This is a genomic window from Sphaerisporangium sp. NPDC049002 (genome assembly GCF_040649355.1).
In the GTDB taxonomy this organism is placed as follows: domain Bacteria; phylum Actinomycetota; class Actinomycetes; order Streptosporangiales; family Streptosporangiaceae; genus Sphaerisporangium.
Genome location: NZ_JBEZFH010000018.1, coordinates 1 through 57,671 on the forward strand (window position 1 = coordinate 1; position 57,671 = coordinate 57,671).

General features: G+C 68.7%; 46 protein-coding genes (1 of these 46 running past the window's edge). 33 read left to right on the forward strand and 13 right to left on the reverse strand.

Annotation, left to right across the window (positions count from 1 at the left end):
- Positions 1-51 precede the first annotated feature (51 nt).
- Both AB0B89_RS06565 and AB0B89_RS06570 read right to left on the reverse strand, forming a co-directional pair.
- Positions 52-435 carry a response regulator gene (locus AB0B89_RS06565; RefSeq protein ID WP_358549092.1) on the reverse strand — a complete coding sequence of 128 codons (384 nt, stop codon included), beginning with the start codon at positions 433-435 and terminating at the stop codon, positions 52-54.
- Entirely contained in the window at positions 432-2,036 is a 1,605-nt protein-coding gene (locus tag AB0B89_RS06570) for a sensor histidine kinase (protein ID WP_358549095.1), read from the reverse strand. Before AB0B89_RS06570 ends, AB0B89_RS06565 begins: the two co-directional genes overlap by 4 nt.
- A 301-nt stretch (positions 2,037-2,337) precedes the next feature.
- Between AB0B89_RS06570 and AB0B89_RS06575 the strand changes: the two genes are divergently transcribed.
- From AB0B89_RS06575 to AB0B89_RS06590, 4 genes are all read left to right on the forward strand, one after another.
- Complete coding sequence (locus AB0B89_RS06575; RefSeq protein WP_358549098.1) at positions 2,338-3,195, forward strand: ABC transporter ATP-binding protein; 858 nt, start codon at positions 2,338-2,340, stop codon at positions 3,193-3,195.
- The gene (locus AB0B89_RS06580) at positions 3,185-4,054 is read left to right on the forward strand and encodes an ABC transporter permease (RefSeq protein WP_358549101.1); all 870 of its coding nucleotides are present in this window, start codon (positions 3,185-3,187) and stop codon (positions 4,052-4,054) included. The genes AB0B89_RS06575 and AB0B89_RS06580 overlap by 11 nt, the downstream gene beginning before the upstream one ends.
- Positions 4,055-4,069: 15 nt before the next feature.
- Positions 4,070-5,119 carry an ABC transporter substrate-binding protein gene (locus AB0B89_RS06585; RefSeq protein WP_358549104.1) on the forward strand — a complete coding sequence of 350 codons (1,050 nt, stop codon included), beginning with the start codon at positions 4,070-4,072 and terminating at the stop codon, positions 5,117-5,119.
- Positions 5,120-5,570: 451 nt separating this feature from the next.
- Positions 5,571-7,796, forward strand: a complete 2,226-nt coding sequence (locus tag AB0B89_RS06590; protein ID WP_358549106.1) for a M4 family metallopeptidase — start codon at positions 5,571-5,573, stop codon at positions 7,794-7,796.
- A gap of 137 nt (positions 7,797-7,933) precedes the next feature.
- Here AB0B89_RS06590 and AB0B89_RS06595 read toward each other — a convergent pair whose 3' ends face one another.
- A complete protein-coding gene (locus AB0B89_RS06595; RefSeq protein WP_358549109.1) occupies positions 7,934-10,750 on the reverse strand; it encodes an AAA family ATPase in 2,817 nt (938 codons plus the stop codon).
- Between the two features lie 309 nt (positions 10,751-11,059).
- Here AB0B89_RS06595 and AB0B89_RS06600 point away from each other — a divergent pair, with 309 nt between their 5' ends.
- Together AB0B89_RS06600 and AB0B89_RS06605 are read left to right on the forward strand one after the other, a co-directional pair.
- Positions 11,060-11,473: an ATP-binding protein gene (locus AB0B89_RS06600; protein WP_358549111.1), complete on the forward strand. Its 414-nt coding sequence runs from the start codon at positions 11,060-11,062 to the stop codon at positions 11,471-11,473.
- Between the two features lie 43 nt (positions 11,474-11,516).
- Positions 11,517-12,374, forward strand: a complete 858-nt coding sequence (locus tag AB0B89_RS06605; protein ID WP_358549114.1) for a helix-turn-helix transcriptional regulator — start codon at positions 11,517-11,519, stop codon at positions 12,372-12,374.
- A gap of 20 nt (positions 12,375-12,394) precedes the next feature.
- On the opposite strand, the gene AB0B89_RS06610 is transcribed toward AB0B89_RS06605, so the two are convergent.
- The gene (locus AB0B89_RS06610) at positions 12,395-13,000 is read right to left on the reverse strand and encodes a Uma2 family endonuclease (RefSeq protein ID WP_358549117.1); all 606 of its coding nucleotides are present in this window, start codon (positions 12,998-13,000) and stop codon (positions 12,395-12,397) included.
- 145 nt (positions 13,001-13,145) lie between these two features.
- Entirely contained in the window at positions 13,146-13,793 is a 648-nt protein-coding gene (locus tag AB0B89_RS06615; protein ID WP_358549119.1) for an FHA domain-containing protein, read from the reverse strand.
- Between the two features lie 182 nt (positions 13,794-13,975).
- On the opposite strand from AB0B89_RS06615, the gene AB0B89_RS06620 reads away from it, so the two are divergent.
- The 4 genes from AB0B89_RS06620 to AB0B89_RS06635 all read left to right on the forward strand — a co-directional run bounded on the left by AB0B89_RS06620 (position 13,976) and on the right by AB0B89_RS06635 (position 18,743).
- Entirely contained in the window at positions 13,976-15,097 is a 1,122-nt protein-coding gene (locus AB0B89_RS06620) for a citrate/2-methylcitrate synthase (RefSeq protein WP_358549122.1), read from the forward strand.
- The gene (locus tag AB0B89_RS06625) at positions 15,084-15,368 is read left to right on the forward strand and encodes a DUF3017 domain-containing protein (RefSeq protein ID WP_358549125.1); all 285 of its coding nucleotides are present in this window, start codon (positions 15,084-15,086) and stop codon (positions 15,366-15,368) included. Before AB0B89_RS06620 ends, AB0B89_RS06625 begins: the two co-directional genes overlap by 14 nt.
- Before the next feature lie 102 nt (positions 15,369-15,470).
- Complete coding sequence (locus AB0B89_RS06630) at positions 15,471-16,688, forward strand: NADP-dependent isocitrate dehydrogenase (RefSeq protein WP_358549127.1); 1,218 nt, start codon at positions 15,471-15,473, stop codon at positions 16,686-16,688.
- Positions 16,689-16,856: 168 nt separating this feature from the next.
- Entirely contained in the window at positions 16,857-18,743 is a 1,887-nt protein-coding gene (locus AB0B89_RS06635) for a serine/threonine-protein kinase (RefSeq protein WP_358549130.1), read from the forward strand.
- Here AB0B89_RS06635 and AB0B89_RS06640 read toward each other — a convergent pair.
- Positions 18,740-19,291, reverse strand: coding sequence for a PadR family transcriptional regulator (locus tag AB0B89_RS06640; protein ID WP_358549133.1), 552 nt, complete (start codon positions 19,289-19,291; stop codon positions 18,740-18,742). The two genes, AB0B89_RS06635 and AB0B89_RS06640, sit on opposite strands and share 4 nt — an antisense overlap.
- Before the next feature lie 88 nt (positions 19,292-19,379).
- Here AB0B89_RS06640 and AB0B89_RS06645 point away from each other — a divergent pair, with 88 nt between their 5' ends.
- Together AB0B89_RS06645 and AB0B89_RS06650 are read left to right on the forward strand one after the other, a co-directional pair.
- Entirely contained in the window at positions 19,380-20,843 is a 1,464-nt protein-coding gene (locus AB0B89_RS06645; protein WP_358549136.1) for an MDR family MFS transporter, read from the forward strand.
- Between the two features lie 129 nt (positions 20,844-20,972).
- On the forward strand, positions 20,973-21,827 hold the full coding sequence (locus AB0B89_RS06650) for a hypothetical protein (protein ID WP_358549139.1): 855 nt from the start codon (positions 20,973-20,975) through the stop codon (positions 21,825-21,827).
- 286 nt (positions 21,828-22,113) lie between these two features.
- Here the strand turns inward: AB0B89_RS06650 and galE are convergent, their stop codons facing one another.
- Positions 22,114-23,076, reverse strand: coding sequence for a UDP-glucose 4-epimerase GalE (gene galE, locus AB0B89_RS06655; protein ID WP_358549142.1), 963 nt, complete (start codon positions 23,074-23,076; stop codon positions 22,114-22,116).
- Between the two features lie 156 nt (positions 23,077-23,232).
- Here galE and AB0B89_RS06660 point away from each other — a divergent pair, with 156 nt between their 5' ends.
- The 3 genes from AB0B89_RS06660 (at position 23,233) to AB0B89_RS06670 (ending at position 26,637) form a co-directional block, all read left to right on the forward strand.
- The gene (locus AB0B89_RS06660; protein WP_358549145.1) at positions 23,233-24,546 is read left to right on the forward strand and encodes a hemolysin family protein; all 1,314 of its coding nucleotides are present in this window, start codon (positions 23,233-23,235) and stop codon (positions 24,544-24,546) included.
- A 46-nt stretch (positions 24,547-24,592) separates the two neighbouring features.
- Positions 24,593-25,597: a tryptophan--tRNA ligase gene (trpS, locus tag AB0B89_RS06665; RefSeq protein WP_358549147.1), complete on the forward strand. Its 1,005-nt coding sequence runs from the start codon at positions 24,593-24,595 to the stop codon at positions 25,595-25,597.
- Between the two features lie 98 nt (positions 25,598-25,695).
- On the forward strand, positions 25,696-26,637 hold the full coding sequence (locus tag AB0B89_RS06670; RefSeq protein WP_358549150.1) for a YhjD/YihY/BrkB family envelope integrity protein: 942 nt from the start codon (positions 25,696-25,698) through the stop codon (positions 26,635-26,637).
- An 11-nt stretch (positions 26,638-26,648) separates the two neighbouring features.
- On the opposite strand, the gene AB0B89_RS06675 is transcribed toward AB0B89_RS06670, so the two are convergent.
- Positions 26,649-27,776, reverse strand: a complete 1,128-nt coding sequence (locus AB0B89_RS06675; RefSeq protein WP_358549153.1) for a D-alanyl-D-alanine carboxypeptidase — start codon at positions 27,774-27,776, stop codon at positions 26,649-26,651.
- Positions 27,777-27,887: 111 nt separating this feature from the next.
- Between AB0B89_RS06675 and AB0B89_RS06680 the strand changes: the two genes are divergently transcribed.
- The 9 genes from AB0B89_RS06680 to AB0B89_RS06720 all read left to right on the forward strand — a co-directional run bounded on the left by AB0B89_RS06680 (position 27,888) and on the right by AB0B89_RS06720 (position 38,014).
- Positions 27,888-28,088 carry a hypothetical protein gene (locus tag AB0B89_RS06680; RefSeq protein ID WP_358549155.1) on the forward strand — a complete coding sequence of 67 codons (201 nt, stop codon included), beginning with the start codon at positions 27,888-27,890 and terminating at the stop codon, positions 28,086-28,088.
- Between the two features lie 191 nt (positions 28,089-28,279).
- Entirely contained in the window at positions 28,280-29,461 is a 1,182-nt protein-coding gene (locus tag AB0B89_RS06685) for a glutamate--cysteine ligase (protein WP_358549158.1), read from the forward strand.
- A complete protein-coding gene (locus AB0B89_RS06690; RefSeq protein ID WP_358549161.1) occupies positions 29,448-30,689 on the forward strand; it encodes an amidohydrolase in 1,242 nt (413 codons plus the stop codon). The genes AB0B89_RS06685 and AB0B89_RS06690 overlap by 14 nt, the downstream gene beginning before the upstream one ends.
- 225 nt (positions 30,690-30,914) lie before the next feature.
- Positions 30,915-31,988 carry a BMP family ABC transporter substrate-binding protein gene (locus AB0B89_RS06695; protein WP_358549163.1) on the forward strand — a complete coding sequence of 358 codons (1,074 nt, stop codon included), beginning with the start codon at positions 30,915-30,917 and terminating at the stop codon, positions 31,986-31,988.
- A 284-nt stretch (positions 31,989-32,272) separates the two neighbouring features.
- Positions 32,273-33,880 (forward strand): ABC transporter ATP-binding protein, encoded by a 1,608-nt coding sequence (locus tag AB0B89_RS06700; RefSeq protein ID WP_358549166.1) that lies wholly within the window; start codon positions 32,273-32,275, stop codon positions 33,878-33,880.
- On the forward strand, positions 33,877-35,019 hold the full coding sequence (locus tag AB0B89_RS06705; RefSeq protein ID WP_358549168.1) for an ABC transporter permease: 1,143 nt from the start codon (positions 33,877-33,879) through the stop codon (positions 35,017-35,019). The genes AB0B89_RS06700 and AB0B89_RS06705 overlap by 4 nt, the downstream gene beginning before the upstream one ends.
- On the forward strand, positions 35,016-36,284 hold the full coding sequence (locus tag AB0B89_RS06710; RefSeq protein WP_358549171.1) for an ABC transporter permease: 1,269 nt from the start codon (positions 35,016-35,018) through the stop codon (positions 36,282-36,284). The genes AB0B89_RS06705 and AB0B89_RS06710 overlap by 4 nt, the downstream gene beginning before the upstream one ends.
- Positions 36,281-36,700 (forward strand): cytidine deaminase, encoded by a 420-nt coding sequence (locus tag AB0B89_RS06715; RefSeq protein WP_358549174.1) that lies wholly within the window; start codon positions 36,281-36,283, stop codon positions 36,698-36,700. Before AB0B89_RS06710 ends, AB0B89_RS06715 begins: the two co-directional genes overlap by 4 nt.
- 36 nt (positions 36,701-36,736) lie before the next feature.
- On the forward strand, positions 36,737-38,014 hold the full coding sequence (locus AB0B89_RS06720; protein ID WP_358549176.1) for a thymidine phosphorylase: 1,278 nt from the start codon (positions 36,737-36,739) through the stop codon (positions 38,012-38,014).
- A 53-nt stretch (positions 38,015-38,067) separates the two neighbouring features.
- Here the strand turns inward: AB0B89_RS06720 and AB0B89_RS06725 are convergent, their stop codons facing one another.
- Both AB0B89_RS06725 and AB0B89_RS06730 read right to left on the reverse strand, forming a co-directional pair.
- On the reverse strand, positions 38,068-38,418 hold the full coding sequence (locus tag AB0B89_RS06725) for a PRC-barrel domain containing protein (RefSeq protein ID WP_358549179.1): 351 nt from the start codon (positions 38,416-38,418) through the stop codon (positions 38,068-38,070).
- A 75-nt stretch (positions 38,419-38,493) separates the two neighbouring features.
- Entirely contained in the window at positions 38,494-38,862 is a 369-nt protein-coding gene (locus tag AB0B89_RS06730) for a MarR family transcriptional regulator (protein ID WP_358549182.1), read from the reverse strand.
- Positions 38,863-38,948: 86 nt separating this feature from the next.
- On the opposite strand from AB0B89_RS06730, the gene AB0B89_RS06735 reads away from it, so the two are divergent.
- The 5 genes from AB0B89_RS06735 (at position 38,949) to AB0B89_RS06755 (ending at position 43,484) form a co-directional block, all read left to right on the forward strand.
- Entirely contained in the window at positions 38,949-40,394 is a 1,446-nt protein-coding gene (locus AB0B89_RS06735; RefSeq protein WP_358549184.1) for an MFS transporter, read from the forward strand.
- Between the two features lie 165 nt (positions 40,395-40,559).
- Positions 40,560-41,198: a hypothetical protein gene (locus AB0B89_RS06740; protein WP_358549186.1), complete on the forward strand. Its 639-nt coding sequence runs from the start codon at positions 40,560-40,562 to the stop codon at positions 41,196-41,198.
- Positions 41,199-41,243: 45 nt separating this feature from the next.
- A complete protein-coding gene (locus tag AB0B89_RS06745) occupies positions 41,244-41,597 on the forward strand; it encodes a cupin (RefSeq protein ID WP_358549189.1) in 354 nt (117 codons plus the stop codon).
- Positions 41,598-41,717: 120 nt separating this feature from the next.
- Positions 41,718-42,797, forward strand: a complete 1,080-nt coding sequence (locus AB0B89_RS06750) for an adenosine deaminase (RefSeq protein WP_358549191.1) — start codon at positions 41,718-41,720, stop codon at positions 42,795-42,797.
- Positions 42,798-42,863: 66 nt separating this feature from the next.
- Positions 42,864-43,484: a hypothetical protein gene (locus AB0B89_RS06755; protein ID WP_358549194.1), complete on the forward strand. Its 621-nt coding sequence runs from the start codon at positions 42,864-42,866 to the stop codon at positions 43,482-43,484.
- Between the two features lie 31 nt (positions 43,485-43,515).
- On the opposite strand, the gene AB0B89_RS06760 is transcribed toward AB0B89_RS06755, so the two are convergent.
- A complete protein-coding gene (locus AB0B89_RS06760) occupies positions 43,516-45,147 on the reverse strand; it encodes a phospho-sugar mutase (RefSeq protein ID WP_358549196.1) in 1,632 nt (543 codons plus the stop codon).
- Between the two features lie 200 nt (positions 45,148-45,347).
- Positions 45,348-46,151: a purine-nucleoside phosphorylase gene (locus AB0B89_RS06765; protein ID WP_358549198.1), complete on the reverse strand. Its 804-nt coding sequence runs from the start codon at positions 46,149-46,151 to the stop codon at positions 45,348-45,350.
- 906 nt (positions 46,152-47,057) lie between these two features.
- Here AB0B89_RS06765 and AB0B89_RS06770 point away from each other — a divergent pair.
- The 3 genes from AB0B89_RS06770 (at position 47,058) to kynU (ending at position 56,595) form a co-directional block, all read left to right on the forward strand.
- Positions 47,058-54,566 (forward strand): LamG-like jellyroll fold domain-containing protein, encoded by a 7,509-nt coding sequence (locus AB0B89_RS06770; protein WP_358549201.1) that lies wholly within the window; start codon positions 47,058-47,060, stop codon positions 54,564-54,566.
- 9 nt (positions 54,567-54,575) lie between these two features.
- Entirely contained in the window at positions 54,576-55,178 is a 603-nt protein-coding gene (locus AB0B89_RS06775; protein WP_358549204.1) for a hypothetical protein, read from the forward strand.
- Positions 55,179-55,410: 232 nt separating this feature from the next.
- Positions 55,411-56,595, forward strand: a complete 1,185-nt coding sequence (gene kynU / locus AB0B89_RS06780) for a kynureninase (RefSeq protein ID WP_358549207.1) — start codon at positions 55,411-55,413, stop codon at positions 56,593-56,595.
- A gap of 64 nt (positions 56,596-56,659) precedes the next feature.
- On the opposite strand, the gene AB0B89_RS06785 is transcribed toward kynU, so the two are convergent.
- The gene (locus AB0B89_RS06785; RefSeq protein WP_358549210.1) at positions 56,660-57,112 is read right to left on the reverse strand and encodes a gamma-glutamylcyclotransferase; all 453 of its coding nucleotides are present in this window, start codon (positions 57,110-57,112) and stop codon (positions 56,660-56,662) included.
- A gap of 221 nt (positions 57,113-57,333) precedes the next feature.
- Here AB0B89_RS06785 and AB0B89_RS06790 point away from each other — a divergent pair, with 221 nt between their 5' ends.
- On the forward strand, positions 57,334-57,671 hold the start of the coding sequence (locus tag AB0B89_RS06790; protein ID WP_358549214.1) for an NAD(P)H-quinone dehydrogenase. It continues 1,057 nt past the right edge of the window; the window shows 338 of its 1,395 coding nt (coding positions 1-338); the start codon lies at positions 57,334-57,336; the stop codon falls past the right edge of the window.

A 57,671-nucleotide genomic window follows, 5' to 3' on the forward strand; every position in this document is an offset into this window, starting at 1 on the left:
CGCCATCGGCCTGCCGGACGCCCCCGACCAGGTCTACGCCTCGATGGGCAACTACGCGAGGGCGTGGTCGCCGCCGAGCTGCCCGTGGAACCGCGCGTACGCGCGCAGCCGCTCGGCCAGGTCGGCCTCGGAGAACGGCTTGACCAGGTAGTTCACGACCCCCCGGCGGAGCGCCTCTCGTACGACCGCCCGTTCGGCGGCGGCGGTCAGCATGATGACGTCGCATCCGAGGCGCGGGGCGATGGACGTTCCCGAGTCGTCCGGGAGGTACTGGTCGAGGAGCGCCAGATGGGGGCGCAGGCGCGCGGCCAGCTCGACGGCCTCGGCGGCCGTGCAGGCGACGCCTGCGACCTCGAACCCCGGCACCCGGCTCACGTAGCGCGCGTGCAGGTCCGCCACCCGGAAGTCGTCGTCGACGACCAGCACGCGGATCATGGCGGATCGACGGCGCCGGGGAGCCGGGTCACGAAGACGGCCCCGCAGTCGGCGCCCGAGGCGCGGGTGAGGGACAGCTCGCCGCAGTGCCGGCGCGTCAGCCGCCGGGCGAGCGCGAGGCCGACGCCGTGCGGCCGGGCGTCGTCGGCGGCGGTGGTGAAGTCCTGGTCGAACAGCCGGTCGACGGCCTCCGGCGGCACGCCGTCGCCGCTGTCGACCACGACCATGTGGAGGATGTCGGCCTCGGCGAGCAGGGACACCTCCACCCAGGCGGGACGCCGCGAGCCGGCCTGGGCGGCGGCCGTGGCGTTGTCGACCAGGTTGCCGAGGATCGTGACGACGTCCAGCGGTGCCCTGAGCCGGGCGGGGACGAACGAGTCGGCGCTCAGGCGCAGGTCGACCCCGCACTCGGAGGCGACGGCCGTCTTGGCGGCGAGCAGCCCCCGGATGTAGGGGTCGCGCAGCCGCCCGGCGTCGCCGTACTCGGTGGCCAGAGGGTCTTCGGCCAGCTCCCGCAGGTAGGCGATCGCCTCGTCGCGGTGACCCAGGCTGAGCAGGCCCGACACGGTGTGCAGGCGGTTGGTGTACTCGTGGGCCTGGGCCCGCAGGGCGTCGGAAAGCGCCCGCACGACATCCAGCTCGCGGGCCATCGCGTCCAGGTCGGTGCGGTCGCGCATGGTCAGCACGTGGCCGAGGTCACGGTCGCTGCGGCGTACGGGCGCGGCCGTGACGACGAGCATGCGGTCCTCGGTGGCCACCAGCACGCCCCGCGCGCTGGTGCGCCCCGCCAGCAGGGTGCGCAGGCCGGGCGGCAGCCCCGCGTCCGCGACCAGGGAGCCCGGCACTGGCCGTCCGCCGATGAGGCGGGCCGCCGCGTCGTTGCAGATGGTGATGCGCCCGGTGGGGTCGGCGGCGAGCACGCCCTCGTCGATGCCGTGCAGCACGGCCTCGCGCTCGCGGAGCAGGTCGGCGAGGTCGGTCGGCTCCAGCCCGAGGGTCTGGCGCTTGAGGCGGCGGGCGAGCCCGGCGGCGGCCACGACGCCGAGCGCCAGGGCCAGTCCGGTGAACCCGGCGGCGGGGCGCATCAGGTCGCCGATGCGCCGGGACACCTCGCCCGCCGCGATGCCGACGCTGACCTGGCCGATCACGCGGCCCGTGGCGCTCAGCAGGGGGACCTTGCCCCGGGCCGACAGGCCCAGCGTGCCGCGCTCGAAGGTGACGATCTCGTGCCCGCTCAGGGCCTCGGGCTCGGTGCTGACCCGCTGCCCGAGGCGGCTGGTGTCGGGGTGGGAGTAGCGGATGCCGTGGTCGTCGGCGACGACCACGAAGAGCACGCCCGTGCGGAGCCGCGCGGCCTCAGCGCGCCGCTGCACGTCGCCCGAGCGGTCGTGGGCGGCGACCTCCTGGACGATCTGGTCGTCGGCCGCCACCGAGCGCGCGACGGCGAGTGCCCGCTGCTCGTACTGCTTCTCCAGCTCCGCGTGGAGAAGGTAGGCCACCAGCGCGAAGCCGCTTCCGAGGATCAGCAGAAGCACGGCGACCTGGACGAGCAGGGCCTGTGTCGCGAAGCGCAGACGGGGCCTCTCACCGGGCCAGGACATGGCAAGCACGATACCCGCGCGCGTGGCGTATGACCGCATGAGCTAAATGCGCAAAACGCAACTTACGCGCATTGCTCATTCAACTGGCACAAGCCTAGTGAGATCCGTCACACCGCCCTACGGTCCGTGGAACGCCCTACCCCCTACTGACTATCAGGCCGATGTTTCCGAGGTATGTCACGCGATGGACCCCGCTCGTTACGGCGGCGTCCGTCACCGCGTCCAGTTCTGAGCCGGTTGCCGCTCGGGCGCTCGATCACCGATCTGACCACCTACGCGAATCCGGAAGGAGTCGAACGCCATGACCAGCCCGGGCCCCTCAGCGGAGGCCGCCACCACGGCCGCGAGGCCGGCGTCCAACCCCGCCATCGAACTGCGGGGCGTCACCAAGCGCTTCCCGACCCGCGACGGCCGCGACTACACCGCCGCACGGGACATGACCCTGACCGTGGGCGGCGGCGAGTTCGTGAGCGTCGTCGGGCCCACCGGCTGCGGGAAGTCCACCAGCCTCTCGATGATCTCGGGCCTCGCGCCCGCCAGCGGGGGCGAGGTGCTCGTCCAGGGCAGGCCGGTGACCGGCATCCCCGACGGGCTCGGCTACATGTTCCAGCAGGACGCCGTCCTCCCGTGGCGGTCCGTGCTGGACAACGTCGCCGCCGGTCCCCGCTACCGGGGCGTGGCCAAGAAACAGGCGCGCGAGCAGGCCAGGGAGTGGGTGGCCAAGGTCGGGCTCTCGGGCTTCGAGCGGTACTACCCCCACCAGCTCTCCGGCGGCATGCGCAAGCGCGTCGCCCTGGCCCAGACGCTGATCAACGAGCCGTCGATCCTGCTCATGGACGAGCCGTTCAGCGCGCTCGACGTGCAGACCCGCGAGCACATGCAGGACCTGCTGCTCGACCTGTGGTCCGGTACGGGAGCCGCCGTGGTCTTCGTCACCCACGACCTGACCGAGGCGATCGCCCTGGCGGACACGGTCGTCGTCATGACCGCGGCCCCGGCCACGACCAAGAACATCATCCCCGTCGACCTCGAACGCCCGCGCCGGGTCGAGGAGATCCGGCTGGAGGAGTCGTTCCTCGCCGTCTACCGCGAGGTGTGGGACTCGCTGCGCGAAGAGGTCGAGATCACCCGTACCCGAGGAGCCGGCCGTGTCGCCTGACGTCCAGACCCCCGTCGCCGCCCCGTCCGCCGCTCTCGCCGAGGAGCGGGCCCCGGTACGGCGCCCCGGCCGGCTGCGCGCCCCCAAGATCACCGCGACGAGGGTGCTCCTGATCGTGCTGTGGCTGGGCAGCTGGGAGCTGTCGGCCAGCACCTTCCTCGACCCGTTCTACTACTCCAAGCCGAGCGCCATCTGGGGCCGGATCGTCGACTGGTTCACCACCGGCACCGCCTTCGGGTCGATCTGGGAGCAGATGTTCGTCACCCTGCAGGAGGCGGTCATCGGATTCGTGATCGGCTCGCTGGCCGGGGTGGTGCTCGGCGTCCTGCTCGGCCGGGGCCGCTTCCTGGCCGAGGTCTGCGCGCCGTTCATCAAGGCCGCGAACGCGATCCCGCGCATCGTGCTCGCGTCGCTGTTCGTGATCTGGTTCGGCCTGGGCATGTCCTCCAAGGTCGCCACGGCCGTGGTCCTCGTCTTCTTCGCCGTCTTCTTCAACGCCTTCCAGGGCGCGCGCGAGGTGGACAAGACCCTCATCGACAACGCCCGCATCCTCGGCGCCGGTCCCCGGCAGATCCTCACCACGATCGTCCTGCCGAGCGCGACCTCGTGGATCCTCGCCAGCCTGCACGTCGCCTTCGGGTTCGCGCTGATCGGCGCGATCGTCGGCGAGTATACCGGTGCGGACAAGGGCCTCGGCCTGCTGATCAACCATGCCCAGGGCACCTTCGACTCGGCAGGCATCTACGCCGGGATGATCATCATCACGGTCATGGCCCTGCTCGCCGAGTGGCTGCTCACCCTCCTCGAACGCCGGCTTCTCGCCTGGCGTCCGCCCTCCACCGCCACCGCGCAGATCTGATCGGAGCACTTCCCGATGAAAGCCACCTCCCGCCTCGTCGTCACCGCCGCCGTCGGCCTGGCGGTGGCCGTCGCCGCCACCGGCTGCCGCGACTCCCGTACGGCCACGACCACCGACGGGGGCGCCCCCCAGGTCAAGATCATGATCGGCGGCATCGACAAGGTCATCTACCTGCCGCCCAAGCTGACCGAGCAGCTCGGCTACTTCAAGCAGGAGGGCGTCGACGTCCAGCTGCTGACCGAGCCGTCGGGCGCGCAGGCCGAGAACGTCCTGATCAGCGGCGACGTCCAGGGTGTCGTCGGGTTCTACGACCACACCATCGACCTGCAGACCAAGGGCAAGTGCATCCAGAGCGTCGTGCAGTTCGCCGACGTCCCCGGAGAGGTCGAGGTCGTCTCCACCGCCCAGGCGGACAAGATCAAAACCCCGAAGGACTTCAAGGGCAAGCGGCTCGGCATCACGAGCCCCGGCTCGTCCACCGACTTCCTGACGCAGGCGCTGGCTGTGAAGAGCGGGCTGGCGACCGAGGACATCACCCGGGTCAAGGCGGGTGCGGGCCCGACCTTCATCGCCGCCATCGAGAACGGCGGCATCGACGCGGGCATGACGACCGACCCCACCGCAGCCCAGCTCACCTCGTCGGGCAAGGGCAAGGTCATCATCGACATGCGCACGGAGGAGGGTACGAGGGCGGCCCTCGGGGGCCTGTACCCGGCCAGTTCGCTGTACATGGACTGCGCCTGGGTCCAGAGCAACAAGGAGACCGTGCAGAAGCTCGCCAACGCCTTCGTGAAGACCCTGAAGTACATCAACGAGCACTCCGCGGAGGACATCGCCGCCAAGATGCCGAAGGAGTACGCCGGGGGAGACCCCGCGCTCTACACCAAGGCGATCAACGACACCAAGAGCATCTTCCGACCCGACGGCGTCATGGACGAGGAGGGCGCCAAGAACGTGCTGGAGGTGCTCGCCTCCTTCTCGCCGAACGTGAAGGGCAAGAAGGACACCATCGACCTGTCCAAGACCTACACCACCGAGTTCGTCAAGGCCGCCAAGACCGGCTGAGTCACCGCTTCTCCAGGGCGGATGGAGCCGGCGCGTGGAGCGCCGGCTCCATCGTGTTTCCCGCGCCGGCCGGCCCATCCCAGTGGGACGAGTACGGATTCATCGTCATTTTTACGTACATATACGGATGTCACTACGGATGTTCAACACCTGACTGCGGACCTAGCGTCACGTCAGACCGGTTCGTCCGGTCCGCACACAAAGGAGCGCCGCGAAGTGACCTCTCCCGACCTCCCGCCATAGCCGTCGCTTCCCCGCGACAGGCGACATCTCCGCCGATGACGTGGCAGCCCCATCTCGGCGCCACACCGGTGAGAAGAATCATTCGTTTCTCTCATCACCCCCCTTATCCCACGGTGTCCGCTGCCGGGCGACTCCCGTCGGCGCGACCGCCGCTGCCCGCGAAAAACGCGCGCTGCGGCGTGGGAGGCAGAGAAAGGAAAAGCCGCCCATGAGGCGCAAAGCACTACTCGCAGCGACCGCTGCCCTGGCCATCGCCGGCGTGGTGGTCCCCGCCACCTCCGCCGCGGCCAAGCCACCCCCCGGGAGCGACGGCAAGGTACAGTCCCTCGCCGCCGACCCGTCGCAGCGCGCCGCCGCCGCCGCCGACCAGGCCGTCGCGAGCGGCCTGGACAAGCTGCGTGTGAGCCCCAACGAGACCTACAAGCGCATCGCCGTGACCCCGAGCACCGGCATGTACTACGTGACCTACGAGCGCTCCTACAAGGGCCTGCCCGTGGTGGGCGGCGACGCGGTCGTGGTCACCGACGCCAATGGGCGCGTGCGCGACACCGCGGCGGCCGCCGCGGCCACCACCCAGGGCGTGCCGACCACGCCGACGGTGAGCGCCGAGACCGCCACCGAGACGGCCAAGACCAAGCTCGACCGGGCCGACGACAGCGTCGCCCCGCGCCTGGTGGTCCTGACCTGGGGCAGCAAGCCGCGCCTCGCGTGGGAAGCGAAGGTGTCCGGCATCTCGGCCGGCAAGCCGAGCATCCAGCACGTATTCGTCGACGCGACCACCGGTGAGATCGCCGATTCCTACGACGACGTCCGGGCGGGCACCGGCAACGGCTACTACTACGGCGCGGTCACCATCAACACGAGCGGCTCCGGCACCTCGTACTCGATGACCGACACCACCCGCAGCGGCATTCGCTGTGGCGGCCAGGGCGGAACGGCCTACACCGGCACCGACGACGCCTGGGGCAACGGCAGCGGGACGAACCTGGAGACCGCCTGCGTGGACGCCCTCTACAGCGTCCAGCGCGAGTGGGACATGCTGGGCTCCTGGCTCCTGCGCAGCGGCATCAACGGCAGCGGCGGCGGCTTCCCGATCCGCGTGGGGCTGGCGGACGTGAACGCGTACTGGAACGGCAGCTACACCAACTTCGGGCACTCGCAGGACAACGCCCGCCAGGCCACGCCGATCGACGTGGTGGCCCACGAGTTCGGTCACGCCATCTTCCAGACCACCCCGGGCGGCGCCGGCAGCGGCACCGAGAACGGCGGCATCAACGAGGCCACCGGCGACATCTTCGGGTCGCTGACCGAGGCCTACGCCAACAACCCGAACGACCCGCCGGACTACGAGGTGGGCGAGGAGGTCAACCTCGTCGGCCAGGGCCCGATCCGCTACATGTACAACCCGTCCCTCGAGGGCGACCCCAACTGCTGGTCGGCCTCGCTCCCGAGCGAGGTGCACGCGGCGGCCGGTCCGCTGAACCACTGGTTCTACCTGCTCGCCGAGGGCTCCGCGCCCGGCGGCGGCAAGCCGAGCAGCCCGATCTGCTCCGGCGGACCCTCCTCGGTGACCGGCATCTCCATCCAGAAGGCCGGCAAGATCTACATGGGCGCCCTCCAGCGGAAGACCTCCACCTGGAAGTACGTCAACGTCCGTACGGCGTCCCTCGCGGCGGCGGTCGAGCTCTACGGCGCCAGCAGCCCCGAGTGCGCGGCGGTCAAGGCGGCCTGGAACGCGGTCAGCGTCCCGGTGCAGTCGGGCGAGGCATCCTGCAGCTCCTCCAGCAACGACTTCTCCCTGTCGCTGAGCCCCACCTCGGGCACGGTGGCGCCGGGCTCCGCGACCACCGCCACGGTCGGCACGACGACCACTGCGGGTAGCGCGCAGACGGTCTCCTTCAGCGCCTCCGGGCTGCCCTCGGGAGCCACCGCGAGCTTCAGCCCCACCTCGGTGACCTCGGGCGGATCCTCCACCCTCACCATCAGCACCACCTCGTCGACGCCTTCCGGCACCTACACGATCACGGTGACGGGCACGGGCTCGGGCGCCACCCACACGGCGGCGTACACGCTGACCGTGTCGGGCACCTCCGGCGGGCGCACGTTCACCAACGGCACCGACTACACGATCAACGACCTGTCGACGATCAACAGCCCGATCACCTCGACCGCGACCGGTAACGCCGTCTCCCCGGTCAAGCTCAGTGTGACCATCTCCCACACCTGCGCCGAGGACCTCCGGATCAGGCTGAAGGGCCCGAGCGGCACCATCTACACGGTCAAGTCCAGTGGCGGCATCAGCTGCACGTCCTTCGGTACCCGGGCCTACTCGGTCCCGGTCACCCAGACGGCGGCGGGCACGTGGACCCTTGAGGTCACCGACCAGTACACCTTGGACACCGGCTACCTCGACTCGTGGACCATCACGGTCTGAGCAACGGCAGTACGAACCCCCGGGACCCCACCCCTGGTCCCGGGGGTTCGCCGTTGCCCGGGACGCCCAGAAGGCGTCCTTTCACCCGTTCACACCGTCACCGAGGGCCGGCGAGGGAGGGACCGCCGGGGCCAGGCTCACGCGGGCGGGGCGACCTGGGTCCGCGACCGTACGCCGAGCTTGCGCAGCACGGTGGCGACATGGCTCTCCACCGTCCGCGTCGACAGGAACAGCACGTCGGCGATCTCCCGGTTCGTACGGCCGAGCGCGACCAGCCTGGCCACCTCCCGCTCGCGCTGCGACAGCGCGCCGGCGTCCGTCCTCCGGCCGCGTGGGAGCTGGAACTCCACGCCGATGTCCCGCAGCACCCGCCTGCACCGGGCGGCGTCGTGCGTGGCGCCGAGCAGGCCGAACCGCTCCGCCAGCTCCGTGAAGCCCGCGGCCGCCCCGGCGTCCCCGAGGGCGAGCCTCGCGCGGGCCTCTCCCTCGCCCGCCCGCGCCGCCGCGTACGGCTGGGGCAGCGCGGCGTACGCCTCGCGGGCGCGGGCGTAGAAGCCGACGGCCTCGGCGTGCCGGCGCTCGGCGGCGGCGAGCGCGCCCCGGGCGAAGTCCAGGGCGGCGTGCGCGGTGGGCGCGATGCGGCCCGCGATCCCGGCGGCGTACTCGGCCACCAGGTCGGCCGCCGCCTTCAGGCGCCCGTCCCAGGCCAGCGCGGTGACGGCGGACGGGACCAGGTACGCCCCCCACACCCACACGCCCTTGCGGCGCAACCGGGCGACCGCATGCTCGGCCTCGGTGACCGCGCTGTCCAGGGCGCCGCGCGCGAGGTGCAGGTCGATGAGCCCCCCGGCGGCGGCCGTCACGATCGGGACATAGCGAGCGTCCGGCGCGTCCAGCCCCGCGCCGTGGAAATGCTTGATGGCCTCGTCCCACTCGCCCGTCGCCAGGGCGAGCATCCCCAGCACGAGCCAGATGTCCACCGCGATCAGCGGCGTCTCCGTGGCCAGCTCTCCCAGGGACGCCGCCCGGTCGCGGAGCCCGTCCCATCGGCCGGTCAGCCAATCTCTGCGGATCGTCGAGACGTCGAGGAGGTAGGCGGGGTACTGCGCGCCGCTCTCCACGGCGAGCTGCCGGCCTTCCTCGGCGAACTTCTCGGCCGCCGCGTAGAGACCCAGGCTGGTCGCCGAGTCGTGCAGGTTGGCGTACGCACGGGCGGCCTCCCGCCGCACACCCGTGCGCGGGTCGGCGACCGGCAGCTTGGCCGCCACGGCGAAGGCGTCGGGAGAGCCGATCGTCATCTCGAACGAGGCCCGGTTGGCCTGGACGGCCGCCGCCAGCTCGGGGTTGTCGGCGGTCGCGACGAGGGCCTCGGCGCGGGCCATCCACTCCTCGTGCTGCGCCAGCGACTCGGTGCCCCACCCCGGCAGCGCGAGGCTGGCCCAGCCCCGGGCGGCCAGCGTCGGCCGGTCGCTCAGCTCGGCGAGTGCGGCCATGATCTCGGGCCTTCCGGAGTCGGTGTCGCCCGCCTGGTTGGACAGCACGACACCGAGGTTGAGCCGGGCCTCGGCGCGTGCGTCGGGGGACAGGAAGTCGTCGCGTAAGACGTGGCGAAGGAGCCGTACCACCCGCTGGTGGGACAGGCCGGTCGCCGCGAAGCGGCTCAGCATCAGCGCGAGCGGGCCCCGGTCGGGCGCCGGCAGGTCGGGATCGTCGAGCATGCCCTCGATCACCTCGACGGCCAGCGCGGTGTCCCCGAGCGAGGCGGCCCGCTGGGCGGCGGCGGTGCCGTGGCGCAGCCAGGCGTCGGTGTCGCCGGCCTGCCGGGCGTGGAACGCCAGTTGCACCAGCGGCGGCGAGTCCACCGCCGCGAGCGCCCGCTTCGCCCGGTCGTGCGCCGACCGGCGGTCGGGCCCCGGGATGGCGTCGTACACGGCCTGCTGGGCCAGCGCGTGGCGGAAGCCGTACCGGCCGCCTGGATGCTCGTGCAGCACGCCCGCGCGCAGCGCCTCGCCCAGCCCGGCGGAATGCCCGCCGACGGCGGTGATCAGTTGCTCTCCCGCCGGGAGCCGCAGCACCGCCGCCGCCTGGACCGCGCCAACCGCCGCCGAGGACAGACCGGCCATCCGCTCGGCCATCGCCTCGCGCAGCAGCAGGGGCACCCCGGCGCGGTCGAGCGCGTCTGGCTCCTCCGCGTCCGGCAGGGACCGGACCACCTCCTCCACCACGAAAGGGATGCCGGCCGTACGCTCGTGCAGCCGGGCGACGAAACCGGAGGACAGATCGGATCGGTCCAGCAGCGCGCCGGCCAGGCTTCCCACGTCGGAGACGTCCAGCGGTGCCAACGGCACGACCACGGTGGTGGTGTCCGGCTGGTGCCGGTAGGCCAGACCGAGGGGCGACCGGGCCGTGCCGAGGTTCTCCCGCCGGTAGGTCGCCACGATCGCGAGCCCTTCGGGCGGCTGGCCGCTCAGGAAGCGCAGCAGGTCGCGGGTGCCGTCGTCGGCCCAGTGAAGGTCCTCGATGACGAGCACGGCCGGCCCGACGGCCGCCAGCAGGGCGCGTATCGCGCGGAACACCCGGTGCCGTTCGGCGCGCGGATCCTCCAGCGGCTGCGGGGAGGGCGGCAGCGCGTCGGCCAGCTCGGGAAGGTAGCCGCGGAGCGCGCCGGTGACCGGGTTCAGCGCCTGGGGCGCCGGAAGCCGTCCCCTGATGTCCCGCAGCGCCTCGAACACCGGGCCGTACGGGAAGGGCTCGCGGATCTGGTGGCAGTAGCCGAGCAGGACGGCCCGGTCGCCGGACGGGACGCGGCCGAGCGCGGCGCGGACGAGCCGGGTCTTTCCAATGCCCGCTTCGCCCTCCACCAGGACCATCGCCGGTGGACGGGTCATCGCGTCGATCAGAGCCCGCAGCTCAGGGGCACGTCCGACAAGTGCGGGCGAGGGCACCATGCTCATCCACAGCTCCAAGGTACGGATTGCGGGACCCCCCGGCACAGTTATCCACGTACCCCCGCCCAAGGTCAACCCTTGGGCGTTACAGCGATGTTGCGGATGGGGTCAAGGTGCGGGCTCGGATGGCCGCCATCCAGCCCTGATGAGCTCCAGGCGTCGCCTCGGGCGGTTAGGGACAGGCGTCTCATCATGGCGGGGGACCCCCCGTCACCATTCAGGGTGATCTTTCCACCGGTTTCCGCGTCTAGGTTCACAAGGTCGAGGTGCGATTGTGCGGCGGCTCAGGCGGCGCGGACCAGGGGAGTCGGGGAGATGGCGGAGGAAGTTCGCGTTCGCAGGGGTGAGGGCCTTGCCCCGTCTGTGGAGGAGTACCTTCACGACTGGGCGGAACGGTCCGGCATCGCCGCCGAGGTCTGGGCGCTGCCCGGTCAGGCCGTGCCCGCGCATATCGCCGACGCGGTGTACGCGACCGTCGTCGAGGCGCTGACCAACGTCGAACGGCACAGTCGCGCCGAGCACGTCTCGGTCGCGATCACGCTCGGCGCGGGCGGCCTGCGGATGACGGTCAGCGACGACGGCATCGGGTACGCGGCGCACCGGCCGGACCGGTTGGACGGGCGGGGGCAGGCCGCCATGCGGGCCAACTTCGCCAAGGTGGGCGGCACGCTGACCATCAACAGCACGCTCCGTGGCGGCACCACGATCACCGGCGTCATCCCGGTCTGAGCCCCTACCTGGCCGCCCGGCCGCGCAAGAGCACAATGGAGGTGTGGACAAGCGCGAACTGGCGGGTTTCCTGCGTAGCAGGCGCGAACGGCTGCGTCCCTCGGATGTCGGGCTGCCGGCCGGTCCGCGCCGCCGCACGCCCGGGTTACGCCGGGAAGAGGTCGCCAACCTGGCCTTGATCTCCACCCAGTACTACACCCGGCTGGAGCAGGGCCGCGGGCCGCGCCCCTCACGGCGGGTCCTGGCCGGCATCGACCGTGCCCTGCGGCTGTCCGACGCCGAGCGCGACCATCTGTACTTCCTGGCGGGCGAACCGCCGGGCCCGCGGACAGGGCCGCCCGGCGAGGTGGGGCCGAGCATCCTGAATATGATCAACCGGATGCCGGACTCGGCCGCGATCGTGCTCGACGCGAAGTTCGAGGTGATCGCGTGGAACGCCCTCGCCGCGGCGCTGATGGAGGACTTCTCCGCGCTGGCTCCGCGTGACCGCAACCTCATCCGGCGCCACTTCCTGCACCCTGACCCGATGCGGCGGCACTACGGGATGTCCTCGGAGCATGACGTGCACCAGTTCGGCCTGTTCGCGGCCGATCATCTGCGCACCGCGTCCGCCCGCTATCCGGACGCCACGGAGATCCAGACGCTCGTCGACGAACTCGTGGCCGGAAGCGAGGAGTTCGCTCGGATCTGGGCCGCGCACCACGTGTACGACGAGCACCACAAGCTCAAGACCATGCACCACCCGGTGGTCGGCAAGATCACACTGAACTGCGACATCATCGCGGTGCCCGACCGCGATCAGCAGGTCGTCATCTTCACCGCCGAGCCCGGCACCTCATCGGAACAGGCCCTTCAGCTCCTGCGCGTCCTCGGCACCCAGCGCATGGACATCCCCACCTGACGAGCCGCCTGCGCGCGGCCTCAGAGGCTCTCGATCTCCGTCAGATCGATGTCGACCTCGAACGGGACCTTGAGCTGCAACTTGTCGTGGTGAATCCCCATGAGGGCGTAGGCCTTGGTGGCCGGGTCGAGCTCGTAGACGTACACGGTCGCCTTACCGCCGTTCTGCTCGACCCTCCAGAAGTGCTCGATCTTCGCGGCGGCGTAAAGCTGCGGTTTGCGCTCCCGATCACGCGTCTCGGAATCAGGGCTGACGACCTCGACTATGAGGAGCACATCTCTCGCCTGGTACGCGGTGGCGTCAGGTCCCACGAGGGCTTCGGCTCGGAGGATCGCCACATCAGGCTCGGGACGCTGCCGAGGGCCGAGCACGACGCTCATCTCTCTGCGCACCCGGAACTCTCGCGGAGTGAGCCGGCGCAGAGCGTTGACGAGCAGATCGATGATCACAGAGTGGAAGTCTTTCTGGGGGCTCACGAAGACCAAGCTTCCATCTATCAACTCTGTGTGTGCGGGCAAATCCGGAAGGTGATCGAGGTCTGCCGCGGTGAAACCCTCCGGGGGTGGGACCATCCAGCCGGGAAGCTGCGGGTCTGTCATCTTTTGGCTCCGGACCTCGACTGTCATGGCTTCACGCTAGCAATTGCACTCGGTCTCTCCAGTGAGTTTGCCCCCTACTCCTGGAACGGAACGCCCCGGCCCCACCGCCCGAGGGTGTGCGGGCACACAAGCGTCTGGGCCACGCGGATTCGCGTGGCCCAGACGTGGCAGCCTACGATGCGCGGCGGTTGGCCGCTTGGGGTGGTGACTCTCCCGGTCCCGACGTGCGCTGCGGGGGGACCACCGGGGTGGGGCGGACCAGGCCGAGGGCGACGACCTCGTTGGCCAGCCTTGTGCGCCGGTTGATGCCCTCCGGGATGCGGAACTTCTGGTAGAGCCTCAGCAGGTGCTGCTTGACGGCCGCCTCCGTCACCACCAGGTCGTCGGCTATCTCGCGCGCCGTCGCGGGCGCCACGAACGCCTCGTCGGACAGCGCCGGCCGGCACAGGGAGGTCAGCACGTCGACCTCTCGCCTGGTCAGCTCGGGCGCCGCCGCGCGGCGCAACTCGACTTCCGGGGCGAAATCCTCCCTTGGCACCCCGCCGACCCGACAGCGAGCCGCTCCGAAGGAGACGACGTCGCCGTCGTCGAGCACCCTCCGGGCGATCGGCCTGCCGTTCACCCGTGTGCCGTTGCGGGACAGGCCCAGGTCAACGACATACAGGTAGGGTCCACGGCGGATGAACTCGGCGTGCAGTCGTGACACGCTCGGATCAGCCAGCCTGACGTCGACGCCTCGGCCTCGGCCGATCGTCGTGATCTCGGGGCGCAACGGGACCACCTCACCGGTGTCCTCGACGCGTATGAACGGCCCCTCCACGGCAGTTCCTCCCCAGGTAGCCCGCCGTTACTTCCGCTACACCTCCGGCTTACCCAAACGAGGGGTTGGGGAATCGCCTTTGCCATAACGAGAATCACTGCAGAAATTGGTCTGGACCTCCTCGGCCGGTTTTACCTGCTCACAGGTAGACTTCGGACGAAGATAAGCGGAGGAAATAACACATGGCGGACAACCCCACCAAAGGCCTCGCCGATGTCGTCGCCGCGTCTACAGCGCTGAGCGACATCGACGGCAAAGCCGGTCGCCTCTTCTACCGCGGCTATGACATCCACGATCTAGCCGGCCGCACGAGCTTCGAAGAGACCGCGCACCTGCTTCAGCATGGCACGCTCCCCACGCGTCAGCAGCTGGCCGACTACGGAGCCGAACTCGTCCGAGGTCGTACCCTCGGAGCGCTCGTCGAAGCCAACATCGCCGAGATCGCGGAGAAACAGGGGCCCATGGAGGCGCTCCGGAGCCTGGTCTCCCTGGCCGGCGCCGAGGACGCGGACAAGGACTCCAACGAGGCCGGCGCCAACCGGCGCAAGGCCGCGCGACTGACGGCCCAGCAGCCCATCCTGGTCGCGCGCTACCACGCCGCACGCACCGGCGGCACCGCGCGCGACGCCGACCCGTCCCTCAGCGTCGCGGCGAACTTCCTGCTGCAGATCACGGGCCGGGTGCCGGAACAGACCGAGGTCGACTTCTTCGACGAGTGCCTCGTGCTCCACGCCGACCACACGATGAACGCCTCGACCTTCGCCGCCCGCGTCTGCGCGGCGACGCTGTCGGACATGCACTCGGCGATCGTGGCCGCGATCGGCACCCTGAAGGGCCCGCTGCACGGCGGCGCGAACGAGCAGGTCATGCGGACCCTGGAGAGCATCCCCGCCGACGGCGTGGCACAGGCCGTACGGGACAAGCTCGCGGGCGGCGAGAAGATCATGGGATTCGGCCACCGGGTCTACAAGACCGAGGACCCGCGCGCGACTCACCTGCGCAAGATGTCGCGCGAGTTGGCCGAGGCGAGCGGGGACGACACCTACTATCGGATGTCGAAGGAGATGGAGGAGGTCGTCTTCGCGGAGAAGGGGCTGTACCCGAACGTCGACTTCTACGCCGCGACGGTCTACCACTACCTCGGCATTCCGACGGACCTGTTCACCCCGGTCTTCTCGGTCAGCAGGATGTCCGGCTGGACCGCGCACGTGATCGAGCAGCACGCCGACAACCGGCTGATCCGTCCGGACAGCGAGTACATCGGGGAGCGCGACCAGAAGTGGACACCGATTGACGAACGGTAGGGCATGGGGGCCGTACCTGCTGATACTGGCGGGTGCGGCCGTCGGCCTCGGCGCGATCGCGATGGGCCTGCCCGCGTGGGCGGGCTCATTGGTCGTCGCCTGCTCGGTGCTCTTCGGCGCCGTGCTGCGACTGCTGGTGCCCGGCGACCGGGAGAGCATGCTGGGCGTGCGTAGCAGGCGTACCGACGCCGCCACATACGCACTGCTCGGCGGCGTCATGACCGTTGTCGCCCTCAGCGTCGCCATGCAATGGCTCATGGGTAGGCAGTAAACCCCCATGCCCAGTCCGGTAGCCTCACCCCGCCATTGCGTTCGCAAAACGACCGTTTGGTCAGCCTAGTCGTAAGAAGTTGCTAGAAGGGGAACCCCAAGCATGCCCAAGATCAAGGTAGCGGGTCCCGTCGTCGAACTCGACGGCGACGAGATGACCCGGATCATCTGGAAGTTCATCAAGGACCAGCTGATCCTGCCCTACCTCGACGTCGACCTCAAGTACTACGACTTGGGGATCGAGCACCGTGACGCGACCGACGACCAGGTGACGATCGACGCCGCCAACGCCATCAAGGAGCACGGCGTCGGTGTGAAGTGCGCCACCATCACCCCCGACGAGGCCCGCGTGGAGGAGTTCGGCCTCAAGAAGATGTGGCGGTCCCCGAACGGGACGATCCGCAACATCCTCGGCGGCGTCGTCTTCCGTGAGCCGATCATCATGGCGAACGTGCCGAGGCTGGTCCCGGGATGGACCAAGCCCATCGTGATCGGCCGTCACGCCTTCGGCGACCAGTACCGCGCCACCGACATCAAGGTGCCGGGCGAGGGCACGCTGACCCTGACCTTCACCCCGAAGGACGGCTCGGAGCCCATCGAGATCGACGTCTACGACTTCCCCGGCAGCGGCGTCGCCATGGCGATGTACAACGTCGACGAGTCGATCCGCGACTTCGCCCGCGCCTCCATGCGGTACGGCCTCGCCCGCAAGTACCCGGTCTACCTGTCGACGAAGAACACCATCCTCAAGGCCTACGACGGCCGGTTCAAGGACATCTTCGCCGAGATCTTCGAGAGCGAGTTCAAGGCCGACTTCGAGGCCGCCGGCATCACCTACGAGCACCGGCTCATCGACGACATGGTCGCCGCGGCCATGAAGTGGGAGGGCGGCTACGTCTGGGCGTGCAAGAACTACGACGGCGACGTGCAGTCCGACACGGTGGCTCAGGGCTTCGGCTCGCTCGGCCTGATGACCTCGGTGCTCATGTCGCCCGACGGCCGCACGGTCGAGGCCGAGGCCGCGCACGGCACGGTCACGCGCCACTACCGCGAGCACCAGAAGGGCAACCCCACCTCCACCAACCCGATCGCCTCGATCTTCGCGTGGACGCGGGGCCTCGCCCACCGCGGCAAGCTCGACAACCAGCCCGAGGTGACCGCGTTCGCCGAGACGCTGGAGAAGGTCTGCATCGAGACCGTCGAGAGCGGCCAGATGACCAAGGACCTCGCCCTGATCGTCGGCGGCGACGCCAAGTGGCTGACCACCCAGGACTTCCTGGCGGCCCTGGACGAGAACCTCAAGAAGAAGATGGGCGTCTGACCAGGGTCAGATGGCCGTGATCAAGGGGCCGTCCACCGGATTCCGGTGGGCGGCCCTTCGCGCGCGCGGTCGACATGGGAGGTTACGGCGTGGTCTCGGTTCCCTGTAAGGACACCAAGGGGCCGTAAAGTTCTCATGGTCGATACTTGAGGAATCACGGGGACGGGAATGCCGGAGCTCGGGCCGCTCGGACGGGGAGATCCCCAGCAGCTGGGCCCTTTCAGACTCGCCGGGCGCATCGGGGAGGGCGGTCAGGGGGTCGTCTACCTCGGCAGAAGCGACGCCGGGGAGAGCGCCGCGGTCAAGTTGCTGCACGTCAAGTTCACCGGCGACCTGACGGCGAGATCACGCTTCGCGCGCGAGCTCAAGGCCGCCGAGCGGGTCGCCTCGTTCTGCACGGCCCGGGTGATCGCCGCCGACCTCGACGGTGACACGCCGTACATCGCCAGCGAGTACATCGAGGGGCCGTCGCTCCGCGAGACCATCGAGGCCACGGGGCCGCTGTCGGGGAGCAAGCTGGAGCGCCTCGCGGTCGGCACGGCCACCGCGCTCACGGCCATACACCACGCCGGCATCGTGCACCGCGACCTGAAGCCCGACAACGTGCTGATGGCGGCCGACGGGCCGCGGGTGGTCGACTTCGGCATAGCCCGCATCCTCGACTCCACGGGCACGATCACCAGCCGGGCCGTCGGCACGCCCGCCTACATGGCGCCCGAGCAGATCTCCGGGGGCGAGGTCGGCCCGCCCGCCGACGTGTTCGCGTGGGGCTCCACGGTCGCCTTCGCGGCCACCGGTTCCGCGCCGTTCGGTGGCAACTCCATCGCCGTGGTCCTGAACCGCGTGCTCAACCACGAGTTCGACGTGAGCGGCCTGCCCGAGCCGCTGCGCGGGGTGGTGCGCTCCTGCCTGCAGAAGGCGCCGGGCGCCAGGCCCTCGGCCGACCAGATCCTGCTCCGCCTGCTCGGCCACGCCGAGGCGGCGGGCGCGTCCACCGCGGTGCTCAGCCAGGGCGCCGAGCTGGCCGGCCGCGAGACGCTCGGATCCGGCTGGACGGGCCGGGGAGACACGAGCGACGCCGCGTCCGGAGGGTCCGGCGTTCCCCCGGCGCGGGAGGCCGGCGTTCCGGCGAAGGAGGCGCCGCGCGGGCGTCGCCGCCGTGGCCGGTGGCTCGCGGCGGCGGTCGCGGTCGTGGTGCTCGCGGGTGGCGGCGCCCTCGCCGCCAGGCAGTGGGGGCCGAGCTTCGCGGCGGCTCTCCCCGGCGTGACGCGGGGGGCGAGCGAGCCCGACGTGAGCCCCGACGCGTCCGTCAGGTTCACCTCGGTCGTCGACAAGGCCGCCAAGACGCGCAAGCTGACCATCGCCATGCGTGACCTCGTGCCCGGCATCGCCCTGAGCGACGGGGGAGAGTGGCACGGTTTCGAGGTGGAGGTCGGCGCCTACATCGCCAGGCAACTCGGCGTCCCCCGCAGCGGCATCACCTACCAGGCGTCCAGCATGACCGAGCGGGCGTCCCTCGTGAACTCGGGCGCGGCCGACCTGGTGATCGCGACCTACCCGATCAACGAGAACAACCAGGTCACGTTCGCCGGGCCGTACTACACCGCCCACGTCGACGTGCTCGTGCGGGACGGCGACCCCTACGCCAAGGTGGCCGACCTGGCGGGGCACAGGATGTGCTCCCCGGGATCGAGCATGTCGACCGGAATCGTCCAGGACGCCGTCAAGGTGCGGCTGGTCGCCGCCGACACCTACGCCGACTGCATGAACCTGCTGCGCGCGGGCAAGGTGGACGCCGTCCCCGGCGATGACCTGCTGCTGGCCGGGTTCGCGAACCGCGAGAGCATCCGCTACAAGCTGCTGGGCGCCAGGCTCACCGACGAGCGGTACGCCGTGGCGGTCAAGAAGGGCGATCTCAGGACGTGCAAGGCGGTGCGGGCCGCCATCGCCCAGATGTACAAGGACGGCACCGTCAAGACCCTGCTCGGCAAGTACTTCGGGAAGGTCGGGTTCGCCCCGGAGACCGAGAGGCCCGCGCCCGCGAGCTGCGGCTAGGCCGGGTCCGGCGCTTCCGGGGGAAGGCCGGGGTCGATGGAGGCGGCGGTGTCCCTGGCCCACGCCAGGGTGGTGAGGGCGTTCCTGATGCCGAGGTCGAGGGCGTAGCCGCCGATCTCGCCCTGCCCGGGAGCGATCTGGGCGTGCTCGCCCGCCCGCAGCGCCCGCAGATCCTCCAGCCTGGCCTCCACGCCCGTGCTCACCTTCCGAAGGACCGTCAGCGCCTCCGGCGGATCGAGGAGCGGCAGCAGGAAGGCCTGGAGCGCGCCCTCGTTCCGTACGGGTCCGCTGGGGGTGTGCTCGGTCAGCCAGTGGCGCAGCTCGTCGTGCCCCTCGCGGGTGATCGTGTACATCTTGCGCCCGCGCGCGCCCTCGGCCTCGACCGTGATCAGCCCGTCGGCCGCCATCTTCGCCAGCTCGGGATAGATCTGGCTGTGACCCGCCTGCCACACGTAGTTGAGCGACGTCTCGAACTTCTTGGTCAGGTCGTATCCGCTCGCCGGGCCGGAGAAGGAGAGCAGGCCCAGCAGGGCGATCCGCAGCGACATGGCGTCATCGTATCTAAGGATTGACATGTAAGTACAGACATGTCACCTTTTACCTGTCTAGCTAGACATTAAAGTGAGAGGACAGGCCATGACGGCGATGACCATGGACCAGACGGATACGGGGCGACAGGCGCGAGGCAACGGCCTCCTGTTGTTCGGCGTGCTCGGCGGGATGTTCCTCGCGATGCTCGACCAGACGATCGTCGGCACCGCGTTACCCCGCATCACCGCCGATTTCGGCGGCGCGGGGCTGTACACCTGGGTCGTCACGGCGTATCTGCTGACCTCGACGGTCACGGTGCCCCTTTACGGAAGGCTCTCCGACGCCTACGGGCGCAAGCCGTTGCTGCTCATCGGCATCGTGGTCTTCCTGGTGGGCTCGGTGCTGTGCGGGCTCGCCCAGAACATGGGCCAGCTCATCGCCTTCCGCGGCGTGCAGGGGCTCGGCGCGGGGGCGCTCCTGCCGCTGTCCCTGGCTCTGGTCGCCGACCTGTTCCCGCCGGACAAGAGCGGCAAGGTGCAGGGCGCGATCGGCGCCGTCATGGCGGCGAGCTACATCGCCGGGCCGTTCCTCGGAGGGTTCTTCACCGACCACGCGAGCTGGCGCTGGGCGTTCTTCGTCAACGTCCCGATCGGCGCGCTGCTGCTGGCGATCATCGTGCCGCGCCTGCCCCGCGTGCCGGGAACCGGAGGGTCCAGGCCCGACTACCTCGGCATCGCGGTGTTCACCGTGGCGATCAGCTCGCTGCTCCTCGGCCTCACCGAGAAGGGCCTGGACGACCACACCTGGACGAGCGCGCCCGTCATCGGCCCGCTGGTGGCGGCGGCCGTACTGCTCGCGGTGTTCGTCCTCGTGGAGACGCGCGCCGAGCAGCCGATCATCCCGCTGCACCTGTTCCGCAACCGCACGTACACGATCGTCAACATCACCTCCTTCTTCACCGCGTCCTGCCTGTTCGCCGGGGCCGTCTTCCTGCCCCGCTACTTCCAGCAGGCGCAGGGCCAGAGCGCCATGTCGTCCGGGCTGCACATCTACCCGCTCATGTTCGGCATGGTGGTCGGCAGCGTGCTCACCGGCGCGCTGATCAGCAAGACGCGCCGCTACAAGCCGTGGCTGCTCGCGGCGCCGTTCCTCATCGTGGCCGGCGCGCTGCTGTGCTCGGGGCTGGCCGTGGACACCCCGACCTGGTCCCTGGTGGCCTGGATGGCGCTGATCGGGCTCGGCATCGGCCCGATGCTCTCGGGGCTGACGGTGGCGATCCAGTACTCCGTGCCTCCGAGCTACATCGGCACGGCGAGCGCGAACCTCACGTTCTTCCGCCAGATCGGCGGCTCGGTGGCCCTGGCGGTCGCCGGCACGGCCTACACCACGGTCGTACGCGACCAGGCCGCCGGCCACGCCGAGCCGGCCGTGGCGCACGCCGCGGCGGCGGCCACGGTCATCCCCTGGCTCGCTGTGGTGGGCGCGGTGGTCGCCGTCCTGGCCCTGGTCTTCCTGCCCGGACAGGCCGTACCCAGGCTCGGGGTCCGTACGGCTCCTGTAGCGGAGTGACCGGAGCCGACCGGTGACCAAGCTTTGCCCTCATGTGGGATTCGCCTGCATCGGGGACGCGTGTCGGGCGGGCACCGTGCGACCCCCGCGGCGTTCAATTGATCTCGAACGTATGGGGGTCGCACATCTATGGGTCTGTTCTCGGCGGGCATCGCCGCCGGTCTCGTCCTGCTCGTCGTCGCGGGTGCTCCGGCGGTGGCGAACGCGTCGTCCGGGCAGTCGCCGAGACTGGGGGGAGGGGCGGACCTGTCGGTGCGCCTCTCCGCCTCGCCACCGGTGGCGCAACCCGGGCAGTGGCTCACCTATCAGGCGAAAGTGCGCAACGCCGGTCCGGGTGACGCGGTCCTGCCCGTGCTCACGATCCGGGTGCCGGACCAGGTGGAGATCACGGCCGTCAACGTCACCTCCTGCCGCCCGGGGGCGTCCGAGCACGAGGTGGTCTGCCCCTCGCCGACGGACATCCAGGCCGGTGACACCGGCGCGGTGACCATCCTCGGGGTCGTCGGTACGGGCGCGCGTGGCCCGCTCCGCGCGTCCGCCCACCTGACGTCGGAGGTGGTCGACGAGAACGAGGCCGACAACCACGCCGAGGTGGTGACGCGCGTGGCCGAGGGGGCCGACCTCGCCGTGCGGCTCTCGCCCGCCAAGCGGCGAGCCAGGCCGGGGGAGCGCTTCACCGTCAGGGCGGCGGTGCGCAACAGCGGGCCGGGGCCCGTGCGTGACGCGCACATCTACTTCACCGAGCACGGCGCGCGGTTCCTGTCGGCCCGTGGCGCCCGGTGCGAGAAGCGGCGCGGGCAGGTGGGCTGCGCGCTGCGGCCGATAAGGTCCGGGGCGCACGGGACGCTCCGCCTGGTGTTCCGCATGCCCCGCCGGGGGTCGCGTGAGGTGGACACCGAGGCCACGATCTACTCCGCGCGCGTCGGCGACCGCCGCCCCGCCAACAACCAGGCCCGCATGCGGGTCTCCCCGTGGCGTGGCTAGCCCGCCTACGCCGACCCCGCTTAAGCCGACCCCGCTTAAGCCGGCCCCGCTTGCCGCGAGTGTGCGGCGCACCGGCCGTGGCCCGGATCGCCTCCCGGGACGGTGGTGGCGAACACCGCGCCGGCCGCGGCCAGCACGGCACAGAACACGATGAGACCAGCGAGCGCCACCTTCAACCCAAAAGGTGAAAAGCTTGCAGCTTTCATCACGTATGAGATCTCACCACAGATGACGGAGCGAGATACCTCTTTCGCAGAACGTGACTCGATTTCGCCTGTCCCTTGGGTCAGCGGGTGAGGGCGGCCCAGGCGTCGGCGACGATGGTGCGCAGGTCGGCGTGCTCGGCCTTCCAGCCGAGCTCGCGCTGGATCCGCTCCGAGGACGCCACCAGCACCGCGGGGTCGCCCGGGCGGCGGTCGCCGACCACGGTGGGGATCGGGTGCCCCGTGACCTGCCGGCAGACCTCGATGACCTCCTTCACCGAGAACCCCGTGCCGCTGCCCAGGTTGTAGATCTTGTGGGTGCCGGGCCGGCAGGATTCGAGGGCCAGCAGGTGGGCCCGCGCGAGATCGGTGACGTGGATGTAGTCGCGGACACAGGTGCCGTCGGGGGTTGGGTAGTCGGTGCCGAAGACGTTCACCGACTCGCGCCTGCCGAGGGCGACCGCGAGGACGTTGGGGATGAGGTGGGTCTCCACGGCGTGACGCTCGCCGTAGACCTGCCCGTCGGCGGCGGTGAAGGCGCCCGCCACGTTGAAGTAGCGCAGGCTGACCGCTCCGAGGCCGTGCAGCCCGGCGAACGCGGTCAGCGTGGTGTCGACCGCGAGCTTGGACGCCCCGTACGGGTTGGTGGGCCGGGTGGGGTCGGTCTCGACGATCGGGGTGCCCTCGGGCTCGCCGTAGGTCGCCGCGGTCGAGGAGAAGACGATGCGCCGCACGCCGTGCACCCGCATCGCGTCGAGCAGCGCGAGCGTGCCGCCGAGGTTGCTGGACCAGTAGAGCGCGGGCTTCTCCACCGACTCGCCGACGAGCGACCGCGCGGCGAAGTGCAGCACTCCGTCGAACCCCCGCGCGAGGACGCCCGCCGCCTCGGTGACCGAGCCCTCGACGAACGAAGCGCCCGCCGGGACCGCGTCCGCGTGACCTGTGGACAGGTCGTCGAGGACGGTAACCTCGTGACCTGTCTCGACGAGCTGTGCGGCCACGGCGCTTCCGATGTAACCCGCGCCCCCGGTTACCAGCAGCTTCACAGTTCTACCCACCCATTCGTGCGATCGTGTTTGATCGTGTGTGATTTTGTACGCCCAAGCCCAGCTTACGCGCCGCTGGACGATGGTGAGATAAAGCGCAGCCGGTACGCTGACCAGATCATCATGTGAGCCTCATTCGAACGGACATCGATCGACGTGCACAACGTCGCGGCGAACATCGTCCTCGTCCTCGTCTTCGTCCTGATCGGCGGGTTCTTCGCGGCCGCCGAGATGGCCATGGTCTCCCTGCGCGAGAGCCAGGTCCGCAAGCTGGCGGAGGGGGGCAGGCGCGGTTCACGCGTGGCCAAGCTGGCCCGCGACCCCAACCGTTTCCTCTCGTCGGTCCAGATCGGCATGACCGTGGCCACCGTGCTGTCGGCCGCCGTCGGGGCCGACACCCTGGCGGGCCAGCTGGAGCCGCTCATCGCCAAGTCCTGGGTGCCCGCCGGAGCCGTACGGCCGCTGTCGCTCGTGGTGGTCACGCTCGCCATCTCCTACGTCACCCTGGTGCTCGGCGAGCTGGCGCCCAAGCGCCTCGCCCGGCAGCGGGCCGAGGGGCTCTCGATGCTGGTCGCGCCCTTCCTCGACCGGCTGGCCTCGCTCTCGCGGCCGGTGATCTGGGTGCTGTCGAAGTCGACCGACGGCGTGGTGAGGCTCCTCGGGGGCAACCCGCACGCCGACCGCGCCGCGATGACCACCGAGGAGCTCCGGGACATGGTCGTCGGCCACCAGGAGCTGACCAAGGACGAGCGTGACCTGATCGACGAGGTGTTCACGGCAGGGAAGCGCCATCTCAGGGAGGTGATGCTGCCGCGCACGGAGGTGGAGTTCATGTCCGCCGACACACCCCTGGCCGAGGCCGCGATCCTGGCCGCGGCGATGCCCCACTCGCGGTTCCCGGTCTACCGGGACTCCTACGACAACATCGTGGGGTTCGTCCACGTACGCGATCTCCTCGATCCGGTTCTCACCGGCAGCATCGAGCCGATCAGCGAACTGGTGCCCATCAGGCCGGTCAAGCTGCTGCCCGCCACCAAGCGGGTGCTCCCCACGCTGACCGAGATGCGCGACGACGGCCAGCACCTCGCCATCGTCGTCGACGAGTACGGCGGCACCGCCGGCATCGTGACCATGGAGGACCTGGTCGAGCAGCTCACCGGCGACATCCGTGACGAGTACGACACCGACGGCCAGTCGGTGCGGCTGGTGGCCGGGGAGATCGAGATCGAGGGCCTGATCAACCTCGACGACTTCCAGAGCGAGACCGGCATCCGGCTTGAGGAGGGCCCGTACGAGACGCTCGGCGGCTTCGTCATGGCCGCGCTCGGCCACCTTCCCGAGGTGGGGGAGAGGGTCGAGCGGCCCGCCTGCTCGCTGGTCGTCACCGAGATGGACGGGCGCCGGGTGGGCCGGGTGCGCGTGATCAGGAAAGTCGTGCCCGCGGATTCCGGGGACACTCCCGAGTCCTGAGGGAGAGGTCGCAGACCACCCCGGAGTGCTGACAGAATTGTGTGCTATGGCCAGACCTCGTGTTCTCTCCGGCATCCAGCCCACCGCTGACTCGTTCCACCTCGGCAACTACCTCGGTGCCGTCCGCCAGTGGATCGGCATGCAGGAGACGCACGACGCCTTCTACTTCATCGCCGACCTCCACGCGATCACGGTGAACCCCTCGGCGTCCGAGCTGCGCCGCCGCACCCGCGTCTCCGCCGCCCAGCTCTTCGGCGCCGGCATCGACCCCGAGCGCAGCACGCTGTTCGTGCAGAGCCACATCCGCGAGCACAGCGAGCTGGCCTGGATCCTGATCTGCAACACCGGCATGGGCGAGGCCGCCCGCATGACCCAGTTCAAGGACAAGGCGGCGAGGTACGGCGAGAGCTCGGCCGGCGTGGGCCTGTTCACCTACCCGATCCTCCAGGCGGCCGACATCCTGATGTACCAGGCCGACCAGGTGCCGGTGGGCGCCGACCAGAAGCAGCACCTGGAGCTCACCCGCGACCTCGCCCAGCGGTTCAACAGCCGCTACGGCCAGACCTTCAAGGTGCCCGCCCCGCACATCCCCAAGGAGGTCGAGAAGATCGCCGACCTCCAGGATCCCCTGGCGAAGATGTCCAAGTCGTCCTCCAGCCCCCAGGGCATCCTGGAGGTGCTGGAGGAGCCGGGGCCGCTGCGCAAGAAGGTCATGCGCGCGGTGACCGACACCGGCTCCGAGGTCGTCGCCGACCCCGAGAACAAGCCCGGGGTCACCAACCTGCTGCGTATCCAGTCGGTCCTCACCGGCACGCCGATCCCCGACCTGGAGGCGCGCTACGCGGGCCTCGGCTACGGCGCGTTCAAGAAGGACGTCGCCGAGGTGATCGTCGACGCCTTCGCGCCGATCCGCGAGCGCACCGAGAAGCTCCTGTCCGACGAGGCCGAGCTCGACCGGCTGCTCGCCGTTGGCGCGCGGCGCGCGGGGGAGATCGCCCGCGAGACCATGGAGGTCGTCCGCGACCGCGTGGGGTTCGTCCCGAGGGTCTGATCACCGCCGGTCGGCGGTGCGCGGCCATGCTCGCGAGAGGTCTCCCCGGTGACCCGTCCCTGTCCGCATAACGTACGTCTGCTGGGTAGGTGGGCAGGATGGGAAGTGCGTGGGCCTCGATCCTCCAGCGGGTCGAGGCGATCAAGGCGTGGGGCAGGGCCAGGACCGAGTACTACCGCGTCCGGTGGCCCTGGGCCGACCATCTGATCCGCACCGTCCACCGCTACCAGAGCCAGCGGGGCGACCGGCTGGCGGGCGCGCTGACGTACTTCGCGTTCCTGTCGTTCTTCCCGCTGATAGCGCTGGCGTTCGCGCTGTTCGGCTACATCGTGACGATCAATCCGCATGCGCTGGAGACGCTGGAGGCCGCCATCAACGGGCAGCTTCCCGGGCTGGCCGGCCAGTTGCGCATCGACCAGCTCTCCCAGGCCCGTACGAGCGCCGGGGTCATCGGCCTGCTGGGCCTGGTCTACGCCGGCATCGGCGCCGTGGACGCGCTGCGGGACGCGCTCCACGACATCTGCGTGAGCTGTGAGCCCCCGTTGAACTGGTTCGTCGGGAAGCTGCGCGACCTGGTGGCGCTCGTGCTGATCGGGCTCACGATGGTGGTCTCGGTGGTGGTGGGAAGCGTCGCCGTCCAGGCCACCGGCACGATAATGGGCTGGCTCAGGCTGGACGGCTCGGTCGTCGCCGCGACCCTGCTGCCCCTGGCCGGGGTGCTGATCGGCGTCGCGGCCGACATGCTGGTGTTCTGGATCATCCTCGGCTGGCTGGCCAAGATGGGCAAGCCCCTCACGACCCTCCTCAAGGGCGCGCTGCTCGGCGCCATCGGGTTCGGCGTGCTCAAGCAGATCGCCACCCTGCTGCTCTCCCACACGCTGGGCAACCCCATCTACGGCGCGTTCGCCGTGATCGTGGGCCTGCTCGTCTGGATCAACCTCGCGGCGCGCTGGGCGCTGTACGTGGCGGCGTGGACGGCCACCGCCGACGGCACGCCGCCACCGGAGCCCACTCCGATGCCCACCAGCGAGTACGACTAGCCTCGCCGGGCTCACACCTCGGTCGGCTCGCTCGGCCGCTCGACGCGCGAGCGGCGCCGCACGCCGTACACGACCCACGCCGCGCCGCCCAGAAGGCCCACGGCGACCACCAGGGCGCCGACGCCGACCATCGCCGAGTCCTGTGCCGCGACGACGGGCTTGGCAGGGGCGGGGGCCGCCGCGGGGCCGCCGACGGGCCTGGTCGGCTTCGCCTTGGGCACGACCGGGCCGACCAGCGCTCCGACCGGCGTCACGTGCCCCCTGGCCGCGAAGCCCCAGTCGAGCAGCTCCTTGACGTCCTCCCAGAACGAGCCCTCGTGGCGCATCACCGAGACGATGATCGTGTGCCCGTCCCGCTTGGCGGCGCCGACGAAGCTGCCCAGGGCTTTGGTGGTCCAGCCGTTCTTCACGCCCAGCATGCCGGGGTACTTGCCGAGGAGCCTGTTGTGGTTGGCCATCTGGTAGTGCTTGCCCCCAGGCGCGGGGAAGTCGGCGAGCTTGGTGCTGACGTACTCGCGGAAGTCCCGGTTCGCCAGCCCGGCCCGCGCGATGAGCGCGAGGTCGTACGCCGAGCTGCTCTGGCCAGGCTCGTCCAGGCCGTTCGGCGTCTTGGCCACGGTGTCGAGCGCCTGGAGCCGTTTGGCCTCGGCGTTCATGTCGGCGAGGGTCCGCTTGACCCCGCCGTTGGTCTCGGCGAGCGCCACGGCGGCGTCGTTGCCCGAGACCATCATCAGCGCGCGGAACAGGTCGTCGACCTTGTAGATCTTGTGCTGGGTCAGGCCCACGGCGCTTCCCTCGACGTTGCACGCCTCGGCGCTTGGCAAGATCGTCTTGTTCTTGTTCAGGCGGGGGATGAGGGTGACGGCCGTGAGGATCTTGAGCGTGCTGGCGGGCAGGTAGCGGCCGTGCGGGTCCTTGGCGGCCAGTACCTCGCCGGTGTCCCCGTCGGCGACCACGAAGGCCTTGGCCTCTGTCTTGGGTGGCGCCTTGGCCCCTGGGTCGACCACGACGCCGCGTTGGCCCAGCAGCATTCCGCCGATGGGCGCGGTGTCGTCGGACGCGGCGCGCGCGTGAGCGGGGGTGACCAACGTGAGTCCCCCGGCGAGCGCGAGCGCGCTGACTGCTGTTACATGCTTCATCCCCATAGAGAAGTCAGCGTAGCTTTGTCGCTTTTCAAGTGGGACAAGACACGACAAAGATCCTGAAGGTGCTGGTCATAAAGCCTTAGCGGTAAGATGGAGGAGGTGACGATGACACGACGCGTCGCCGGGTTCCTCCTGGCCCTGGCCGCCTTCATGATCTTCGAGTGGATCAACCTCGGGTTCAACCTCGCCGACGGCCACCCCACGGCCTTCTATGTGGTGCACGGCATCCTGATCGCGGTCAATCTGGTCCTCGCCCTGGTGCTCGGGGCCATCGGCTGGCGCGCGTGGCGCGCCGCCCGCATATAAGCCCCCCTTCGCGGGCAGAGATGGTAAACGACCGTTTTGCGGTTGACCATGCATCCGTGAGTGCCATCTCCGCTTTGATGGCCGATGCCGGGAAACCTGTGACTCGGCGCGAACTGGGGTGACCGCAGGGTTGGCCGATTTCGCTAGGCGGCGGAAACTCGGCCTGAGACCAATGCCCATGGAGGCGTGCTGTGACAATTGAGTTCAATCCTTCGCGCGGCCCGACGCTGGGCGTCGAATGGGAACTCCAGCTTGTCGACACGCACACCCGCCGGCTCCGCCAGGACGCGCGCCAGGTCCTGGAGGCCATCCCCGAGCTGAGCGAGAGCCCCCGCCCGAAGGTCATGCACGAGCTGATGCAGTCCCAGCTCGAAGTGATCACGGATGTGTGTCACACGGCGTCGGAAGCCGTGAAGGACCTCAAGTCGACCATCGACCAGATCCGCCCGGTGGTCGAGACGCGCGGTATGTCCCTTGCCTGCACGGGGACGCACGCCATCAGCGACTGGCGCGAGGCGGTCTACGCACCCGTCCAGCGGTACACCGAGCTGGTCGAGGAGATGCAGTGGCTGGCATGGCGGATCCAAACATTTGGCGTACATGTCCACGTGGGGGTGCGGGAAAGGGATAAAGTCATCCCCATCGTCAACGCACTTGCGGCCTACCTGCCTCATTTCCTCGCGCTGACGGCCTCCAGCCCGTACTGGGGCGGGCAAGACACCGGACTCGCCTCCAGTCGGGCCATCGTTTTTGGCGCGCTGCCTACGGCCGGACCGCCGCACATGCTGGCGGACTGGGCCGAGTTCGAGGAGTACATGGACACCCTGAAGCGGGCGGGGACCATCAAAAGCATCAAAGAGGTGTGGTGGGATATCCGGCCGCATCCTGACTTCGGCACGATTGAGATTCGAATGTTCGACGGTATACCGACCCTGAGAGAGGTCGGGATGGTGACGGCCTTGTCGCAGTGTCTGGTGCAGCAGTTCGATCAGCAGCTCGACCGCGGGTACCGGCTGCCGCATCCCGCGCCCTGGGTCGTTCGCGACAACAAGTGGCGCGCCACCCGTTACGGGCTGGACGCGGACGTCATCACCGACGACCACGGCTCGACCGCGCCCATGAGAGACATGCTGTACGAGCTGACGCGCGACCTGGCGCCGGTGGCCGAGCGACTCGGCTGTCCCGACGAGCTCGCGACCATCGCCGACGTGGTGGAGCAGGGCAACTCCTGTGAGCGCCAGCGCGCGATTCTGTCCGGAGGCGGCACCCTCGACGACATCGTGGACGCGACGATCGTCGAGCTCGCGGAAGACCGCTTCGTCACCACCAATTCGAGGACGTCGAACGGGGCGATCGGTCATGCCGGCACGTGATCTACGGGGGGAACTCGACGCGTTCCTGAACGTGAACAACGAGTCCCTCATCGACTTCCGGCGCGACCTGCACGCCCACCCCGAGCTCGGGTTCGTGGAGCACCGCACCACCGAGCGCATCGCCGCCCGGCTCGCACAGGCCGGGCTCGTGCCGACGCCGCTGCCGCGCGGCACCGGTCTGATCTGCGACATCGGCAGCGGCGACGGCCCCACCGTCGCCCTGCGCGCCGACATCGACGCGTTGCCGCTCCAGGACGAGAAGGAAGTCCCCTACCGTTCGACCGTCCCGGGCGTCTGCCACGCCTGCGGGCACGACGTACACACGGCGATCGTCCTTGGCACGGGCCTGTTCCTGGCCGAGCAGGCGGCGGCCGGGCTGCTTCCCGGACGGGTCCGCCTGATCTTCCAGCCCGCCGAGGAGGTCATGCCCGGCGGAGCGCTGAAGGTGCTCGAAGCCGGGGGCATCAGCGGCGTTGACCGCATCTTCGGCCTGCACTGCGACCCCCGGGTGGACGTCGGCCGGCTCGGCGTGCGCGTCGGCCCCATCACCGGGGCCTGCGACAAGGTCAGCGTCCGAGTCGCGGGGCCGGGCGGCCACACCGCCCGCCCGCACCTGACCGCCGACCTGGTCTTCGCGCTGGCCAAGATCGTCACCGAGCTGCCCGCCGCGCTCAGCAGGCGCGTCGACCCGCGCTCCTCGCTGTCGCTGGTGTGGGGCCGCGTCCAGGCGGGCTCGGTCGCCAACGCCATCCCCGACGACGGCCTGGCCGAGGGCACGATCCGCTGCCTCGACGAGCAGGCCTGGCACGAGGCGCCCGATCTGTTCAAGTCGCTGCTCGACTCGGTCGCGATCGCGTACGGCGTGGAGGCCGAGATGAACTACATCCGGGGCGTCCCGCCGACCATCAACGAGGTGACCAGCGTCCAGATGCTGCGCGACGCGGCCGGCCAGGTGCTCGGCCCCGGCGCCACGGTCCCGACCCCGCAGTCCCTGGGCGGCGAGGACTTCGGGTGGTACCTGGAGTCGGTGCCCGGGGCGTACGCCAGGCTCGGCGTGCGCGCGCCGGGGGAGACCCGCCAGATCGACATCCACCAGGGCACATTCGACGTCGACGAGAGCTGCGTCGGTGTCGGCGTGAGCGTCATGGCCGCCACCGCGCTCACCGCGCTGTGGGAGGGGCACCGCGCCTCCGCCGACCAGGACGCCATCCAGCCGGTCACTGCCTGACAGAGCTCCGCCCGTACGGCGGGGGCCCCGAAATGGCGTCCCCGCCGTCCCATCTCACGGTTTCGCAGGTCACAGGGCGGCGTGAGCTGCATAACGGACCTGTTTCGGAGCCGGGCGTCGGTTTGGCCAACACCGGTCAAACAACTATCTTCCGTGCAGGGTTGCCGTGCGTTTCTTCGCGCGTGCACACAAGTTGGACGCCGAAGATACACGGGAGGAGTCACCTTGCTCCGCATTCACGCAAGCAAGCTGGCAGCCACGACCGCGATGGGTGCCATGCTCATGGCCGTCGCGGCATGTGGAGGCAGTAGCACTTCGGACACCGAGACGCCGGCGCCCGGCGCGTCGACCGCCTCCTCGGCGGCGGCGCCGACCGGCGCCAAGGTCGGTCTCGCGTACGACATCGGCGGCCGTGGTGACCAGTCGTTCAACGACGCCGCCGCGGTGGGCCTGGACAAGGCGAAGACCGAGCTCAAGCTGGCCGACACCAAGGAGCTTTCGGCCAACCCGGGCGAGACCGGCGCCCAGAAGGAGCAGCGGCTCCGCCTGCTCGCCCAGAGCGGCTACAACCCGGTCATCGCGGTCGGCTTCGCCTACTCCGAGGCGACCAAGAAGGTCGCGGCCGAGTTCCCCGACACCAAGTTCGCGATCGTCGACGACGGGGCCGAGGGCCCGAACATCTCCAACCTGGTGTTCGCCGAGAACGAGGGCTCGTTCCTGGTGGGCGTCGCGGCCGCACTGAAGACGAAGAAGGAGCACATCGGCTTCGTCGGCGGCGTGCAGGTGCCGCTGATCAAGAAGTTCGAGGTGGGCTTCACCAAGGGCGCCCAGGCGGTCAAGCCGGACATCAAGATCGACGTCAAGTACCTCACCCAGCCGCCGGACTTCGGTGGCTTCAACGACCCGGCCAAGGGCAAGACCGCGGCCCAGGGCATGTACGACGCGGGCGCCGACATCGTCTACCAGGCGGCGGGCGGCTCGGGCGGCGGCGTCTTCGAGGCGGCCAAGGCGGCGAAGGGCTTCGCCATCGGCGTCGACTCCGACCAGGCGCTCACGGCCGACGAGGGCGTGCGGAGCGTCATCCTCACCTCGATGCTCAAGAAGGTCGACGTCGCGGTGTTCGACTTCCTGAAGAGCTTCGCCGACGGCACGGTCAAGGCGGGTCCGACGACCTACGACCTCAAGGCGGGCGGCGTCGACTTCTCCACCACCGGTGGCCAGGTCGACGACATCAAGATCAAGATCGACGAGTACAAGACGAAGATCATCGACGGCGAGATCACGGTTCCCGCCGAGTAGTCCGCGTCTTCAGGGGGGCCCGGCGGCCGTTTCACCGGGCCCCCTCGGCTACTGTCGGTTCACCCGCTCGCCTACGAGGCCGTCGTTCCGCCCACGAGGACGGCCGGTGCGCGCCTCCAGGCACTCTGACCGCCCACGAAGCCGGCCGCAGTGCCCGTAGGGCTCACCGGATCGCCGACACGGCCGACTGTCACCCATCAGTCCCGCCACCAGGCCACCCGTATGGACAAGACTGGCCGCCACGCCCACGAGGCTCGTCAGTCCCCGCCTTCGAGGCCATCCGCATGGAGGAGGCCGCCATCAGCACTTCGACTTCTTCGGCTACCGCCACCGAGCCCGCCGTCGAGCTAGAGGGGATCACCAAGAGATTCCCGGGCGTCGTCGCGAACCGCGATATCCGTCTCAGCGTGCGACGCGGGCACGTGCATGCCATCGTCGGCGAGAACGGCGCGGGCAAGTCCACGCTCATGAAGATCCTCTACGGCATGCAGCGGCCGGACGAGGGTGAGATCCGCGTCAACGGGTCGCCGGTCGGCTTCCGTACACCGGGCGACGCCATCGCCGCCGGCATCGGGATGGTCCACCAGCACTTCATGCTCGCGGACAACCTGACCGTCCTTGAGAACATCATCCTCGGCAGCGAGCCGCGCAGGCGCGGGGTCGGCATCGACTTCGCCAAGGCGCGCCGCAGGATCAAGGAGATCTCCGACGCCTACGGGCTCGGGGTCACCCCGGACACCCTGGTCGAGGACCTCGGCGTCGGGGCGCGGCAGCGCGTGGAGATCCTCAAGGTCCTCTACCGGGGCGCGCGCATCCTCATCCTGGACGAGCCGACCGCCGTGCTGGTGCCGCAGGAGGTCGACGAGCTTTTCGACAACCTCCGTGGCCTGGTCCGCGAGGGCCTGACCATCATCTTCATCTCCCACAAGCTCGACGAGGTGCTGTCGGTCGCCGACGCCATCACGGTGATCCGGCGCGGCACCACCGTGGCCAGCGTCGCCCCGAAGGACGTCACGGCCCGGCAGCTCGCCGAGCTGATGGTGGGCAGCGAACTGCCGAGCCCCGAGACGCGCGAGTCGACGGTCACCGCCGACGTCGCGCTCGCCGTGCGGAATCTGACCGTGCGCCATCCGGACGGACGGGCGGCCGTTGAGGACGTCTCGTTCGACATCCACAAGGGCGAGGTGCTCGGCATCGCCGGTGTCGAGGGCAACGGGCAGGCCGAACTGGTCGAGGCCATCATGGGCATGCGCCCGGCGGAGGGCGTGATCACGCTCGGCGGCGCCGACGTGTCCGCCTGGCCGACCCTGCGCAGGCGCGAGGGCGGCATCGGGTACATCCCCGAGGACCGCCATCGGCATGGCCTGCTGCTGGAGGCCCCCCTCTGGGAGAACCGCATCCTCGGCCACCAGACGCGCAAGCCCAACGTCAAAGGACCGTGGATCGACCGGGCAGGCGCCCGCGCCGACACCCAGCGGATCGTCGACGAGTACGACGTGCGCACCCCCGGCATCGACGTGGACGCCGCCGCGCTGTCCGGCGGAAACCAGCAGAAGCTGATCGTCGGCCGGGAGATGAGCGGCGACCCGGTCGTGCTCATCGCCTCCCATCCGACGCGCGGCGTGGACGTGGGCGCCCAGGCCGCCATCTGGGACCACCTGCGCACGGCACGCGCGGCCGGCCTCGCCGTCCTGCTGATCTCGGCGGACCTGGACGAGCTGATCGGCCTCTCGGACTCCCTGAAGGTGATCCTGCGCGGTCGCATGGTCGCCGACGTCGACCCCGGAGACGTGACCCCCGAGCGGCTCGGCTCCGCCATGACCGGCGCCCGGGACCATACGCCCACTGAGCAACTCGGCTCGGCAGCGACCGACGCCGGGGAGGAAGCATGAGTTCGTCTTTCACCGACCGGTTGCTCGGCAGGGTGAGGCTCGGAGGACTGCTGGGGCTCGCCGCCCCGCTGCTGGCCATCGTCTTCGCCGGCCTCGTGACCTCGGTCATCCTTGAGCTGACCGGCAACCCGCCGCTTGAGACGATGGAGCTGCTGGCCGACTACGGCACGCAGCCGCGTACGATCGTGATGATCATCAACCTCGCGACGACGTACTACATCTCCGCGCTGGCCGTCGCGATCGGGTTCCGGATGAACCTGTTCAACATCGGCGTCGACGGCCAGTACCGGCTCGCCGCCCTGATCGCGGCAGCGGTCGGCGGCGCGCTGGTGCTCCCGGCCCCGCTGCACGTCGGCGTCACGATCCTGGTCGCGGTGGCCGTGGGCGGCGTCTGGGCGTCCATCGCCGGACTGCTCAAGGTCACCCGGGGCGTCAGCGAGGTCATCTCCACGATCATGCTGAACGCGATCGCGACCGGGGTCGGCGCCTGGCTGCTCACCACCGACCGCCTCGCCGTCGCGGTGTCGGGCAGCAACAACATCGGCACCAAGCCGATCCCCCCGTCCGGCCAGTTCCCCGGGTTCGACCTCATCCCCGGCACGAAGACCCAGGTCTTCGGGTTCGTCCTGGTCGCGGTGGTGCTGGGCATCGGCTACCACGTGCTCTTCAACCGGACGCGCTTCGGCTTCGACCTGCGGGCGACCGGCCGTTCGGAGTCGGCCGCGGTCGCGAGCGGCGTCAACGTCAAGAAGATGGTCCTCCTGACGATGATCATCTCAGGTGCGGTGGCCGGGCTGGTCGGCATGCCGCAGCTTCTCGGCGCGTCGTACTCCTACAGCCTCGACTTCCCGACCGGCCTCGGCTTCACCGGCATCGCCATCGCCCTCCTCGGCCGCAACAACCCGGCCGGCATCGCGATCGGCGCGCTGCTCTGGAGTTTCCTCGACAACTCCTCGGACATCCTGGACCTCGAAGGCATCCCCAAGGAGATCGTGATCATCATGCAGGGCACCATCGTGCTCTCGGTCATCGTCGCCTACGAGCTGGTCCACCGGTACCGTCTCGCCGCCGAGCAGCGACGGGTGAGCAGGCAACTCTCCGCGGACGCCTCCGCGCCGGTGGAAGGAGCGGTGGCGTGACCGTCTCCGAGATCTCCGCGGCGCCTCCCGCGCCCCCACGGGTGCGCCGCTTCCGCCTGAGCTGGCAGGTGCTCCTGCTCGGCCTGCTCGCGCTGTTCGTCATGATGTCCATCGCCCGGGTCGTGACCGGGGCGAACGACATCACCTCGGGCGGCACCATCGGCGCGGCCGTTGGCCTCGCGGTGCCCATCGGCCTCGCCGCCCTCGGCGGCCTGTGGTCCGAGCGCGCCGGCGTGGTCAACATCGGCCTCGAAGGCATGATGATCATCGGCACCTGGTGCGGAGCCTGGGGCGCCCTCACCTTCGGCACCCCCTGGGCCGGCGTGATCGCCGGAACGATCGGCGGAGCGCTCGGCGGGCTGCTGCACGCCCTGGTCACGGTCACGTTCGGCGTCGACCACATCATCTCCGGCGTCGCCATCAACATCCTCGGCCTGGGCGTCACCCAGTACCTCGCCAAGCTGGTCTTCACCGGTATGAAGGGCGGCGGCGAGACCCAGTCGCCGCGCATCCCGCCCGTCACGGACGTCAGCGTCCCCGGCATCGGCGTGCCGCTTCGGGACCTGGAGAACACCCACCTGTTCTTGCTGTCGGACGTCGCGGGCGTGCTGCGGGGCGTGACGCAGAACGTCTCGCTGTTCACGATCGTGGCGATCCTGCTGGTGCCGCTGAGCTTCTACGTGCTCTGGCGTACGGCCTTCGGGCTGCGGCTGCGCTCGTGCGGCGAGCGTCCCGTGGCGGCGGAGTCGCTCGGTGTCAACGTGTACTACTACAAGTATCTCGCGGTCGTGATCTCCGGAGGGCTGGCCGGGATCGGCGGCGCCTTCCTGGCGATCGTGGCCGCCGGCATCTACCGCGAGGGCCAGACGGGCGGTCGCGGTTTCATCGGCCTCGCCGCCATGATCTTCGGCAACTGGCGGCCGGGCGGCCTCGCGGGCGGCGCGCTGCTGTTCGGGTACACCGACGCGCTCCAGCTCCGCCAGGGCGGTACGTCCGTGCACGCGTTGCTGCTGGTGGTCGCGATGCTGCTCGCCGCGTTCGCGGTCTACCAGCTCGTACAGCAGCGCAGGAACCGCGCGGCGCTGATCAGTGGCGTCTTCGCGGTCCTGGTGTTCGCGGTCTTCGCGTTGACCGACACCGTGGCCGAGCAGTTCACCTCGTTCACTCCGCACCTCACCACGCTGCTGGTGCTGTCGCTGGCCTCACAGCGGCTGCGCATGCCGGCGGCCGACGGTGCTCCGTACCGCAAGGGCCAGGCGAAATGAGCGACCTCGACCGGGACGCCGGTCCCGTCGACTGGGAGGCGCTGCGCGAGCGGGCCGTCGAGGCGATGGCGCACGCGTACGCGCCGTACTCCGAGTTCCCGGTCGGCGCCGCCGCCCTGGTGGACGACGGCCGGGTGGTCACCGGGTGCAACGTGGAGAACGCCTCCTACGGCCTCGGGCTGTGCGCGGAGTGCGGCCTGGTGTCCGCGCTCCACGCGTCCGGCGGCGGCAGGCTCATGGCCTTCACCTGCGTCGACGGGCGCGGCGAGCTGCTCATGCCCTGCGGGCGGTGCCGGCAGTTGCTCTTCGAGCACGGCGGGCCCGAGCTGCTGGTGGAGACCCCCGAGGGACCCTGGCGGATGGCCGATATCCTGCCGTTCGCCTTCGGCCCGGACGACCTGTCCCGCGGCGCCTGACCTTTCGTACCTGACGACATTTTCGGGGAGCTCTTGATGGACGCGATCGACGTCATCGTCACCAAGCGGGAGGGCCGCGAGCTCTCCGCGGGCCAGATCTCGTGGGTGGTCGACGCCTACACGCGGGGAGAGGTCGCCGACGAGCAGATGTCCGCTCTGGCCATGGCGATCCTGCTCAACGGGATGGGCCGCCGCGAGATCGGCCTGTGGACCGAGGCGATGATCAGGTCCGGCTCCCGCATGGACTGGTCGGCGCTCGACAGGCCGACCGCGGACAAGCACTCCACGGGCGGCGTGGGTGACAAGATCACACTGCCGCTGGCCCCGCTGGTGGCCGCGTGCGGGGCGTACGTGCCGCAGTTGTCCGGACGGGGCCTCGGCCACACCGGGGGGACGCTGGACAAGCTGGAGTCGATCCCGGGCTGGCGGGCGTCGCTCTCGAACGACGAGATGCTCGCCGTCCTGCGCGAGGCCGGCGCGGTCATCTGTGCGGCCGGCGACGGGCTCGCGCCCGCGGACAAGAAGCTGTACGCGCTGCGCGACGTCACCGGCACGGTCGAGTCGATCCCGATGATCGCCTCGTCGATCATGTCCAAGAAGATCGCCGAGGGTACGGGCGCGCTGGTGCTGGACGTCAAGGTCGGCTCCGGCGCGTTCATGAAGAGCGTCGAGACGGCCCGCGAGCTGGCCCGTACGATGGTCGACCTCGGCGTGAACCACGGGGTCGAAACGGTGGCCCTGCTGACGGCCATGGACCGCCCGCTCGGCCTCGCCATCGGCAACGCCCTGGAGGTCCAGGAGTCGGTCGAGGTCCTCGCCGGAGGCGGCCCGTCCGACGTGGTGGAGCTGACCGTACGGCTCGCGCGCGAGATGCTGGCCGCGGCCGGTATCAGCGGGAAGGACCCCGAGGACGCGCTCAGGGACGGGTCGGCCATGGACGCCTGGCGGCGCATGATCACCGCCCAGGGCGGGGACCCGGACGCCGAGTTGCCGAAGGCCGCCGAGACCGTCGAGGTGACGGCGCCCGCTTCCGGGGTGCTGACGAGGCTGGACGCCTACGGGGTCGGGCTCGCGGCCTGGCGCCTCGGCGCGGGCCGGGCACGCAAGGAGGACGCCGTGTCCTTCGGCGCGGGGATCACGTTGCACGCCAAGCCGGGGGACCAGGTACGTGAGGGCCAGCGCCTGATGACCCTGCACGCCGACGAGATCGCCCGCTTCGAGCGGGCACTTGAGGCTCTGGACGGCGCCTACGACGTCGGCGTGGAGGCGGACCCCGGCATGCTCCCGCTCGTGATCGACAGGATCACCGTCTGAGGCCCCGCGTGCCGCACGGGCCCTCCTCGGCATGAGGAGGGCCCGTGCGGCCTTTACGGCGCGTAGCTGAAACTGCTGTAGTAATCGCCGACCCGCCGGCGGTAGGCGACGTCGGTGTAGGTGTCCTCGTCGAACTCCGGAGCGTTCTCGATCTCGTCCTGGGCGCGGGCGAGGTAGATCTTGTTCGCCTCGGGATCGACCCGGGTGACCAGGCTCGCGGGCACGAGGGCCTTCCTGCCGAAGAGCCAGAAGCCGATGTCGACGACGAGGTAGCTGTCCCCGTCGACGTTGCTCTCCTCCTCCACCGAACCGATCTTGCCGTTGGTGGCCTCGACGTCGTAGTCGATGAGGCTCAGGTCGGGGTCGGGGGCGACGCCGTCGCGGTAGGTCCAGGCCTCGGTCATGTGTCGCACTCCCTGTCGTCGAGACGGTGATACTCCTCGACTACCCGGAGTAGCCGCGCTAAACGCGGCGGGCGATCAAGAAAGCGAGGCGCTGAGCACGGCCCGGTGGGTGGGCAGGGCCTGGCGGTGGCGTTCGACGCCGGCGTCGGTGATCTGGACGAAGACACCGCGCCGGTCCTCCACGCACATGTTGCGGCAGACCAGCCCGGTCTTCTCCAACCGCGAGATCAGCCGCGACAGCGCGCTCTGGCTGAGGTGGACGGCGTCCGCGAGCTCCTGGACGCGGTACTTCCCGTGCTCGGACTCGACCATGCGGTCGAGGACCTCGAACTCGCTGACGCCCAGCCCGTGCTTCTCGCCCAGCTCGCGTTCGAGCGTGCACCACGTGGCGGCGTGGCGGGCCAGCAGGTCACGCCATGAGCTCACGACGTCGAGGTCGTCCATGGCCGGACTATAGCATGCACGCTCATTAGATGCACGAGAATTATTTGCTTGTGCATTGAATGCATGCGCATGTAATGTTCCGACCCATGTTCCCCTCCACACATGACGAACCATGGAACGCGCGCCTCTGGGGAGCGCTCACCGTGCTCTGCGCCGTCGTGTTCCTCGATGCCCTCGATGTCTCGATGGTCGGAGTGGCCCTGCCGTCCATTCAGGCCGACCTCGGCCTGTCCACCTCTTCCCTGCAGTGGGTCGTCAGCGGGTACGTGCTCGGTTACGGCGGCCTGCTGCTGCTCGGCGGCCGTACGGCCGACCTGCTCGGCCGCCGCCGCGTCTTCCTCGCGGCGCTCGGCGTCTTCGCCGTGGCCTCCCTGCTCGGCGGGCTCGTCGACGACGGCGGCCTGCTCATCGCCGCCCGGTTCATCAAGGGCATCAGCGCGGCCTTCACCGCGCCCGCCGCACTCTCGATCATCACGACGACCTTCGCCGAAGGCCCGGCGCGCAACCGCGCGCTGAGCATCTTCACCGCCTGCGGCGCCAGCGGGTTCTCTCTCGGGCTGGTCCTGTCCGGGTTCCTCACCGAGCTCGGGTGGCGCTGGACCTTCCTCATGCCGGTGCCGGTCGCGATCATCGCGCTGGTGGCGGGGGCCAAGCTGCTTCCGCGCCACTCCGGGGAGGAGCGGGCGACCGGGGGTCACGACCTGGTCGGCGCCGCGACCATCACCGCGTCCATGCTGCTGTTCGTGTTCGCCGTCGTCCAGGCGCCCGAGGCCGGGTGGGGCTCGGTGCGGACGATCGCCGCCATCGCGGGCGCCGTCCTCCTGCTCGCCCTGTTCGTCGCCGTCGAGCGGCGCGTCAGGCACCCGCTCGTACGGCTCGGCATCCTGCGCTCGGGGCCGCTGGTCAGGGCCAACCTGGGCCTGGTGATCCTCTTCGGCTCGTACGTCGGCTTCCAGTTCGTCGCCATGCAGTACTTCCAGAACCTCCTGGGCTGGTCGGCGTTGCACACCGCGCTGGCGTTCCTGCCCGCGGGCCTGCTCGTGGCCGTCACCTCCACCAAGATGGGCGGCCTCGCCGACCGGTTCGGCACCGCCCGGCTGATCGTCATCGGCTCGTTCGCCCTGGCCGCCGGGTACGCGGTCTTCCTGAACGCCGGTGAGCACCCGAGCCTCGGCAGGTTGGTCATTCCTGGGATGGTGCTGCTGGGCATCGCCTTCGCGCTGTCGTTCCCCTCGCTGAACATCCAGGCCACCGCCGGAGTGGCCGACGACGAGCAGGGGCTGGCCTCCGGCCTCCTCAACACCTCGGGCCAGGTCGGCGGAGCGCTCGTGCTCGCGATCGTGGCCGCCGTGGCGACCGCCGACGGGGGCGCGGTCACCATGACGGCCATCCGATCGTCGTTCGCGGTCTGCGCCGTGATCGCGCTCCTCGGCCTCGGCATCGCGCTCACGGGCCTGCTCCGCGCCCGTACGGCGGCCCCGGCCGCGGAGCAAGGGGAGGGGGGCGAGGTGAAGGTCCTGGAGACCATCTGATCTCCGTCCCTCCTGGTGAGCCCCCTGGCGCGTGCGCGCCGGGGGGCTCCTCGCTTGTACAGGGGCATCTAGGACACATTTTCGGGATCCGGAGTTTGCCCGTGAACTGGTGAGGCATTGTCGGCGTCTAAGGAGTTGGTGAACCCAGCGGAGGAGCCGAGGCCCATGAAGAGGATCGCCGGCGCACTGGTGCCGCTCGCACTCGTCGCGGCCTGCGGCACCAGCCCGAGTTCCCCATCCGGCGCGAAGATCACGCCCGCGGCGTCCTCGCCCGCACCGCTTTCCTTCTCGCCCCTTCCGTCCTCGGCCTCCACGCCGGACCCGGAGCCCACGGCGACCCTCACCCCGTCCACCGGCTCCTCCGACCTGCCGCCGCCGACCGGCACCAAGCAGGTCGAGGTCAAACGCGCGCCCGCCGAGCCGCCCCTGGTCAAGGGGGCGCGCGTCGCCGCCCACCAGGGGTACGACCGGGTGGTGATCGACCTTCAGGGGGCCAGGACGGGATACACCGTGGGCTGGGTGAAGCAACTGATCGAGGACGGTTCCGGGGAACCGATCGACGTCAACGGCGGGGCGTACCTCCAGGCCACGCTGACGCCCGCCAGCGCGCACACCCCCAACGGCAAGCCCACCTGGGGCAGGACGCCCATGCTCCAGCCCGACCTCGCCAACGTCATGAGTGTCGTGCGCGTCGGCGACTTCGAGGGCGTCGTGACCGTGGCTATCGTTCTGCGCCACCGAGCCGGGTTCCGGGTCAGCGAGCAGGCGAACCCGTCGCGGCTGGTCATCGACATCGCCCACTGAATCGGGCGGTATCACGACAGGTACGCGGCTCAATAGACTGTGCGCGTGGTACGCAAAATAGCGGGCGCGACCCGCATCCCTGTGCCGGGCGGCAAGGTCATCGACGAGTACATCGGCCGCGTCAACAGTGGCGACGACCAGGTGTCCATCGCCCACATGAACGCTCCGGCGGGCTGGGAGGAGCCGGCCCAGACTCCGGAGTTCACCGAGTACACCCTCGTGCTGCGCGGCACCGTCGTGATCGAGCACGAGGAGGGCGTGACCGAGGTGTCCGCGGGCGAGGCATTCGTGAGCCTCCCCGGCGAGAAGATCCGCTACACCGTCGGCCCCGAGGGCGCGGAGTACGTCGCCGTCTGCACGCCCGCCTTCTCACCCGACACCGCCAACCGCGAAGACTAGCCGGACCTCAACGCAGGTCGCAGCCTCCCGGGCGGCGGACGACCGGCGGATCCGGCGGTGCGCCGTCCGGCCGTACCACCCGTGAGCCATCATGGGCGAAAGACTCCTTAGGATGTTCCGATGACGCAGCAGCCCACACTTGACGAGATTCGCAAAGCGCCCAAAGTCCTTCTCCACGACCATCTCGACGGTGGCCTGCGACCGGAGACGATCATCGACCTCGCCCGCGAGACGGGCTACGACCGGCTCCCCACGACCGATGTGGACGAGCTGCGCACCTGGTTCCGCGAGGCGTCCGACTCCGGGTCTCTGGAGCGTTACCTGGAGACCTTCGAGCACACGGTCGGCGTCATGCAGACGCGGGACGCGCTGGTCCGCGTCGCCGCCGAGTGCGCGGAGGACCTGGCCAACGACGGTGTGGTCTACGCCGAGGTGCGGTACGCGCCCGAGCTGCACACCTCCGGCGGCCTCAGCCTCGACGAGGTGATCGAGGCCGTCCTGGAGGGCTTCAAGATCGGCTCCGAGGGCCGGAACATCCGGGTCGGGGCGCTGCTCACCGCCATGCGCCACCAGGCACGTTCCATGGAGATCGCCGAACTGGCCGTGCGCTACCGCGACGTGGGCGTGGCCGGGTTCGACATCGCCGGCGCCGAGGCCGGCTACCCGCCCACCCGGCACCTGGACGCCTTCGAGTACCTGCAGCGGGAGAACTCCCACTACACGATCCACGCGGGCGAGGGCTTCGGGCTGCCGTCGATCTGGCAGGCCATCCAGTGGTGCGGCGCCGACCGGCTCGGCCACGGCGTGCGCATCATCGACGACATCCAGGTCGCGGCGGACGGCACCGCGAAGCTCGGACGTCTCGCGTCCTACGTGCGCGACATGCGCATCCCGCTGGAGATGTGCCCGACGTCCAACCTCCAGACCGGCGCTGCGTCCTCGCTCGCCGAGCACCCCATCGGCCTTCTGCGCCGTCTCTACTTCCGTGTCACCGTCAACACCGACAACAGGTTGATGAGTGACACCAGCGTGTCCCAGGAGTTCGCCAACCTCGTCGAGACCTTCGGCTACGAGTGGGATGATCTGCAGTGGTTCACGGTCAACGCCATGAAGTCAGCGTTCATCCCGTTCGACGAGCGGCTGGCGCTGATCAACGGCGTCATCAAGCCGGGTTTCGCCCGGCTCAAGTGGCAGGCTTGAGCACTGCGCCGGAGGCGTTAACGTGGTGACCGCCTTGCTGAACGGAGAGGTAGCGGTGAGCGAGCGGTGAAGCCACAAATCTTCCGGTCCAAGACGGCCTGGGTTCTGGGCTGGGTGTGGATGGTGTTCGCCGCGTTCAACGCCGTCGACCTGGTGGCCAACGGCACGATGCCCTCCGCGCTCGTCGCCGGCGCGGTGCTCGCCGTGCTGACCGCCGCGGTCTTCGTCGGCTGCCTGCGACCCGGCATCCTGCCCGGGGAGGACGGCGTCCTGGTGCGCAACCCGCTGCGCAACGTCTTCGTGCCGTGGAAGGCCGTCGACGGCATCCACGTCTCCCACGCGATCATCATCGAGTCGGGCGACGACAGCGTGCGCTGCTGGACTCCCCAGTCGTCGGCGCGCGAGCGCGCCAAGGCGGTGCGTCGCGGGGCTCCGGTCGTCCCGGCCAAGTCCGGCCGCTATCCCAGCACCCAGCCGCAGCTCTCCAAGGCCGAGCAGGCGGCGACGCAGATGATGGCCGGACGCACCCACGCCGACTGGGTCGCTCAGCAGCTCACCGAGACGGCCGAGAAGAAGTCCCGCGGCACGGGGGAGCGACTCCCGCTGACCACGACCTGGTCCCCCTCAGCCCTGGTAGCCCTCGCCGCCGCCCTGACCCTGGTGATCGCCGCCCTCATCCTCTCCTGAAGGCGGTCTCGCCCCGTCAGGCCGTCGGAGTTCACAGGCCGAGGTTTGTCGAGAGGTCGGACTTGAGGGAGTCCAGGTCGTGCGCGGCCCGGGTTCTGGCGGTGGAGATGTCGTCGCCGACCGGGATCACGACCTCCAGGTAACACTTGAGCTTGGGCTCCGTGCCCGAGGGGCGCACGATCACGCGGGCGTCGCCGTCCAGCCGGTAGCGGAGCCCGTCCGTGGGAGGCAGCCCGTCGACGCCCCTGCTGAGGTCGTCCACGGAGAGGACGGCCCGGCCGCCCAGCGCCTCGGGAGGGTTGGACCTCAGCCGCTCCATGGCGTCCGTGATGAGAGACAGATCGTCCACCCGGACCGAGAGCTGCGCGGTCGCGTGCAAGCCGTACGTGGCCGCCTGGTCGTCGAGCAGGTCCAGCAGGGTCCTGCCGTCCCGCTTCGCCTGGGCGGCCATGCCCGCCACGGTGAGCGCGGCCCCGATGCCGTCCTTGTCGCGTACCGGCAGTCCCTGGTCGGAGCCGACGCTGTAGCCGAGCGCCTCCTCGTAGCCGTAGACGAGGCCGTCCCCGGCCTTCACGATCCACTTGAAGCCGGTCAGCGTCTCGGCGTGCCGTACCCCGCGCGCCTGGGCGATCTTGCCGAGCAGCGAGGACGACACGATCGAGGCGGCCACCAGCCGGTCGGGGCCCGAGGTGTGGTCGATGACGTACTCGCCGAGCAGGCCGCCGACCTCGTCACCGGTGAGCATGCGGAAGCCGCCGTCCCGCGTGGGCACGCCCACGGCGCAGCGGTCGGCGTCCGGGTCGTTGGCGATCACCAGATCGGCGCCGGCCTTCTCCGCGAGCTGGAGCGCGAGGTCCATCGCGCCGGGCTCCTCCGGGTTCGGGAACGCGACGGTCGGGAAGTCGGGGTCGGGCTCGAACTGCGCCTCGGTCACCAACGGGCTCTCGAACCCGGCCGTGGTGAAGGCCCGTAGCAGGACCTCACCGCCCACGCCGTGCATCGGTGTGTAGACGACCCGCAGGTCACGGGCGTCGCCCAGCGGCAGGGCGCCGACCGCCGAAAGGTACGGTCCGACGATCGCAGCGTCGCTCAGGGTCTCCCACTCGTCTCCCAGGGGAAGCTTGTCGACGCGCCCGATCGTGTCGATGGCCTCCGAGATCTCCACGTCGAGCGGGGGCACGATCTGGGCGCCGTCGCCCCAGTAGACCTTGTAGCCGTTGTCCCGGGGCGGGTTGTGCGACGCCGTGACCATGACGCCCGCGTCCGCGCCCAGGTGCCGCACGGCGAAGGCCAGCACGGGCGTGGGCCAGTGATGGCCCATCAGAGAGACGCGCAGCCCGGCTCCGTTGAGCACGGCCGCCGAGTCACGGGCGAACACGTCGGACTTGTGCCGGGCGTCGTACCCGATCACGACGTGCTTGCCCGGCCCGAGCCGCCTTGCCAGGCCCGCCGCCGCACGCATGACGGTCACCCGGTTCATCCGGTTCGGCCCGGCGCCCAGCTCGCCTCTCAGGCCCGCCGTGCCGAACTCCAGCTTGGTCCCGAAGCGGTCCTGAAGCTCGGCGGTGTCCCCGCTGTCGAGGATCTCCTGGAGCTCGGCCCGCGTCTCCGGGTCCGGGTCCTGAGCCAGCCACTCCTCAGCCCGCCGCACGAGATCAGACATAACGCCCCTTCAGCCCATTCAACTCACGTAAGAAGTCGGCCACCCGACCGAACCGGGTCAATGTAGTCCCTCACCGGACAGCGGCAGCCACCGTCTCCTCCCGCGCCGGGGAACGGATCGGGCGGTTGCCGACCCTCCCGAACGCACAAGTTCGACAGAGATGCCAAAGCTCTCTACCGAAATCCCGGCCGGCTCGACCGTCAGAGCTTGTTGACGACCTTGGCCAGCAGGACGCCCATGCGCGCCGCCGTCGCCCTGCCGACCTGGAGGACTTCCTCGTGGTTCAGCGGCTCGCCGACCAGCCCCGCGCCCGGGTTGGTCACCAGGGAGACGCCGAGCACGTCGGCCCCGGCCTCCCGCGCCGCGATGGCCTCCAGCACGGTGGACATGCCGACCAGGTCACCGCCCAGCGTGCGGAGCATGCGGATCTCGGCCGGGGTCTCGTACGTCGGGCCGCGGAACGCGACGTACACGCCCTCGGCGAGCGACGGGTCGGCCTCGCGGGCCAGCTCGCGCAGGCGCCTGGAGTAGACCTCGGTCAGGTCGACGAAGGTCGCCCCGGTGATCGGGTTCGCACCCGTCAGGTTGATGTGGTCGCTGATCAGCACGGGCTCGCCGACGCTCTGAACCTCGGGCCGCAGCCCCCCGGCGGCGTTGGTCAGCACGACCGTGCCCGCACCGGCCGCGACCGCGGTGCGCACGCCGTGCACGACCGGCTCCACGCCCCTGCCCTCGTAGAGGTGGGTGCGCCCCTGGAAGATGAGCGCCTTCTTGCCGGACTCGGTCTCGACGGCCCTGATCTTCCCGGAGTGACCGGCCACGGCCGGGGCCGCGAAGCCCGGCAGCTCGGTTACCGGATGCTCGGAGATCGTCGTGCCGATGGCGTCGGCGGCCGGGCCCCACCCGGACCCCATGACCAGCGCCACGTCGAACGACTCGACACCGGTAAGGGACTTCAGCGCACCCGCGGCTTCCGCGGCGAGTTCATAGGCGTCACTACTCACGACCACCGAGGCTACAACCCCCATCCCATGATCAGCACACGGCCCGACGGGCCCTTTGGAGGACGGCAAGTTGATCGGAACTCTCGGTGAGGTCGCTCCCGCCCGGAACCTCGTAGTCGTCCGGGCCGAAATCTGTGACCTGTCCGCGCTGTGATCAACGCTTGGTGATCGCACGAGTGGCCAAGCGCATCCGGCGAGCTTCTGATCAGGGATTTCGGCGTTCTCTGATGCGGCCTATATCTGGAGCGATCAAATGAAGTTTGGTCAGTGTCCTGTGCCGAAAAGTAGTGTGATCTAACTCACGCTGGTAAAGACGGCGACCCATACGTATGTTCCAAGTGATCTCTGGTGGGTTACAGATGCATCGAGCGTGGCCATTCGTCGGCGTGACGAAGGGCCACGTACTCATGGGCTAAAACGGAGGGTCGGCGCATGCGTCGTTCGGGGTTACGTCGACGGTTGAGTATCGGGACGCTTTTTGTTTCCGCGTCGATGGTGCTCATTTCAGGAGTCGGCGTTCCAGACGGCCTTGCACCCCGGGCTGCCGCGAACTCGTCTGAGCAATCGAATGTTCAGGTGTCCGCCGCGGACGTGAGTACTCCTGCACAGCAGGCTGGTTCGGCGGCAGGACTTCCACACCTGGTGCCGGCTGAAGCAACAACGGCGACCCTGAAACCATCCTCCAAGACTGCGACTGGCGACCCTGAACCGCCGAAGGGTGCACTGCCCTTGGAGACGCGAAAGTCCGACACAAAAGTTTCCGTGCGTGTACCGGCCAACATACTCAAGGACCGGGTGCAGAACGTACGAGAGAGAGTCGCCAAGTCTACGAGGGAGGATCCCCCGGCTTCTGGAGCGACGGATGGTCAGGAGCAGAAGCTCCTGAGGAGCGGTGGAGCACGTATCTTGGCCGCCCAGCCGACTCTTCGATGGACTTACCCGCAGAACAACGGCACCGTCACCTCCGTCACACCGATCGTGGCCGCATACGGCACCTCGGCCGTACCGGCTCCGCAAGACTGGGTGTTCTACTGGTTCGTGGTGTGCCCATCGGTAAATGGCCAACCGGCGGATTACGCCCAGTGCGCCAAGTCGCCGACCCTGAGCACCTACGGTGTCTCTCCCGTAGGAACGTGGCAGGTGCCGGCTGGCACGTTGAAGTGGGGAGACGACGCCTTCTGGTATGTCCAGGTCTCCGACACCCAGACTGGCTCCACAATCTCCAACTGGCAGAAGTTCACCGTGCTGATTCCGCAACCGCGGATCAACGCGGAGCTCACCAAGAGCTCGCACGGGCGAGAATTCAATGCCCTGACGGGGAACTACACCTCGTCGGTGACCGATGCCTCGGTGACATCGGTTGGCCCTCCGCTGAGCGTGACCCGTACCTATAACAGTGCCGATCCCCGTGTGGGAATCTTCGGTGCCGGCTGGTCGTCCCGATGGGATACGAAGCTCGTCACAGAACCCTCGACGGGGACGATTCTCCTCACGCGTCCGGATGGTTCGCAAGTGCGATTCGGGGACAAGGGCGGCGGGACATACGCCTCACCGGCGGGCTTGTTCTACACGCTTGCGACCGTCAGCGGCGGCGGATGGCGTCTGATGGACAAGTCGGCGATGTCGTATCTCTTTGACGCATCGGGGCGGTTGACGAAGCTGACAGATGCCCGCGGGCGCGCACAGGAGCTCCTCTACGGAAGCGATGGCAACCTCGCGAAGGTGACGGCCCCCGGTGGCCGGGCGTTGACGTTCACCTGGGATGGCACCCACGTCGCTACGGTAGCGACGGACCCAGTCAACGGACAGCCTTTGACATGGACCTATACATACAGCGGCGACAAGCTGATCAAGGTCTGTGGACCGGGAAGCTCGCAGGCATGCACGGTTTACGCGTACGGAGACGGCTCGGCCTATCGGAGCGCGGTGCTCAACGCCGTTCCGCTGCACTACTGGCGATTGGGAGAGCCTTCGAACGCAGGGCCCCTGGCGTTTGCCGTGGATGAGGGTTTGGCCGAGTCCTATGAAGCTCAATATGCCAGGTGCTGTATGACGGGCGCTCCTGGAGCGTTAGCGGGGTCTACCGATACCGCCATGAGTCTCAGCGCGGGGAATACCGGATACCTCAGTCTTCCCGACAACACCCTTAATCTCCTCGGCGGGCAGCTCTCTGTCGAAGCATGGTTCAAAACAAGTGGGTCCGGAACGATTCTGGGATCGCAGGACACGCGTCTCGACTGGAATATTTATGCCAACTTCGGGCCGGTATTGTACGTCGGTAAGGATGGCAAGTTACGCGGTAAGTTCACTAGTAGCGGGACCCCGATCACCTCATCAGGAGTGGTCAACAACGGCGCATGGCATCACGTTGCCCTGTCCTCGACCGGCAGTTCTCAGACCTTGTATCTCGATGGAGTTCCGGTCGGGACGAAGACGGGGGCCGTGAATGAGAGCCTCGCTGAGTACGCGCAACTCGGCACGGGGCAGACCTCGTCAGGCTGGCCATCGACCACGACGAGCAATGCCCTGTTCCCCTTTGTCGGCCAGATCGACGAGTTCGCCGTCTACAACAAGCCCCTGAACGCCGCCCAGGTGCAGGAACACTACGCCGCTCGTCTCGCTACTCCCCAACTCACCACCTTGACGCTTCCCTCTGGCCGAACCTGGGCGAACAACACCTATGAGACGGTGAAGGGCCGCCTTAAGACGCACACCGACGACAATGGGGGTCTGTGGCAGATCGGGCTCCCCACTCCAGACCCGAACACTGAGCAGGACACCGTCACTGTTACGGATCCGCATGGCGGAACCATCAAGACGGCATACGACTTCGCTCGGCAACGTGCGGAGTCGCTTACAGATCAGCTCGGGAAGACCACATCCTATGAGTACGACACGGGCGGATTCGTCGCCAAGATCACAGATCCAAACGGGAAAACCACCCAACTGACCCACGATCAGCGTGGCAATGAACTGAGTCTCAAGAAGTGCCGTTCCGCTGGGAACTGCCAGACGACGTACGCCACCTATTACCTCAACTCGGCAGACATGTTCGACCCGCGCAACGATCAGATGACTGTGTACCGTGATGCGCGCTCGGCAGGCCCCGCCAGCAACACGTATGCGACCGCGTGGGAATACACGGCGTTCGGGGAGAAGGCCAAGGAGACCGCCCCTATTACAACAGATTTCCCCAACGGGCGGTCAACGACCTACGCCTACACGGACGGTACTGAAGCGGCGGTTGGTGGCGGTACAACGCCTGCGGGTTTGGTCAAAAGCGAGACCGATCCCAAGAGTAATCAGCGGCTCTATGCTTACTCGTCTGCCGGCGACTTAGCCCAGATCACCGAGCCGACGGGCCTGATCACCAAGTTCGGGTATGACGCGATCGGCCGTACGGTCACTCGCACACAGGTCTCCGGTACCCAAAGCCCCGTCACGACCTCCTATTCCTACGACCCCTTCGGCCGTACCGCGAAAGTCACGGGCTTCGGAGTCAAGAACGAGATCAGCGGTGTCACGCACACCGCCGAGAGCCGCTACACCTACGACGACGACGGTAACAAGCTCACCGAGACGCTCGCCGACCTGACAGGTGGGGATGTCGTCCGTACGACCACGCTCGCCTACGACACTTACGGGCGCCTCGAAAAGGTCACTGGCCCGGAAGGTGGGATCCAGCAGACGGCCTATGACCACATGGGAAAGGTCGTCACCACGACCGACGCGGCAGGGGCGACGTACACCTACGGCTACACCTCGCGCGGCGAGCCCGCCTCGGTGACCTTGAAGGGGTGGACCGGCAGCCCCACAGCCCCGGAGCCAGCGCGAGACGTGGTCACACGTTCGTACGCGTATGACCCCGGCGGACGTCTTGCCTCCGAGACCGATGTGATGGGCCGGACAACCCGATACACATACTTCGACGACAACTCCCTCGCTGAGACGATCGCTGATCGCGTCAAGCTGAATGCCTCCGGGACTCCGGTCGACGTGGTGTTGACGTCCTCCACCTATGACGCCGCCGGGAATCTGACAAGACAGGTCGCGGGGGGCGGCAAGACCCAGGTGGATTACGTCTATGACGCGTCGGGTCGGTTGACCTCCTCGACCCTCGATCCCGCCGGTCTCGGAAGAAGGTCCAGCTACGTCTACGACGCCAACACCAATGTCACTCAGACCAGCTGGACTGCAACCGGGTCCACACGAACCGAAATAGAGTCCTACCGCTATGACGCCGGTGACCGGCTCATCGAGCAGACCGTCGAGAACGGCGCCACGGACCTGACGACATCCTGGACGGTGGACGACCGCGGCCTGGTCACCGAGATCACCGACCCACGTGGCAACGCCGCGGGTGCGACCCGCTCGGACTACACGTCGCTGATCGGCTACGACGCTCTCGGCAGGACCATCAAGGTGGAAGGCGCGCCGGTCAAGGTCGAGCGCAACGGCGCCGCCGCGACCACCGAACGGCCGACCTCGCTGCTCGGCTATAACACCGCAGGTGAGCAGACGCATGAGACCGCACCCGAAGGCCGGACCAGCCTCACCGCCTACGACAAGGCGGGAAGGGTCACCTCGGTCACCGGGACCGCCTACACCCCGCCCGGCGGGACGGCTCTGACACCTCGGACGTCCTATGGCTACGACGCCGCCGGCCGCGTGACCTCGGTCACCGATCCTCGCGGCAACGTCTCCAACGCCACGTACGACGTCCTCGGCCGGACGGTCCGGATCACCGACCCGCCTGCCACTCAGGGTGCGATCCGCGGTAACTGGGACTACACCTACACCCTCAACGGAGAGCGGCTCTCCTCGACCGACCCGACCGGAGCGCGCATCGAGGCCACCTACGACGGGCTCGGCCGTCAGGTCACCCTGACGCAGATCGAACGCAAGCCCACCGCGGTCGCCCTCACCACCGTCGGCGAGTACGACAACGCGGGCAACCTGGTCGCCGTCAAGCGGCCCGCCGGTAACCGCAGTACTGCCACGATCAACGCCGCGGGTGAGGTGGAAACAGAGACCGATCCCCTCGCCCACTCTACGAAGTTCGAGTACGACGGGGTGGGGCGTCCCGCCAAGGTCACCGACGCGCTGGGCAACGCCACAGTGGCGGAATACGACCTCGCGGGACGGAAGATCGTGGCCAAGGACCTGAACCCCTCCGGCACGCTCCTGCGCACCTACGGCTTCGAATACGACGACGCGAGCAACCTCACCGCCCAGACCAGCCCCGAAGGCCACGTCACCCGCCGGTCCTACGACGCGGCCGACCAGCTGACCAAACTCGTCGAGCCGGTATCGGCCACGAAGACCATCACCACGGCCTTCGGGTACGACGCTGCAGGGCAGCGGACCCGTACGACCGACGGCCGGGGCAACGCGTTCCTGGCCACCTACAACTCGCTCGGCATGGTGGAGGCGCGCATCGAACCCGCGACCCAGGCCCATCCCGACCTCGCCGACCGCACCTGGACCATGTCCTACGACGCGGTGGGCAACCAGGTCGGTGTCCTGCAACCCGGCGGGGTCCGGATCACCAACGCCTACGACAACCTCAACCGCCTGGTGACCGAGGCAGGATCAGGGGCCGAGTCCGCCACTCAGACCAACACCTTCGGTTACGACCTGGCCGGGCGGCGTACCAGCGCGGGTGATCTCGACTTCACCTTCAACGACCGCGGCCTGCTGCTCAAGACCGCCAAGACTGGCAGCTCCAGCGACCTGTCGTCGTTCGGCTACGACGCCAACGACCGGCTTACCCAGCGCACCGATGCCTCCGGTGCGGCGACGTTCACCTGGGACAACGCCGACCGCCTCAAGACCTTCAGCGACCCGGTGACCGCGACCACGCTGACCTACGGCTACGACAACGCCGACCGGCTCACCGGCATCGACTACGGCACCAGCGGACCCAAGCGGACCTACTCCTACGACCCGATGGACCGCCTCACCGGCGACATGCTGAAGACCTCCGCCGGCGCCGCCATCGCCTCCATCACCTACGGCTACGACCGCGACGACAACCTCACCACCAAGACCACCACCGGAACCGCCGGCGCGGGCATCAACGCCTACACCTACGACCACAGCAACCGGCTGACCTCCTGGACCGCCCCCGGCGGCGCCGTCACCGACTACTCCTGGGACGACTCCGGCAACCGCACCCAGGCCGGCTCCAAGACCTTCACCTACGACGAACGCAACCGACTGCTCTCCGGCGACGGCACCACCTACACCTACACCGCACGCGGCACCACGGCCAGCGAAACCAAGGGCAACGTCACCAAGGTCCTCCAGTTCGATGCTTTGGACCGCATGACCAGCGACGGTGAGGCCGTCTACACCTACGACGCCCTCGACCGCGTCATCAGCCGCACCCAAGGCGGAGCTGTCAGCCGCTATGTATACGGCGATCAGGCCAACGACATCGTTGCCATGACCGACGGGGCTGGCGCCGTGCAAGCCCGCTACAGCCGCGGCCTCGACGGCGAACCGATCGGCATCTCCGACGGCAGCGGCGCCCGCTTCGCCTTTGCCGACCAGCACGGCGACGTAGTCGGCACTTTCGGCGCCACCGCAACATCACTCGCCGACTCGGTCGCCTACAACCCCTTCGGCGAAGAAACCGCCAGAACCGGCGCCAGACACGACCTCGGCTATCAGGGCGAACTCACCGACCCCACCACCGGCAAGGTCAACATGCACGCCCGCTGGTACCAACCCGGAACCGGCACCTTCTCCAGCCGCGACACCTGGACCCTAAATCCCGATCCTTCCATCCAGATCAACCGATACACCTACGGGAACGGGAATCCGGTTTCGAACATTGACCCCAGTGGTCACGGTAGGCCGTATCCGCCTTGCAGAGCTGTCCCGTGGACGCCAGCACGTGTCTTCTGCGATGTGACAATGAATGCGGATCCGTTAGCGGACCCGAAGGACGATCAGTGCTCGTCCAAGTTGGATACACGCTGTAATCCGGTGCCGGACGACACCTGTTCGGCACACAAACCACAATGTCGGACCGCCCCACAGACGCCATTGCCCGATATGGGGCCACTTGGGCACGTGAAGAGTCCGAATGCGCCGAACAAAACGTACCACCCCAGCAACCCTGGACCACCACGTCCACCCGTGATCGACTGTAGTCATGGTCCGACTGAGGGTCACTGTGACAAGCTCCCTCCCTCGGCTAAAAAGGGATGCCCGGGATGTTTTATCAACGGCTACAACCCAGATCTAGATGTTCTTAACTGTGATCTGGCATCCCCGGACTCAAGGTGTCCGGCAGAGAGGCCCGATCTAGTCTCGTGCATGGGTACATGTGCGCCGCCCTCGAATTGTGGCACTGCAGGAAGTGGAGGGTTCTTCGGGGCGGTTTACACTGCATGCCCCCCTCCGGGGCAAAGCTCTCCACCTACCATCCAGGACCTTGCGCAACAGTGCACCGACAACATCCTCTGCGACATCCTGATAGGCGACGGGGTCAACTGCATAGCGAATCCCAACTGGGTTGACTGTATTTCCGCAGGGGTCGGCTTGATTCCAGTCGGCAGACTCCTCGGCACCGGTATCAAGCTCGGCAGTAAGCTTCCCAAGATCCTCAAACCGGTCGAGAAATGCCTGACCCACAACAGCTTTGTTGCTGGCACGATGGTCCTGATGGCCGATGGCACCCACAAGCCCATTGAAGAGGTTCAGGTCGGCGACTTCGTCCAGGCGACCGACCCCGAGACAGGCAAGACGGGCCCACGCATCGTCCTAGACCTGATAACAGGGGACGGCGCCAAGAGCCTCGTAGAGATCACAGCCGACACCGACGGCCAACGAGGCGACGCCACCGGCGTAGTGATCGCCACCGACGGCCATCCCTTCTGGGCCCCTGAACTCCACAAGTGGCTGACTGCCGCGGAACTACGCGTCGGCACACTCCTCCAAACCAGCGCTGGCACCCACGTCCAGATCACAGCCATAAAAAAGTGGACCGGAACTCAGCAGGTCAACAACCTGACCGTGGCCGGCTTCCATACGTACCACGTGGTTGCCGGGGAACAAGCGATACTTGTTCATAACAGTCCACCGTGCGAGATCATTATTGACGGCAAAAAGTACCCTGAATCGGCAAAGCATATTGAGGATGCCCAGAATGCGGGTCATCCGGATACTCTAACCATCGATAGAACGGGTGCGAAACAGAATCGAAGGGACTCGTTGCGTGGGCATCCCACGGTATCGGGTAAACAGCGTGATGAATATCCGCCGGCGATGTTCAAAGAAGGTGGATCGGGTGCAAGCGTTCGACCTATCAACGGTTCCGATAACGGAGGCGCTGGCGCCTCTATCGGTAACCAGGCCAGGAAGTATTCGGACGGCACTCAGGTCCAGATAAAGGTGGAGTGGTAGGGTGTCATCGTGGATGCAGTTAGTCGCCTGACCAGCATGGGATCATCGTCGCTCGCCGGACACCTCGGAGATCTGTCCGAAGTTCCGGAGATTATTCGGCCGCTAGTCGATTCGAAGAACGGCTTTTATGCCTTCGAATCGGCGCTATATGTGCTGCCTTGGGGTGATATCGAGAGAAGTGCGCAGCATTGGAATTCTCCCGATCTATGGACCCGAGAGTACGGTGATCCTGTATCCGGGCTCTTGTTCTTCGCGGAAGATGCGTTTGGGTTCCAATTCGCGGCGGGTATGGATGGGATATATTCGTTCAACCCGGAAATCGCTGAACGCGAGCTCGTGGCGTCAACTGTGGATTCCTGGGCGTCGCTGATTCTAGATGATTATGAGATGCAAACGGGATTCCCGGTCATTCATGAGTGGCAACAAAAGAATGGCGCCATCAGCAAAGGATGCAGATTGGCGCCGGTCGTTCCTTTCTTTCTGGGTGGCAAGTTCGAGGCTGAGGAAATGCGCATGAAGGAGTCGGTATCGCTGATGCGTTTCAGGGCGGACGTGTATCGACAAGTAGAAGGCTTGCCTGATGGGACTCAAATCCGAATGAGGATCGAGTGAGGTGTCGACTGGCATAAGGCTCGCCGGGCGCGGTGAAGCCCAGCGTCGCCGCCGTCCGACTACGGCGGCCCTGGAGAGCTCCTGAGTCTGGGGCTCGATCTTGCGTTGTTGCTGTACTTCTGGGTGGCCCGGGGGGCAGGGCGGGGTGAAGGGGATCAGCGGGCATTGCGTAACCTCTGCCTGGAGGTATGCTCCTGCTGCGGGGCGGGGTCTCCGGACGAGGGAAGCGGACATGACCGACCTGACCGAGCGCGCTGTGAAGCTGGACGCCGTGGACGCGATGGCGTATCTCCGTGACGAGTTCGACCTCGATCCCGCTGTGGTCTACCTGGACGGCAACTCCCTCGGTGCTCCGCCTCGGCGGGTGGCCGGGCGGGTGGAGGAGGTCGTGCGGGAGCAGTGGGGGCGCAGGCTCATCAGGTCGTGGCCGGAGAGGTGGTGGACGGCGCCCGAGCGGGTGGGGGAGCTGATCGCCCCGCTGGTGGGCGCGGCCCCCGGGCAGGTCGTGGTGGCCGACTCGACCAGCGTCAACATCTTCAAGGCCCTGGTGGCCGCAGTACGGCTGTCGCCGGGGCGGCGGGAGATCGTGGTGGACGCGGCCACGTTCCCGACCGACGGGTACATCGCGGAGTCGGTGGCCGAGCTGACCGGCATGGTGCTCCGGCCGGTCGGCGTGGACGAGCTCGATGATGCGCTGAGCGAGCAGACGGCGGTGGTCCTGCTCAACCACGTGGACTACAAGACCGGGCGCCTGTACGACATGGCCCGCCTCACGGCCAGGGTCCACTCGGTGGGCGCGCGGGTGGTGTGGGATCTGTGCCACAGCGCGGGCGTGCTCCCGATCGAGCTGGACGCGCTCGGCGTCGACCTGGCCGTCGGATGCACGTACAAGTTCCTCAACGGCGGCCCGGGGTCACCCGCCTTCGTCTACGTGCCGCGTGATCTCCAGGGGTCGTTCCGCCAGCCGCTGTCGGGGTGGGGTGGCCACCGTGATCCGTTCGCGATGGCCCCGGCGTACGAGCCGGCGCCCGGGATCGCCCGTGCCCGGGCCGGTACTCCCGACATCCTTTCGCTGCTGGCACTGGAGGCCGCGCTGGAGGTCTGGGACGGCGTGGACCTCGCGGACGTACGGGCCAAGGGCCTGTCGCTCACCGGGTTCTTCATGGAGTGCGTGGACGAGCTGCTCGGGGACGCCGTCGAGGTGGTCACCCCACGCGACGGGAACCGTGGCCACCAGGTCTCACTGCGCCACCCCGGCGCGGGGGAGCTCGTCGCCGAGCTGACGGCCCGCGAGGTCATCGGCGACTTCCGCACCCCCGACATCCTCCGCTTCGGTTTCGCCCCCTTGTACAACAGCTACACGGACGCCGTCCACGCCGCCCAATCCCTCACCGACGTACTGGCCTCACGAAAGTAGGGACGCCTGCCGCTCGTAGGTGCTGCGAATCAGGAGTGGGCGCTGGGCCTGGGGTGCTGGGTGGTCAGTCGCCGATCGAGGTGCAGGGGCGGCTGCGGATGTCGGTGACGTAGTCGTCGGGGGCCCCGGCCTTTTCGGCGGCGTCGGCGAGGATGCCCAGGTAACGGGCGGACGGCAGGCCGCCCTCGTACCCGTCGAGCACGTAGAACCACGCGACGATCTCGCCGTCGAGGGTCGCCACCCGCAGTTTGACCTTGTGGTAGAGCCCCAGCGCGGCCCCCTCCCACTGGTCGAGCGAGGACTCGTCCCAGTCGGGCACGTCGTAGAGGACCACGAAGACGTGCTCGTCGGGGCTTTCGGCGATCGTGGCGAGCGCGCCCTCCCACCCGACGTCCTCGCCGCCGAAGGTCAGGCGCCAGCCTTGCAGCCAGCCCGTCCCGCGCATGGGCGAGTGGGGAGCCCTCTGGGCCATCTGCTTGGGGTCCATGTTGCTGCCATAGGCGGCGTAAACAGGCACGGCACACAAGAGTAATCCAAGATCCGGGTGCTGATCCGGCCGGGCGCTTCCAACACGCGGCCCGAGCGTGGCGGCGGCTTTCTTTCTTCCGGTGATGAGCCTTCGGATCAGTGGATTCCTAGGGGTTTTCCGGTGAGAATCGAGCTTTTTTACCGGTCTTCGATGCATCTCATCGGGTATTGCACCCCGGGCACCCCGCGCCATACGGGACAATGGGGTATGTGACGAGGATTGTGATCATTGGCGGCGGGCCCGGAGGTTACGAGGCGGCGCTGGTCGCGGCTCAGCTCGGAGCCACGGCCACCGTGGTCGAGCAGGACGGGCCGGGTGGGGCGTGCGTGCTCACCGACTGCGTGCCGTCCAAGACCATGATCGCCACATCTGTCCGCAAGCAGGCCCTTCTGGATGGATCCTCCCTCGGTGTCAATTTCACCGGTGGACTCGACGGGGACGTGGGCGGCATCCAGGTCGACATGCCGCTGGTGAACAAACGCGTCAAGGAGCTTGCACAGGCCCAGTCGGCAGACATCGCGGCCAGGCTCACCGCCGAGGGCGTCGA

What these genes read in the sequence shown, in the direction of transcription:
- AB0B89_RS06565 (WP_358549092.1), bottom strand. Translation starts at nt 435, where the DNA reads ATGATCCGCGTGCTGGTCGTCGACGACGACTTCCGGGTGGCGGACCTG.
- AB0B89_RS06570 (WP_358549095.1), bottom strand. Translation starts at nt 2,036, where the DNA reads ATGTCCTGGCCCGGTGAGAGGCCCCGTCTGCGCTTCGCGACACAGGCC.
- AB0B89_RS06575 (WP_358549098.1), top strand. Translation starts at nt 2,338, where the DNA reads ATGACCAGCCCGGGCCCCTCAGCGGAGGCCGCCACCACGGCCGCGAGG.
- AB0B89_RS06585 (WP_358549104.1), top strand. Translation starts at nt 4,070, where the DNA reads ATGAAAGCCACCTCCCGCCTCGTCGTCACCGCCGCCGTCGGCCTGGCG.
- AB0B89_RS06590 (WP_358549106.1), top strand. Translation starts at nt 5,571, where the DNA reads ATGAGGCGCAAAGCACTACTCGCAGCGACCGCTGCCCTGGCCATCGCC.
- AB0B89_RS06595 (WP_358549109.1), bottom strand. Translation starts at nt 10,750, where the DNA reads ATGAGCATGGTGCCCTCGCCCGCACTTGTCGGACGTGCCCCTGAGCTG.
- AB0B89_RS06600 (WP_358549111.1), top strand. Translation starts at nt 11,060, where the DNA reads ATGGCGGAGGAAGTTCGCGTTCGCAGGGGTGAGGGCCTTGCCCCGTCT.
- AB0B89_RS06610 (WP_358549117.1), bottom strand. Translation starts at nt 13,000, where the DNA reads ATGACAGTCGAGGTCCGGAGCCAAAAGATGACAGACCCGCAGCTTCCC.
- AB0B89_RS06620 (WP_358549122.1), top strand. Translation starts at nt 13,976, where the DNA reads ATGGCGGACAACCCCACCAAAGGCCTCGCCGATGTCGTCGCCGCGTCT.
- AB0B89_RS06630 (WP_358549127.1), top strand. Translation starts at nt 15,471, where the DNA reads ATGCCCAAGATCAAGGTAGCGGGTCCCGTCGTCGAACTCGACGGCGAC.
- AB0B89_RS06635 (WP_358549130.1), top strand. Translation starts at nt 16,857, where the DNA reads ATGCCGGAGCTCGGGCCGCTCGGACGGGGAGATCCCCAGCAGCTGGGC.
- AB0B89_RS06640 (WP_358549133.1), bottom strand. Translation starts at nt 19,291, where the DNA reads ATGTCGCTGCGGATCGCCCTGCTGGGCCTGCTCTCCTTCTCCGGCCCG.
- AB0B89_RS06645 (WP_358549136.1), top strand. Translation starts at nt 19,380, where the DNA reads ATGACGGCGATGACCATGGACCAGACGGATACGGGGCGACAGGCGCGA.
- AB0B89_RS06650 (WP_358549139.1), top strand. Translation starts at nt 20,973, where the DNA reads ATGGGTCTGTTCTCGGCGGGCATCGCCGCCGGTCTCGTCCTGCTCGTC.
- trpS (WP_358549147.1), top strand. Translation starts at nt 24,593, where the DNA reads ATGGCCAGACCTCGTGTTCTCTCCGGCATCCAGCCCACCGCTGACTCG.
- AB0B89_RS06670 (WP_358549150.1), top strand. Translation starts at nt 25,696, where the DNA reads ATGGGAAGTGCGTGGGCCTCGATCCTCCAGCGGGTCGAGGCGATCAAG.
- AB0B89_RS06675 (WP_358549153.1), bottom strand. Translation starts at nt 27,776, where the DNA reads ATGAAGCATGTAACAGCAGTCAGCGCGCTCGCGCTCGCCGGGGGACTC.
- AB0B89_RS06680 (WP_358549155.1), top strand. Translation starts at nt 27,888, where the DNA reads ATGACACGACGCGTCGCCGGGTTCCTCCTGGCCCTGGCCGCCTTCATG.
- AB0B89_RS06690 (WP_358549161.1), top strand. Translation starts at nt 29,448, where the DNA reads ATGCCGGCACGTGATCTACGGGGGGAACTCGACGCGTTCCTGAACGTG.
- AB0B89_RS06700 (WP_358549166.1), top strand. Translation starts at nt 32,273, where the DNA reads ATGGAGGAGGCCGCCATCAGCACTTCGACTTCTTCGGCTACCGCCACC.
- AB0B89_RS06705 (WP_358549168.1), top strand. Translation starts at nt 33,877, where the DNA reads ATGAGTTCGTCTTTCACCGACCGGTTGCTCGGCAGGGTGAGGCTCGGA.
- AB0B89_RS06715 (WP_358549174.1), top strand. Translation starts at nt 36,281, where the DNA reads ATGAGCGACCTCGACCGGGACGCCGGTCCCGTCGACTGGGAGGCGCTG.
- AB0B89_RS06720 (WP_358549176.1), top strand. Translation starts at nt 36,737, where the DNA reads ATGGACGCGATCGACGTCATCGTCACCAAGCGGGAGGGCCGCGAGCTC.
- AB0B89_RS06725 (WP_358549179.1), bottom strand. Translation starts at nt 38,418, where the DNA reads ATGACCGAGGCCTGGACCTACCGCGACGGCGTCGCCCCCGACCCCGAC.
- AB0B89_RS06730 (WP_358549182.1), bottom strand. Translation starts at nt 38,862, where the DNA reads ATGGACGACCTCGACGTCGTGAGCTCATGGCGTGACCTGCTGGCCCGC.
- AB0B89_RS06735 (WP_358549184.1), top strand. Translation starts at nt 38,949, where the DNA reads ATGTTCCCCTCCACACATGACGAACCATGGAACGCGCGCCTCTGGGGA.
- AB0B89_RS06740 (WP_358549186.1), top strand. Translation starts at nt 40,560, where the DNA reads ATGAAGAGGATCGCCGGCGCACTGGTGCCGCTCGCACTCGTCGCGGCC.
- AB0B89_RS06750 (WP_358549191.1), top strand. Translation starts at nt 41,718, where the DNA reads ATGACGCAGCAGCCCACACTTGACGAGATTCGCAAAGCGCCCAAAGTC.
- AB0B89_RS06760 (WP_358549196.1), bottom strand. Translation starts at nt 45,147, where the DNA reads ATGTCTGATCTCGTGCGGCGGGCTGAGGAGTGGCTGGCTCAGGACCCG.
- kynU (WP_358549207.1), top strand. Translation starts at nt 55,411, where the DNA reads ATGACCGACCTGACCGAGCGCGCTGTGAAGCTGGACGCCGTGGACGCG.